This is a genomic window from Phenylobacterium sp. (assembly GCF_036677185.1).
Taxonomy (GTDB): domain Bacteria; phylum Pseudomonadota; class Alphaproteobacteria; order Caulobacterales; family Caulobacteraceae; genus Phenylobacterium.
In genome coordinates this window covers 1-55346 of record NZ_JAKFEN010000018.1, presented here as the reverse complement: position 1 = coordinate 55346, position 55346 = coordinate 1, and the positions used below count along the sequence as shown (strand labels likewise).

General features: G+C 69.0%; 52 protein-coding genes and 1 tRNA gene (1 of these 53 running past the window's edge). 28 read left to right on the top strand and 25 right to left on the bottom strand.

Annotated elements, in window-relative coordinates:
* Nucleotides 1–332 carry the 3' portion of a LysR family transcriptional regulator gene (locus V6M51_RS08785; protein WP_332766396.1) on the top strand. Its footprint begins 583 nt before the window's first position, so 332 of the gene's 915 nt are visible here — the last part of the coding sequence; its start codon lies off the left edge, out of view; its stop codon occupies nt 330–332.
* Nucleotides 329–1174, top strand: coding sequence for an alpha/beta hydrolase family protein (locus V6M51_RS08780; RefSeq protein WP_332766394.1), 846 nt, complete (start codon nt 329–331; stop codon nt 1172–1174). Before V6M51_RS08785 ends, V6M51_RS08780 begins: the two co-directional genes overlap by 4 nt.
* 1 nt (nt 1175) lies before the next feature.
* Here the strand turns inward: V6M51_RS08780 and V6M51_RS08775 are convergent, their stop codons facing one another.
* The 4 genes from V6M51_RS08775 to V6M51_RS08760 all read right to left on the bottom strand — a co-directional run bounded on the left by V6M51_RS08775 (nt 1176) and on the right by V6M51_RS08760 (nt 4951).
* Complete coding sequence (locus V6M51_RS08775) at nt 1176–1955, bottom strand: CAP domain-containing protein (protein WP_332766392.1); 780 nt, start codon at nt 1953–1955, stop codon at nt 1176–1178.
* Between the two features lie 76 nt (nt 1956–2031).
* Nucleotides 2032–2394 (bottom strand): response regulator, encoded by a 363-nt coding sequence (locus V6M51_RS08770; RefSeq protein WP_332766390.1) that lies wholly within the window; start codon nt 2392–2394, stop codon nt 2032–2034.
* Nucleotides 2391–3533, bottom strand: coding sequence for a sensor histidine kinase (locus V6M51_RS08765; protein ID WP_332766388.1), 1143 nt, complete (start codon nt 3531–3533; stop codon nt 2391–2393). The genes V6M51_RS08770 and V6M51_RS08765 overlap by 4 nt, the downstream gene beginning before the upstream one ends.
* A gap of 110 nt (nt 3534–3643) precedes the next feature.
* Nucleotides 3644–4951, bottom strand: a complete 1308-nt coding sequence (locus V6M51_RS08760; protein WP_332766387.1) for a dicarboxylate/amino acid:cation symporter — start codon at nt 4949–4951, stop codon at nt 3644–3646.
* Between the two features lie 139 nt (nt 4952–5090).
* Here V6M51_RS08760 and V6M51_RS08755 point away from each other — a divergent pair, with 139 nt between their 5' ends.
* Nucleotides 5091–5438 (top strand): PilZ domain-containing protein, encoded by a 348-nt coding sequence (locus tag V6M51_RS08755; protein ID WP_332766386.1) that lies wholly within the window; start codon nt 5091–5093, stop codon nt 5436–5438.
* Nucleotides 5439–5452: 14 nt separating this feature from the next.
* Here the strand turns inward: V6M51_RS08755 and V6M51_RS08750 are convergent, their stop codons facing one another.
* Nucleotides 5453–5797, bottom strand: a complete 345-nt coding sequence (locus V6M51_RS08750) for a PilZ domain-containing protein (RefSeq protein ID WP_332766385.1) — start codon at nt 5795–5797, stop codon at nt 5453–5455.
* Nucleotides 5798–6156: 359 nt separating this feature from the next.
* Here V6M51_RS08750 and V6M51_RS08745 point away from each other — a divergent pair.
* Together V6M51_RS08745 and V6M51_RS08740 are read left to right on the top strand one after the other, a co-directional pair.
* Nucleotides 6157–6233, top strand: a tRNA-Arg gene (locus tag V6M51_RS08745).
* 295 nt (nt 6234–6528) lie between these two features.
* The gene (locus V6M51_RS08740; RefSeq protein ID WP_332766384.1) at nt 6529–7245 is read left to right on the top strand and encodes a PEPxxWA-CTERM sorting domain-containing protein; all 717 of its coding nucleotides are present in this window, start codon (nt 6529–6531) and stop codon (nt 7243–7245) included.
* A 161-nt stretch (nt 7246–7406) separates the two neighbouring features.
* Here the strand turns inward: V6M51_RS08740 and V6M51_RS08735 are convergent, their stop codons facing one another.
* Complete coding sequence (locus V6M51_RS08735) at nt 7407–7799, bottom strand: hypothetical protein (protein ID WP_332766383.1); 393 nt, start codon at nt 7797–7799, stop codon at nt 7407–7409.
* 575 nt (nt 7800–8374) lie between these two features.
* Between V6M51_RS08735 and V6M51_RS08730 the strand changes: the two genes are divergently transcribed.
* Complete coding sequence (locus tag V6M51_RS08730) at nt 8375–8689, top strand: helix-turn-helix domain-containing protein (RefSeq protein ID WP_332766381.1); 315 nt, start codon at nt 8375–8377, stop codon at nt 8687–8689.
* A gap of 159 nt (nt 8690–8848) precedes the next feature.
* Nucleotides 8849–9277: a helix-turn-helix domain-containing protein gene (locus V6M51_RS08725; protein ID WP_332766379.1), complete on the top strand. Its 429-nt coding sequence runs from the start codon at nt 8849–8851 to the stop codon at nt 9275–9277.
* 8 nt (nt 9278–9285) lie between these two features.
* Here V6M51_RS08725 and V6M51_RS08720 read toward each other — a convergent pair whose 3' ends face one another.
* From V6M51_RS08720 to V6M51_RS08710, 3 genes are all read right to left on the bottom strand, one after another.
* On the bottom strand, nt 9286–11163 hold the full coding sequence (locus V6M51_RS08720; protein ID WP_332766377.1) for a PAS domain-containing hybrid sensor histidine kinase/response regulator: 1878 nt from the start codon (nt 11161–11163) through the stop codon (nt 9286–9288).
* A 204-nt stretch (nt 11164–11367) separates the two neighbouring features.
* Complete coding sequence (locus V6M51_RS08715) at nt 11368–11571, bottom strand: cold-shock protein (protein ID WP_254836037.1); 204 nt, start codon at nt 11569–11571, stop codon at nt 11368–11370.
* 202 nt (nt 11572–11773) lie between these two features.
* Nucleotides 11774–12400 (bottom strand): TlpA family protein disulfide reductase, encoded by a 627-nt coding sequence (locus V6M51_RS08710; protein WP_332766373.1) that lies wholly within the window; start codon nt 12398–12400, stop codon nt 11774–11776.
* On the opposite strand from V6M51_RS08710, the gene argH reads away from it, so the two are divergent.
* The 4 genes from argH (at nt 12401) to V6M51_RS08690 (ending at nt 16708) form a co-directional block, all read left to right on the top strand.
* Nucleotides 12401–13816, top strand: coding sequence for an argininosuccinate lyase (argH, locus tag V6M51_RS08705; protein ID WP_332766371.1), 1416 nt, complete (start codon nt 12401–12403; stop codon nt 13814–13816).
* Complete coding sequence (locus V6M51_RS08700; protein WP_332766370.1) at nt 13816–14094, top strand: hypothetical protein; 279 nt, start codon at nt 13816–13818, stop codon at nt 14092–14094. Before argH ends, V6M51_RS08700 begins: the two co-directional genes overlap by 1 nt.
* The gene (gene lysA / locus V6M51_RS08695; RefSeq protein WP_332766368.1) at nt 14091–15374 is read left to right on the top strand and encodes a diaminopimelate decarboxylase; all 1284 of its coding nucleotides are present in this window, start codon (nt 14091–14093) and stop codon (nt 15372–15374) included. Before V6M51_RS08700 ends, lysA begins: the two co-directional genes overlap by 4 nt.
* 92 nt (nt 15375–15466) lie before the next feature.
* The gene (locus V6M51_RS08690; RefSeq protein WP_332766366.1) at nt 15467–16708 is read left to right on the top strand and encodes an LLM class flavin-dependent oxidoreductase; all 1242 of its coding nucleotides are present in this window, start codon (nt 15467–15469) and stop codon (nt 16706–16708) included.
* Here V6M51_RS08690 and V6M51_RS08685 read toward each other — a convergent pair.
* Nucleotides 16705–17328 (bottom strand): TetR/AcrR family transcriptional regulator, encoded by a 624-nt coding sequence (locus V6M51_RS08685; protein ID WP_332766364.1) that lies wholly within the window; start codon nt 17326–17328, stop codon nt 16705–16707. The two genes, V6M51_RS08690 and V6M51_RS08685, sit on opposite strands and share 4 nt — an antisense overlap.
* Before the next feature lie 93 nt (nt 17329–17421).
* Between V6M51_RS08685 and V6M51_RS08680 the strand changes: the two genes are divergently transcribed.
* From V6M51_RS08680 to V6M51_RS08670, 3 genes are all read left to right on the top strand, one after another.
* Nucleotides 17422–18258 carry an NAD(P)H-binding protein gene (locus V6M51_RS08680; RefSeq protein WP_332766363.1) on the top strand — a complete coding sequence of 279 codons (837 nt, stop codon included), beginning with the start codon at nt 17422–17424 and terminating at the stop codon, nt 18256–18258.
* Complete coding sequence (locus tag V6M51_RS08675; protein ID WP_332766362.1) at nt 18251–18730, top strand: anthrone oxygenase family protein; 480 nt, start codon at nt 18251–18253, stop codon at nt 18728–18730. Before V6M51_RS08680 ends, V6M51_RS08675 begins: the two co-directional genes overlap by 8 nt.
* 106 nt (nt 18731–18836) lie before the next feature.
* Nucleotides 18837–20546 (top strand): ATP-binding protein, encoded by a 1710-nt coding sequence (locus tag V6M51_RS08670; protein WP_332766361.1) that lies wholly within the window; start codon nt 18837–18839, stop codon nt 20544–20546.
* 10 nt (nt 20547–20556) lie between these two features.
* On the opposite strand, the gene V6M51_RS08665 is transcribed toward V6M51_RS08670, so the two are convergent.
* The 3 genes from V6M51_RS08665 to V6M51_RS08655 form a co-directional block, all read right to left on the bottom strand.
* On the bottom strand, nt 20557–21090 hold the full coding sequence (locus V6M51_RS08665; RefSeq protein ID WP_332766359.1) for a phosphoribosyltransferase: 534 nt from the start codon (nt 21088–21090) through the stop codon (nt 20557–20559).
* On the bottom strand, nt 21083–21976 hold the full coding sequence (locus V6M51_RS08660; RefSeq protein WP_332766358.1) for a DUF3426 domain-containing protein: 894 nt from the start codon (nt 21974–21976) through the stop codon (nt 21083–21085). Before V6M51_RS08660 ends, V6M51_RS08665 begins: the two co-directional genes overlap by 8 nt.
* A 223-nt stretch (nt 21977–22199) precedes the next feature.
* Nucleotides 22200–24212 (bottom strand): TonB-dependent receptor plug domain-containing protein, encoded by a 2013-nt coding sequence (locus tag V6M51_RS08655; RefSeq protein WP_332766357.1) that lies wholly within the window; start codon nt 24210–24212, stop codon nt 22200–22202.
* A gap of 149 nt (nt 24213–24361) precedes the next feature.
* Here V6M51_RS08655 and V6M51_RS08650 point away from each other — a divergent pair, with 149 nt between their 5' ends.
* From V6M51_RS08650 to V6M51_RS08640, 3 genes are read left to right on the top strand one after another with little or no spacing between them, the layout of a single operon-like run.
* On the top strand, nt 24362–24661 hold the full coding sequence (locus V6M51_RS08650; protein ID WP_332766355.1) for a PepSY domain-containing protein: 300 nt from the start codon (nt 24362–24364) through the stop codon (nt 24659–24661).
* Nucleotides 24662–25327, top strand: coding sequence for a response regulator transcription factor (locus V6M51_RS08645; RefSeq protein WP_332766353.1), 666 nt, complete (start codon nt 24662–24664; stop codon nt 25325–25327).
* Entirely contained in the window at nt 25324–26673 is a 1350-nt protein-coding gene (locus V6M51_RS08640) for a sensor histidine kinase (protein WP_332766351.1), read from the top strand. The genes V6M51_RS08645 and V6M51_RS08640 overlap by 4 nt, the downstream gene beginning before the upstream one ends.
* On the opposite strand, the gene V6M51_RS08635 is transcribed toward V6M51_RS08640, so the two are convergent.
* The 8 genes from V6M51_RS08635 to V6M51_RS08600 form a co-directional block, all read right to left on the bottom strand.
* Nucleotides 26652–28079, bottom strand: coding sequence for an alkaline phosphatase D family protein (locus V6M51_RS08635; RefSeq protein ID WP_332766349.1), 1428 nt, complete (start codon nt 28077–28079; stop codon nt 26652–26654). The two genes, V6M51_RS08640 and V6M51_RS08635, sit on opposite strands and share 22 nt — an antisense overlap.
* Complete coding sequence (locus V6M51_RS08630; RefSeq protein WP_332766347.1) at nt 28076–28888, bottom strand: inositol monophosphatase family protein; 813 nt, start codon at nt 28886–28888, stop codon at nt 28076–28078. The genes V6M51_RS08635 and V6M51_RS08630 overlap by 4 nt, the downstream gene beginning before the upstream one ends.
* Entirely contained in the window at nt 28888–30234 is a 1347-nt protein-coding gene (locus V6M51_RS08625; protein WP_332766345.1) for an MFS transporter, read from the bottom strand. Before V6M51_RS08625 ends, V6M51_RS08630 begins: the two co-directional genes overlap by 1 nt.
* A 102-nt stretch (nt 30235–30336) precedes the next feature.
* Complete coding sequence (gene iolB / locus V6M51_RS08620; RefSeq protein ID WP_332766343.1) at nt 30337–31143, bottom strand: 5-deoxy-glucuronate isomerase; 807 nt, start codon at nt 31141–31143, stop codon at nt 30337–30339.
* A gap of 1 nt (nt 31144) precedes the next feature.
* On the bottom strand, nt 31145–32044 hold the full coding sequence (gene iolE, locus V6M51_RS08615) for a myo-inosose-2 dehydratase (RefSeq protein WP_332766341.1): 900 nt from the start codon (nt 32042–32044) through the stop codon (nt 31145–31147).
* A gap of 3 nt (nt 32045–32047) precedes the next feature.
* Nucleotides 32048–33895 (bottom strand): 3D-(3,5/4)-trihydroxycyclohexane-1,2-dione acylhydrolase (decyclizing), encoded by a 1848-nt coding sequence (gene iolD, locus V6M51_RS08610; protein WP_332766339.1) that lies wholly within the window; start codon nt 33893–33895, stop codon nt 32048–32050.
* Nucleotides 33892–35817 (bottom strand): bifunctional 5-dehydro-2-deoxygluconokinase/5-dehydro-2-deoxyphosphogluconate aldolase, encoded by a 1926-nt coding sequence (locus V6M51_RS08605; RefSeq protein ID WP_332766337.1) that lies wholly within the window; start codon nt 35815–35817, stop codon nt 33892–33894. Before V6M51_RS08605 ends, iolD begins: the two co-directional genes overlap by 4 nt.
* 115 nt (nt 35818–35932) lie before the next feature.
* The gene (locus V6M51_RS08600) at nt 35933–36814 is read right to left on the bottom strand and encodes a MurR/RpiR family transcriptional regulator (RefSeq protein ID WP_332766335.1); all 882 of its coding nucleotides are present in this window, start codon (nt 36812–36814) and stop codon (nt 35933–35935) included.
* Between the two features lie 125 nt (nt 36815–36939).
* On the opposite strand from V6M51_RS08600, the gene V6M51_RS08595 reads away from it, so the two are divergent.
* Both V6M51_RS08595 and iolG read left to right on the top strand, forming a co-directional pair.
* A complete protein-coding gene (locus V6M51_RS08595) occupies nt 36940–37935 on the top strand; it encodes a Gfo/Idh/MocA family protein (protein ID WP_332766333.1) in 996 nt (331 codons plus the stop codon).
* A 16-nt stretch (nt 37936–37951) separates the two neighbouring features.
* A complete protein-coding gene (gene iolG / locus V6M51_RS08590) occupies nt 37952–38932 on the top strand; it encodes an inositol 2-dehydrogenase (protein WP_332766331.1) in 981 nt (326 codons plus the stop codon).
* Nucleotides 38933–39009: 77 nt separating this feature from the next.
* Here the strand turns inward: iolG and V6M51_RS08585 are convergent, their stop codons facing one another.
* Nucleotides 39010–41388, bottom strand: a complete 2379-nt coding sequence (locus V6M51_RS08585; protein ID WP_332766330.1) for a TonB-dependent receptor plug domain-containing protein — start codon at nt 41386–41388, stop codon at nt 39010–39012.
* Nucleotides 41389–41608: 220 nt separating this feature from the next.
* On the opposite strand from V6M51_RS08585, the gene V6M51_RS08580 reads away from it, so the two are divergent.
* The 5 genes from V6M51_RS08580 (at nt 41609) to V6M51_RS08560 (ending at nt 46717) form a co-directional block, all read left to right on the top strand.
* A complete protein-coding gene (locus V6M51_RS08580; RefSeq protein WP_332766328.1) occupies nt 41609–43654 on the top strand; it encodes a phytase in 2046 nt (681 codons plus the stop codon).
* Nucleotides 43655–43783: 129 nt separating this feature from the next.
* Complete coding sequence (gene ftsE / locus V6M51_RS08575; protein WP_332766326.1) at nt 43784–44506, top strand: cell division ATP-binding protein FtsE; 723 nt, start codon at nt 43784–43786, stop codon at nt 44504–44506.
* Complete coding sequence (locus V6M51_RS08570; RefSeq protein WP_332766325.1) at nt 44503–45393, top strand: cell division protein FtsX; 891 nt, start codon at nt 44503–44505, stop codon at nt 45391–45393. Before ftsE ends, V6M51_RS08570 begins: the two co-directional genes overlap by 4 nt.
* Nucleotides 45390–46004: a YdcF family protein gene (locus V6M51_RS08565; protein ID WP_332766324.1), complete on the top strand. Its 615-nt coding sequence runs from the start codon at nt 45390–45392 to the stop codon at nt 46002–46004. The genes V6M51_RS08570 and V6M51_RS08565 overlap by 4 nt, the downstream gene beginning before the upstream one ends.
* A 5-nt stretch (nt 46005–46009) precedes the next feature.
* Nucleotides 46010–46717: a lysophospholipid acyltransferase family protein gene (locus tag V6M51_RS08560; RefSeq protein WP_332766323.1), complete on the top strand. Its 708-nt coding sequence runs from the start codon at nt 46010–46012 to the stop codon at nt 46715–46717.
* A 143-nt stretch (nt 46718–46860) separates the two neighbouring features.
* Here the strand turns inward: V6M51_RS08560 and V6M51_RS08555 are convergent, their stop codons facing one another.
* Nucleotides 46861–47400, bottom strand: a complete 540-nt coding sequence (locus V6M51_RS08555; protein WP_332766322.1) for a gamma-glutamylcyclotransferase — start codon at nt 47398–47400, stop codon at nt 46861–46863.
* A 73-nt stretch (nt 47401–47473) separates the two neighbouring features.
* Here V6M51_RS08555 and V6M51_RS08550 point away from each other — a divergent pair, with 73 nt between their 5' ends.
* The gene (locus tag V6M51_RS08550; protein ID WP_332766321.1) at nt 47474–48466 is read left to right on the top strand and encodes a DUF2125 domain-containing protein; all 993 of its coding nucleotides are present in this window, start codon (nt 47474–47476) and stop codon (nt 48464–48466) included.
* Between the two features lie 5 nt (nt 48467–48471).
* On the opposite strand, the gene V6M51_RS08545 is transcribed toward V6M51_RS08550, so the two are convergent.
* Nucleotides 48472–49713 (bottom strand): M24 family metallopeptidase, encoded by a 1242-nt coding sequence (locus tag V6M51_RS08545; RefSeq protein WP_332766319.1) that lies wholly within the window; start codon nt 49711–49713, stop codon nt 48472–48474.
* Between the two features lie 192 nt (nt 49714–49905).
* Here V6M51_RS08545 and V6M51_RS08540 point away from each other — a divergent pair, with 192 nt between their 5' ends.
* From V6M51_RS08540 to V6M51_RS08530, 3 genes are read left to right on the top strand one after another with little or no spacing between them, the layout of a single operon-like run.
* Nucleotides 49906–50712 carry a chorismate mutase gene (locus V6M51_RS08540; protein ID WP_332766318.1) on the top strand — a complete coding sequence of 269 codons (807 nt, stop codon included), beginning with the start codon at nt 49906–49908 and terminating at the stop codon, nt 50710–50712.
* Nucleotides 50713–50748: 36 nt separating this feature from the next.
* Complete coding sequence (hisC, locus tag V6M51_RS08535) at nt 50749–51870, top strand: histidinol-phosphate transaminase (RefSeq protein ID WP_332766316.1); 1122 nt, start codon at nt 50749–50751, stop codon at nt 51868–51870.
* 8 nt (nt 51871–51878) lie between these two features.
* The gene (locus V6M51_RS08530; protein WP_442957848.1) at nt 51879–52808 is read left to right on the top strand and encodes a prephenate/arogenate dehydrogenase family protein; all 930 of its coding nucleotides are present in this window, start codon (nt 51879–51881) and stop codon (nt 52806–52808) included.
* Nucleotides 52809–52995: 187 nt separating this feature from the next.
* Here the strand turns inward: V6M51_RS08530 and V6M51_RS08525 are convergent, their stop codons facing one another.
* On the bottom strand, nt 52996–55020 hold the full coding sequence (locus V6M51_RS08525; protein ID WP_332766314.1) for an elongation factor G: 2025 nt from the start codon (nt 55018–55020) through the stop codon (nt 52996–52998).
* Nucleotides 55021–55346 lie beyond the last annotated feature (326 nt).

Genomic DNA, 55346 nt, shown 5'->3' with positions numbered 1-55346 from the left:
ACGTGGCGGTGGTGGGCTACGGTCAACGGGTCGATCCCATCGACACCTGGCTGGAGGAGCACAGGGTCGCGCGGCGCATCGCGCTCACCGCGCCCTCCTACCTGCAGGCCCTGCACATGGTCTCGCTTTCCGACTTGATCGCGGTCGTGCCGCGCCGTCAGATCGTCATGCTGGCGCAGGCGCTGGGCCTGGAGATCCTCGCCCCGCCGATCGATCCGGGAAGCTTCGAGGAATACATGTTCCACCCCCTCACCGCCCAGACCGACCCCGCCTCGATCTGGCTGCGGACCATGGTCGCCGAGGTAGCCGCCGGCCTGGCGGGCAATCCGTGAGCGAGGTCGCCGCCGCGCCGATCGGCTATCTCGACCTGCTGGCGCGCGGGCGGCTCCCGGCGGACCTGCGCATCGCCTATGGCGCCGATCCCCTGCAGTTCGGCGAGCTGTGGCTGCCCCAGGGCGGGGGGCCGCATCCGGTGGTCGTACTGATCCACGGCGGCTGCTGGCGCGCCGACCTGCCGGGGCTGGAACTGATGGACTACGCCGCGGCCGACCTACGCGCCGCCGGCAAGGCGGTCTGGAACATCGAGTACCGCCGGATCGGACACGCCGGCGGCGGCTATCCCGGCACGTTCCTGGACGTGGCGGACGGCGTCGACCACCTCCGGGCCCTCGCCGGGCCGCACCATCTCGACCTCGATCGGGTGGTGGTCTCCGGCCACTCGGCGGGCGGCCATCTGGCGATCTGGGCGCTTGGCCGGCTGCTCCTGGCCAGGACCAGCCCGCTCCACGGCGCCAAACCCCTGAAGCTGCGCGGCGCCGTGGCCCTGGCCGGGATCATCGACCTGGAGGCCTATCATGCCGACGGACCCGACGCCTGCGGAGGCCCCGGCACGATCGACGCCCTGGTCGACGCTCCAGGCCGCCTTGGCGATGTCTATGCTGACACCTCCCCGCCCCGCCTGCTGCCGCTCGGGGCGCACCAGGTGATCGTCTCCGGCGACCTGGACCCCATCGTGCCCAGCCGCTTCGGCCAGGCCTATGGCGCTGCGGCGACCAAGGCCGGCGACCCGGCCACGGTGATCGACCTGCCGGCCTCGGGACATTTCGAGCTGATCGATCCCACGGCGGCGGCCTGGACGCGCATCCGCGCCGAGCTCGACGCGTTGCTGGACTGACTCAGACCCGGACGAAGATCGGGCCCCACAGAACCTGGTAACGGCGCGCGTCCAGCCGCCGCTGCGGCCGCAATTGATAGACGCCCGGCGCCAGGACCGGCGCGGCGCCCTCGGCCATTTGCGGGACCGTCGTGGTGTCGACCGGGTTGCTGACCGCGAAGCCGTCGATATGGGGACTGGCTTGCGAGACCGCCCCGGCCAGGTCGGCCACGCGACCCAGGCGGAAGGGCACCGGCGCGCCCAGCTCCCCGTCCGGCCGCGAATAGAGCCCCACGGCGTAGGTGCGGTCGCCGCGCACCGCCACCCCGATCCCGACCCGGGCGTGGGTCGGCCGCAGCAGGTTGCCCCAGTGGGGCGGGCTCTTGCGCCAGACCGCCATCAGCTCGGCCGCCGTGGTCGGCGTGCCGGCGCGGCGGTAGGCGATGTTCTCGCTGGCCGAGCCGATCATCCGGCGCGCCAGGATGCTGACCCGGTGGCTGGGATCGAAGCCTTCCGGGCTCACATGCTCGACATAGGCGCGGGCGGCCAGGTCGCCCGCATGGGCGCGGGCGGCCAGGGCCAGCTCATCGCTCCAGGCGCAGGCCGGCGCCCCGCGCTCGGCGCGGACGGCGTTGGTCAGGCGCAGGATCTCGCGCTCGGCGATGGGATCGAAGGCGCCGGCGTCAGCAAGGCGGGCGCGCAGGCGGGCCTCATAGTCCAGCCAGGACTGGCCGGGGATCGCCGCGAAGGCGGGTGTCGCCGCCAGGCCGGCCAAGCCCGTGAGCAGGGTTCGGCGCGCCACGAGGACGCCCCCTGCCGATGGCGAGTAGATTGGCGCTCGACGCCCCACTGAAAACACTCCGCCGGTTACCTGGGCCTCAGGCGGCGGCGCCGAAGGCCCTGATCACGGGGATCAGCTTACCGGGGTCGACTGGCTTAAGAATTAACGGCGCCTCGTCAAAGCCTTCGCTGGGCAGGACGCCGTAGCCGGTGGCGAAGACGAAGGGCACGCCCCGCGCCCGCAGGGCCTGGGCCAGGGGAAAGACCGTCTCGCCGCCGCCCAGGTTCACGTCGAGCACGGCGCCGTCGGGCAACCGCACCTGGGCGGCGAGCCAGGCCAGGGCCGGCGACAGGGAGCCGAAGGAGGCGGCGATCTCGCAGCCGAGGTCGGTCAGCAGGTCCTCCATCATCAGGGCCACCAGCGGCTCGTCCTCCACCAGGATCACCCGAGGATGACTCATGCGCGCGACATCCGGTCCGACAGCGGTGCGCGCAGCCGGAAGACGACCCCCTGCGGATCGAAATCGATCACCGCGGCGCCGTTGAGGTCGCGGGCGATCCCCTGTTCGATCAGCCGTGACCCGAAGCCGCGCTGGGGCTCGGCGGTCACCGGCGGTCCTCCGCGTTCGGTCCAGGTGAGCACGAGCGTCGGCCGGCCATCGTCCGCCTCGACCACCCAGGCCACCTCCAGCCGTCCGGTGTCGCGGCTCAGCGCTCCATACTTGGCGGCGTTCACGGCCAGTTCGTGGAAGGCCATGTGCATGGCCACCGAGGTCTCGGGGGCCAGCCTTATGGGCGGCCCGCCGGCCTTGATCCGCTCGCCGTCCACACCGCCGAAGGCCGCCAAGGTCTGGGCCAGGACATCGCCCAGGGGCGCGCGGCCCCATTCCTCCCGGGTAAGCAGTTCATGGGCCTTGGAGAGCGCGCCCAGCCGGCCGTTGAAGGCTTCGGCGAAATGGCGCGGCGATTGCGCGTGGCGCAGGGTCTGGTCGGCGATCGACTGAACGGCCGCGAGCGTGTTCTTGCAGCGGTGGTCCAGCTCACGCAGCAGGAATTTCCGCCGCTCCAGGGTCTCCGACAGCGAGGCGTACATCACCGCGCTGTCCAGGGCGGTGGCGGTGGCCCGCGCCATGATCTGCAGTTTGGCGATCTCGTCCTCGGTGGGCTGGCGTTCGCTCGCCCAATAGGCGCCGATGGCCGCGACGGGGTCACGGGGACGAACAGGGGTCATGACCAGGCTTTTGACGAAGGTCGGCCGGTAGGCGTCATGGGGGATGCGCGGATCCTGGTAGATGTCGCGGATGACCACGGTCTGGGCGTTGAGCATGCACCAGCCGGAGATGCATTCGGACATGTCGAAGCGCCGCCCCTTCCACAACGGGCCGATGGCGTCCTCGTCCAGGTAGAAGCACTTGCCTTCGTCGCGCAGCACGAAGGCCACACCATCGGCGCCGGAGATGCGGCGGGCCGCGGAGCGGATCACGGCGGCCACTTGGTCGATGGTCCTCGCCGAGGACAGGTCCTCGATCGTCTCGACCAGGGTCAGCAGCGGGTCGGGTGTCGCATCGCCGCGTTCCCGAAGAGCCGCCGCCCGCACCATGACCGACCCTCCTAACTTACGCGTGGGTTGAGTCGAAGCTTGCTCAGTGTAATCCCACAACGCAAGTCAATCTGCAGTTGATCGACTTTCCCAATGGTTGACGTGTGACGCTAGTCGGCCGTCGCGGCGGCCACGGGCGGCGGAACGGGGGTGGCGCTCGGCCCCCGCGTGAGTTCCCTGGCCAGGGTCTCGCGGTCCAGGTCCCCCTCCCAGCGGGCGATCACCAGGGTGGCGATCCCGTTGCCGACGAGGTTGGTCAGCGCCCGGCACTCGCTCATGAACCGGTCCACCCCGACCAACAGGGCCAGGGCGGCGATGGGAATGTCGGGCACCACAGCCAGGGTGGCGGCCAGGGTGATGAAGCCCGCCCCGGTGACGCCGCTGGCGCCCTTGGAGGTCAGCATGGCCACGCCCAGAAGGCTCAGTTCCTGGGTCAGCGACAGGTCGATATTGGTCGCCTGGGCCAGGAACAGGGTAGCCAGCGTCATGTAGATGTTGGTGCCGTCCAGATTGAACGAATAGCCGGTGGGGATGACCAGGCCGACCGTGGTCTTGCCCGCGCCCAGCCGCTGCATCTTGTCGATCATCTGCGGCAGGACCGATTCAGACGACGAGGTGCCGAGCACGATCAGCAGCTCCTCGCGGATATAGGCCAGGAACTTCAGGATCGAGAACCCGCTGGCCAGCGCCACCAGGCCCAGGATCACCAGCACGAACAGCAGGGAGGTGCCGTAGAAGGTCGCCACCAGCGCGCCCAGCTTCACCAACGCCGCCAGGCCGTACTTGCCGATGGTGAAGCCCATGGCCCCGAAGGCGCCGATGGGGGCCAGCCGCACCACCACCTGGATGAGCGAGAAGAACACCTTGGAGACATCCTCCAGGACGCCCGCCACCTTGTCGCCGAACGCCCCCAGCCGCGAACAGGCGAACCCGGTCAGGACGGCGATCACCAGCACCTGCAGCAGGTTCCCGCTGGCGAAGGCCGCGAAGAAGGCGTCGGGGATCAGGGAGAGCACGTAGTCCGGGAGGCTCTGACCGTGGGCCGCCTTCTCGACATAGCCGGCGGCCACCGACGGATCGAGGGTCGCGGGATCGATATTGAAGCCCGCGCCGGGCTTGACCAGGTTGCCCACCACCAGCCCCAGGACCAGGGCGAAACTCGAGACCACCTCGAAATAGATCAGGGTCTTGGCGCCCAGCCGGCCGAAGGCCTTCATGTCGCCCATCCGGGCGATGCCCGAGACGATGGTGCAGAAGATCACCGGCGCCACGGCCATCTTGATCAGCTTGATGAAGCCGTCGCCCAGCGGCTTGAGCGCCACCCCCACGTCGGGCCAAAGGGCTCCGACCGCCACGCCAAGCGCGATGCCGACCAGCACCTGGACATAGAGCAGCCGGAAATACCGCAAGATCGCCATGGGTCCCCCATCCGCCGCCGACCCGGCCGCGCGGAGCGGAAGATAGGCCGATCGCCCGCGGATTGGCGAGGCTCGCCCTGCGGCAATACGCGCACGCCAACTTAAGGGGGCCTAAACCGTTCCCGTGTAGTCAAGCTTCGTGACCCACGCCCTCGACTATCATGAACGCAGAGCCCACCCGCGCGTCGCCGCCAACTTTCGCGCGCGCGCCTTCTATGGGACGAACAACGGCCTGTGGGCCGACTGCCACATCGTCGATGTGAGCCAGGGCGGGGCGCGCCTGAAGATCGCCCAGATCTATCCTCTACCCGGCCGCTTCATGCTGCTGCAGCTCGATGGCGGGATCGTCTATGAGGCCCGGCTGCGCTGGCGCCGCGGCGACCTGAGCGGCGTGGCCTTCGACGGCCGCCATGACGTCGCCACCTCCACCCTCGAAAGCCTGGCGCAGATTCGCCAGACCTGGGACGCGTTGCAGTCGGCCAAATAGCCGAAGAGCCCGGGTCAGGCCGAGGCCAGCGCCGCCCAGATGGCGCGCAGGGCGCGGAACTCCTCGTCGACCGGCCCGCGCAGATCGTGGCGGCCTTCGAAGCGCACGCCCAGCATCTCGCCGCGCCGCCAGGTCAGGCGCGCGTCGAAGGCGACCGCGTCGCTGACATGCAGCAGGGCGAAGCTCGGCGGCAGCGCCTGGTCAGCGGGGACGCGGAGCATGGCGCCGCGGATGGTCAGGTTCCGGATGCCGCAATCGACCGACATGACGTGGCGGGGGCCATAGCAGATCCGGCCGCGCAGGAGGGTCCGCTGCCTGACCAGCGATCGTCGCTCGGTGCGGACGATGGGATCGGTCATGGCGCCAGCCTAACCGCGAATGTTTTCCGCCGTGTAAAGGACTGCGGTCGCGCGGGCGTCTATCCGCCCTTGGTGGCTCTCTCGCTCAGGAACCAAACCGCTAGGGCGCTGGCCCCGCCGGACATCAGCGCGATCACGAGCGCAATCACCCATCCCGGCACCACTGGCTTATTGCCCTGCACTGTGTAGCTCCCAACCGTTCGACGGACCTCTATCCATCGCCTAGGTCGTGCCGACGCGCAATCCGCAGTTTCATCCCACCCGAGTGGCCCGGCTTGGCGCCGGACGGCGAACGTGGCATCGGTCTGCTAGATCGTCGCGACGCCGCGAAATTCGCCAGTTCTCGTCTCGATCGGCAAGGCCCGGTAGCTCAGCCGGATAGAGCAGCGCTTTCCTAAAGCGAAGGTCGGGGGTTCGAGTCCCTTCCGGGCCGCCATCGAAATCTGTCGGGCGATCAAGTCGGGCCTCTTGCCACTTGTAGAGTAGGCCTGAGACGAAAGCGGCGCCCGGCGCTGGGCGACATCACCCCGGCCAGAACGGAACCTGGCGCGGCTTAATCCCGTCTACCAATTCGAAGGCGGCCAGGCTCGTGGCCATCTGGGGCTGGTCGGTCTTGCGTTGGGTTTGAGGGGCTTGGACAGCGTAGAGCGGCCGACTCTCTTGTCGGGCGAGTCTACCTTGACTCGCTACCATTGGTCGCGAAAGGTCGGGCCTCTTCGGGAGATTTCAGGATGATCAAGCTTCTTGCATCGAGCTTGGCTGCGGCAGCGCTTCTGTGTGCCGGCGCTGCTGACGCCACCGTGATGATCGCCACCATATCGGGTGACTACAATGATGACCCCGACTGGAACGGCTGGTCCATGGAGCTTCGATACAACACAAGCGGGCTGGAGTTCCAGCAAAACGGCCTGACGCGGACCTACAGCTGGGACGCCTCGTCAGGACGTCCGTCGCCAATTCAGTACGCGCGGGGCAGGTTCACCGGGCAAGAGCCTTGCCCGTTGCCAGATAGCTGGGACGGTTGCTTTTATTACGACGAAAACGACGAACTCGTGGAAATTTACCGTCCTCCTGTGGAGGTGGTTTTCGATCTCACAGAATTTTATTCGTTCTCAATAGAACAAGCCACGGACGCGTACAGCGAATACTTCTACTACATATTCAATTTTGAAGGCCCTGACGTTCGAATTAGGGGCCTCGGAGAGATCGATCGGGGCGCGCTCCCATCCATCACTAGACCCGTCGAAATCGTCCGCTATGGCGAATATGGCGACGCGCTAATCCGAGGCATCAGCCCCGGCGGTCCCCACACGGAGTACCTATCCGTCACGCTCAGCCCGGGCGGCATCCCGGAGCCCGCAACCTGGGCGATGATGATTGTCGGCTTCGGCATGGTCGGGGCGACCGTTCGCCGGCGGTCACCGCGCCAAGTCCAAGCCGCCTCGTAGGCCGTCGCTCATCGCGGCTGTCCTGATTTCAGATTCTCAGGGTTGTGGGCGACTTTAGATGGGGCGGGCATGGCGATGCGACGCCGGTCGAAGGTGTCCGGGGTGCGAGCAATGCGAAAGGGCCCAGCCTCTCCGCACGGAAACGTAGTGGCGGATGCCGATCAGTCCGGACCTTGGGGAATGGCCTGCAGGCGCGCCGCGCGCGGATCGCTGGCGGCGGGGGCCCCGTTTGGGCTGATCGACGGGCTCTTCGTGACCAGGTCAGGCGCACTTGGAGTGACTGGGTTCGGATCGCTTCGAGCCGCACCCGGGATGGCGCGAAGATTGCCAAGGCTGTCGTAGAGCAGCGCCGCGCCGCCTTCCGACAGGGTGGGTCCGGCAGCCGCCTCCAGCGTTCCAGGCGTCGGGCCAACGGCAAGGTTAGGCGGCGTGACAGCCGACGTTCCCGTGGACTTGGCCGCGCAGCCCAGCACGCTCAAACAGGTCTGAGCCGATGCGGCGCTCCCGGTCGAGGTGACAGCTAGGACGAGGATGAGGGCGGCTAACCGCGTCATGGCGCGAACTCCTGGCGATGCGACGATCTCGCGCCTTATGCCGTCTGGGCGTGACGACTTTGGGGCAGGTCGACCACGACCTCCCTGGCCGAGCATCCCGCCTCGGCCGCGCCCTTCGCCCATCCTGGCATCGCAACGCGGAAGGCCCACCTCCGAAACCGGGAGCGGGCCTCGAGGTCGCGAGCGTCGATCCGCGACCAGTCGCGGGCCGAAAACGGGGTCATTCGGCGACGAATTCCAGGGGGCGCGACCCCGATTATGAAGTATTAGGACGGACTCAACCTTAACTCGAGTCGCGCGCGCCATGCTGACGGTTCAGCCGGCGTTCACCCAAGCTCACGCCATAAGTGTCGGCCACCCGGCAGACGGGGCGAGGCGAAGAACGACATCCAATGGCCCTATGCTTGCGCCGCCACCCTGATCGGTGAGGCGCCGGCAAGGAATGGACGGTCCGGGAACGCCTTCAACCTGAGTCGGATGGTTCGCAACTTGCCTGTCGTTATGTGGAAGACGGCAGGCGTCCCATTCTGACCTGTCTTGACCGAAACCCTTGAACACAACACCGCAGCAAAACCATGCGCGACAACATAGATCTTCACCTGGCCAAACGCCTTTTCCACCGGCGGCGGGAATTGAACCTTACCCAGCGTCAACTGGGACAGCTTTGCGGCGTGACCTTCCAGCAGGTCCAGAAGTACGAGTGCGGCGCCAATCGGATTTCGGCCTCGATGATCTGGCGGCTCGCCGATGCGCTTGAGGTGCCGGTTCACTATTTTTACGACGGCCTTGAGAAACCCCACCTAAACGGGGCAGATGTCGCCGAGATAGCGTCAGGCGAGGCGAAGACTTCGTTGCTCTCGCTTGGGGGCAAGACGGCCACATCCAGCTAGTCCAAGAAACATGTTCGCTGAACATGCTCGTCTATGGTCAAGCCTGAGACGATGAGCGCACTTTTCAAAGTTGAAATATGAGCCTTAACTTCATCGAATCCTAAGCGATCCCCGGCGCGCTTCGTTCAGACCGCGGACGTTTCGGGTGAGGAGACGACGATGAACGCGGAGCTCTCGAACAAGACACCGGACCCGATGGATGTAGCCCTTGGCGCCTCGGTTCGGATACGCCGTCGCACGATCGGGATGTCTCAGGAAGCCCTGGCCGAACAGTGCGGGGTCAGCTTCCAGCAGATCCAGAAGTACGAAAACGGCGCCAACCGCATTTCATTCTCCCGGCTGGTCCAGATCGCACGCGCGCTACGCTGCCGGGTGGTCGACCTGATGGACGTGCTCGACACGTCAGGCGCCGAGATCGGCGGCGATATCGACATGCTCAGCCGCATCCGCACCCCGGGCGCCCTGGAGTTGCTGACGGCCTTCGAACGCCTGCCGCAGGAGGCCCGCGCCTCGCTGGTCAACCTGTTGCGCACCCTGACGGAGACCGACGCCGGCGGAGCCCGCGCCCGCCAGCGCGAACTGGCCTAGCGCGCGCCTTAGGCCGCCTGTTCCGGGGCGAGATCCGCCGCCAGTCGGGAGATCTCGGCCAGCAGGGCGGCCGGCGAAATCGGCTTGGCCACGTGGCCGTCCATCCCCGCGCGCCGATAGGTCTCGATCTGATCGGGCAGGACGTTGGCGGTCATGGCGACGATCGGGGTCTCCCCGGCCTGGCCGGGAAGCGACCGGATGCGCCGGGCGGCCTCGACCCCATCCATCACCGGCATCTGGATATCCATGAAGATGAGGTCGTAGGAACTGGCCGCAGCCTGTTCGACCCCATCCGCGCCGTCGCGGGCGATCTCCACCTCGGCCCCCAGCTCGGTCAGCATGCGCAAGGCCACCATGCGGTTGGTTGCGTTGTCCTCGACCACCAGGATGCGCAGGCCGGCGAGCCAGCGGTCGGCGGTGATCGGCGCCGGGCGCCCGCAGACCGGCGCGGCGATCTCGATCCAGAAGGTGGAGCCCACGCCCTCGATGCTGCTGAAGCCGATGCCGCCGCCCATGCGCTCGGCCAGGGCCTTGGTCACCGCTAGGCCGAGGCCCGAGCCGCCGAACCGGCGGGTGCTGGAGCCGTCGGCCTGCTGGAAGCGGTCGAGCAGGCTGGCTTGAGCCTCTAGGGGAATACCGACTCCGGTGTCGGCGACCTCGATCCTCAGGCGCTGGGCCTCGCCCTCGCCGGAGGTCGCCAGCTTGATCCGCACCCCGCCCTGCAAGGTGAACTTCACCGCGTTGCCGGCCAGGTTGAACAGTATCTGGCGCAGACGCACGGGGTCGAGCGACGCCCAGCCCAGGGTCTCGGGCGCCTCAATGGCGAGCGAGAGGCCGCGGGCGTCGGCGTCGGCGCGCAACATCCCGATCACCACATCGCCTTCCCGCGACAGATCGAGGGCCTCGGGCGCCAGTTCCAGGGCGCCGCTCTCGATCTTCGAGAAGTCGATGATGTCGCTGAGCATCTGGGCCAGCGTCGAGCCACAAGCCAGGGCCTCGTCCACCAGGACCTGGCCGGCGTCGGACAGGGCTTCGTTCTTGAGGATGTGCAGCACCCCCATCACGCCGTTCATCGGCGTGCGGATCTCGTGGCTGATATTGGCGAGGAATTCGGTCTTGGCCTGGACCGCGCCCAGCGCCGCGTCCCGGGCGTCGGCCAACTCGGTCACGTCCTGGGTGATGCCGAGCACCTCCCAGTCGCCGGACGGCAGCGCGCGCACGCCGCGCCAGGCAGTTCGAAACCGGCGCCAGTCGCCGCTCTCGGCCTGGTGGCGATAGGTGACCATGCCCGTGTCGCCGGTGCGCACGACCTGGCTCCAGAGCTCGTCGACATGGTCGCGATCGTCCGCGTGGATCCGGTCCTTGAACGCCGCCTCGGCCATGCGCAGCAGGCTCGAGTCATCGGCGCGCGCGGTGTCCAGGGGATTGAGATCATATTCGCAGGTGTCGGCGTCGAAGCGCCAGACATAGACCCCGGCCGTCTCGCCCAGCAGTTCGGCCACGCGGCCCAGCTTTTCCTTGTTCTCGACGATCTGGTGCTCGGCCGAGATGTCCTGGATCACCAGCAGGGCGCGGCCGTCAGCGGCTCGCTTGGCCCGTGTGCGCACCCACAGCCAGTCCCCGTTGGGCGCCGGGATACGATGGTCGAAGATCGCCGCGCCATCGCGCTTCAGCCGCACGACGTGGGCGGCGATCATCTCCGCCTCATCGGGATGGTGCAGTTCGCCATAGGGACGGCCGAGGGTCTCGGCCTGCGACCAGCCGGACAGGGCGAGCCAGGCGGGATTGGCCGACGCGACCTTGCCATGGCTGACGACGACGAAAGCGTCGAGCGCGTTTTCGAAGAACCAACCGGCGGCTTCGCCGTCCGCGGCTTCAGCTTCCATGGGCGCCCCGTTCCCCCTGCGGGGTCGTTTCTCGATCCCACCCGGCCATGACGCCGGAAAGCCGTAAACAGAGCCTTGCCGTAGAAGGCCTGGACGCTCGAAGGGGCGCGCCACAATGTCGCACTCTCGACACTCAAACGCAGAACGGACGCCGGCCCCTCGCGAGTCCGGCGTCCGCCCAATTCGTCAGATCGTGGAGGTCGGCTAGACCGGCTTCAGATCGACCGCGGCGGTCTTGCCGCGCTCTTCTTTCTCCTCGTAGCTGACCTTGTCGCCCTCGTTCAGGCTGCGCAGACCCGCGCGCTCGACCGCGGAGATGTGGACGAAGACGTCCTTGCCGCCGTCATCAGGTTGGATGAAGCCGAAGCCCTTGGTGGCGTTGAACCACTTGACCGTACCGGTGGCCATGTCCTTCTCGTCTCCCTGACTCAGTGTTCCACGCGGACTCGCGACGAGGATCGCCGGTCGCCCGGTCCATCTCAGTCGTCTGGGGAGCGGGCTGTTCGGTTCCGCGCGGAATGCGTGGGGAGAAGAACGTCAGCAGGCCCAAAGCGCCGATTGGGCCGAAGTCTGGCCATGGGCCAGGACGCCGGTCAACCGCAGCGCCTGTTCAACTTTCCGCCAACACCTTGTCGATCAGGGCCTTGGCCTCCTTGCCCGACCAGTCGGCGTCCCCGGCCAGCCGGCCCCGCTCCACCCCGTCGGCGCCGTAGATCACGGTGGTCGGCATGCCCACGGCGGCGGGTTTGAAGGCGAACGGCAGAGCCATCTTCGGATCGTGATAGAAGGCCAGCGGCGCGTGCTTGGCGATGAAGGCGCGGGCCTTGGCCTCGTCGTCGGGCCGGTCGACGCTGATCGCCACCACCTCGACCGGCTTGCCCTCGTAGTTCTTGGCCAGCTTGGCCAGGGTGGGCATCTCGATGACGCAGGGCGCGCACCAAGTCGCCCACATATTGACCACCACGACCTTGCCCCGGAAGTCGGCGATGCGCCGGGTTTGGCCCTTGGCGTCGAGGAAGCCGGCCGCCGGCGGCGGGGCCGCCTCGACCGGAAGCGCGAACTTGGCCATCTCGCCCTTGGCGAAGCCCTTCAGGTTCGTTTCCTGCTGGGGGTTTATGGAAGCCTGACCGATGATGTAGAGAACCGCGGCGGCGCCGAGAACGGCGACGCCCCCTAGCACCCACCGCAGCGGGATCTTGGGGCCGCCGGCCGCACCTTCATCCGAACGCTCGCTCATATGACCGACAACTCCTCGCCTGCCTCGAATAAGACCCAAGATGGCCAAGCCATGTGGGGCGGACGGTTTACGTCCAAACCGGCCGAACTGATGCAGGCGATCAACGTCTCCATCGGCTTCGACAAGCGCCTGGCGTCCCAGGACCTGGCTGGGTCGCGGGCGCACGCGGCGATGTTGCGCAAGCAAGGCGTGATTTCAAGCGAGGACGAGGCGGCGATCCAGGGCGGGCTCCAGGCCATCGCCGCCGAGATCGACGCCGGGACCTTCCCGTTCCGCGACGAGTACGAAGACATCCACATGAACGTCGAGGCGCGGCTGCGCGAGCTGATCGGCCCGGCGGCCGGCCGGCTGCACACCGCCCGCTCGCGCAACGACCAGGTGGCGCTCGATTTCCGCCTGTGGGTCCGCGAGGCGTGTGACCGCACCGGCGCCCAGATCCGCGACCTGCAGGCCGCCCTGCTGGCCAAGGCCGAGCCGCATGCGGCCACCCTGATGCCCGGCTTCACCCATCTGCAGCCGGCCCAGCCGGTGACCTTCGGCCACCACCTGATGGCCTATGTGGAGATGTTCGGCCGCGACGCCTCGCGCTTCGCCGACGCCCGGGCGCGGATGAACGAATGCCCCCTGGGCGCCGCGGCCTTGGCCGGCTCGCCCTTCCCCATCGACCGCCACGCGACGGCGCAGGCCCTGGGTTTCGACGCCCCGACCGCCAATTCGCTAGACAGCGTCGCCGACCGCGACTTCGCCCTGGAGGCCCTGGCGGCGGCCACCATCTGCGCCGTCCACCTGTCGCGGCTGGCCGAGGAGATCGTGATCTGGATGACGCCGCAGTTCGGCTTCGTGAAGCTCTCGGACGCCTTCACCACCGGCTCGTCGATCATGCCGCAGAAGAAAAACCCCGACGCCGCGGAGCTGATCCGAGCCAAGGTCGGGCGGCTGCTGGGCTCCTTCACCCAGCTCACCGTGGTGATGAAGGGCCTGCCGATGACCTATTCGAAGGACATGCAGGAGGACAAGGTCCCCACCTTCGAGGCCTTTGACGCCCTGGAACTCTCGCTGGCCGCCATGGCCGGCATGATCGCCGACCTGGAGCCCGTGGCCGAGAAGATGGCCGCGGCGGCCGGCGCCGGCTATTCGACGGCGACGGATCTGGCCGACTGGCTGGTGCGCGAACTGGACATGCCGTTCCGCGACGCCCACCACGTGACGGGCGCGGCGGTGAAAAAGGCGGAGTCGCTCGGCTGCGATCTGTCCTCCCTGCCCCTATCTGAGCTCCAGGCCCTGGAGCCGCGGATCACGGCCGGCGTTTTCGACGTGCTGACGCCGGCCGCTTCGGTCGCCAGCCGCAAGAGCTACGGCGGCGCCTCGCCGGAACAGGTTCGCGCCCAGATCGCGCGTTGGAAGGAGAAGCTGTGATGACCCTTCGAGTAGCGGCGATCGCCGCCCTGACGGGCGCCCTGGCCCTGGCCGGTTGCGGCAAGATGGGCGCCCTGGAGCGTCCCGGCCCGCTGATGGGCAAGGGCTCCGGCGCGGACGCCGGGTCCGATCCCGGCCGCGCGATCCGCACGGTCGATCCACGCAATCGCGACGACGCGCCGGTTCCGCCGCGCACCCAGCCGATCGACTCCGCGCCCAGCGCCACCTCGAGCGCCCCGCAAGGCGCCATCCCCGATCCTTACGCCCGGCCCAGATGAACCACTTCGAGCTCCACGGGGGCGAGCTCTTCTGCGAGGACGTATCCCTGAGCGCCCTGGCCGAGGCCGTGGGCACGCCGGTCTATGTCTATTCGACGGCCACGCTCGAGCGGCACTACACGGTGTTGCGCGACGCCCTGGTCGCCGAAGGGATCCGCGGCGAGCACGGCGCTGATCCGTTGCTGGCCTTCGCGGTGAAGGCCAATTCCAATGTCGCCGTCCTCAAGACCCTGGCCCGGCTGGGCGCCGGGGCCGACACGGTCTCGGAAGGCGAGATCCGCCGGGCGCTCGCCGCCGGCGTCCCGCCCGAGAAGATCGTCTTCTCCGGCGTCGGTAAGACCGAGGGCGAGATCGCCTTCGCGCTCAAGGCCGGTGTCAGCGAGATCAATGTCGAGTCCGAGCCCGAGCTGGAACTGGCCAGCCGGGTCGCCCAGTCGCTGGGAACCCGCGCCGTCGTCGCCATCCGGGTCAATCCCGACGTCTCGGCCGGCGGCCACGCCAAGATCTCCACCGGCAAGGCCGACAACAAGTTCGGCGTCTCATTCTCCGAGGCCGAGCGGCTCTACGCCAAGGCCTCCAACAACGCCGGCCTGAAGCCGGTGGGCGTCACCTGCCATATCGGCAGCCAGATCACCGACCTGGCGCCCATGGCCGAAGCCTTCGCCAAGATGCGCGGCCTGGTCGAGCGCCTGCGCGGCGAGGGGCTGGCGGTCGAGCGCCTCGACCTGGGCGGCGGCCTGGGCGTCCCATACTTCAACCAACCGACCCCGCCCGCCCCCGCCGACTATGCGCGGATGATCGCCAGGACCATGGACGGGCTGGACGTGGCCTATTCGTTCGAGCCCGGACGGATGATCGCCGCCAACGCCGGCGTGCTGCTGGCCCGGGTGCTGCACATCCACCAGCGCCCGGAGGGCCGGAAATTCGCGGTGCTGGACGCGGCCATGAACGACCTGATCCGGCCGGCCATGTACGACGCCTATCACGAGATCGTCCCGGTCAAGCCGCGCCCCGGCGCCCCGGTGGTCTATGACGTGGTCGGGCCGATCTGCGAGACCGGCGACACCTTCACCCGCGAGCGCGCCCTGCCGCCGCTTGAGGCCGGCGACCTCGTGGCCTTCCTCAGCGCCGGCGCCTATGGGGCGGTGATGTCCAGCGAATACAACAGCCGCCTGCTGGCCCCCGAGGTGCTGGTGAAGGGCGCCGACCACGCCGTGGTCCGGCCACGCCCAACCTATGAGGATATGCTGGCCAAGGAGGCCGCCGCCCCCTGGCTCTAGCCGCCGCCCCTTGCCAAACCGGGCGAGGGCGCAGGAAGTAGGGCCCAACCAACCCGGCGCGATCGTGCCGAGGGCGGACGGGAGGGTCGGAGATGCGCTTCGGGATCTTTTACGAGCACCAGCTTCCCAAGCCCTGGAACGAGGGCGACGAGGCGCGGCTGTTCCACCAGGCCTTGGAGCAGGTCGTGCTCGCCGACCGGCTGGGCTTCGACTACGCCTGGGAGGTCGAGCATCACTTCCTGGAGGAATATTCCCATTCCTCCGCGCCCGAGGTGTTCCTGGCCGCCTGCGCGGCGCTCACCAAGACCATCCGGGTCGGCCACGGCATCCGCCAGGTGATCCCCAACTACAACCACCCCGCCCGCACGGCCGAGGGTCTGGCGACGCTCGACATCATCTCCCACGGCCGGCTCGATTTCGGGATCGGCGAGGGCGCCACGCGGCTGGAGCTGGGCGGCTTCGGCATCCCGGCCAAGGAGAAGCGGGCGCTCGCCCTGGAGGCGGCCGAGCAGATCGCCAACATGATGGTGATGGACCCCTATCCCGGTTTCGAGGGCCGGGGCTTCTCCTTCCCCTGCCGCAATGTTGTGCCCAAGCCGATGCAGAAGCCGCATCCGCCGATGTGGATGGCCTGCACCAACCGCGACACCATCAAGATCGCCGCCTCCAAGGGGCTGGGCGCGCTGGCCTTCTCCTTCGTCGATCCGGAGGAGGCGCGGAACTGGGCCAACATCTATTACGGGATCATCAAGTCCGAGGACTGCGTCCCCATCGGCCACAGCGTGAACGCCAACATCGCCATGGTCTCGAATTTTTCCGTGCACAACGACCGAGCCGAGGCCATTCGGCGCGGCCAGGAGGGTTTCGAGTTCTTCGGCTATGCGGTGAACGCCCTGGTGGCCCACGACGCCCTGCCCGGCCGCTCGACTCTGTTCGCCGACTTCCAGAAGTCGCGCGCCAACAGCGATGAGGAGATCATCGCCGCCCGGAGCATGGCTGAGCGCAACGCCAACGGCATCGGCACACCCGACGACATCCGCGAGCACATCACAGCCTTCCAGGACGCCGGCGTCGACCAGGTGATCTTCCTGCAGCAGGCCGGCCGCAACCGCCACGACCACATCTGCGAGTCGCTGGAGCTGTTCGCCGCCGAGGTGATGGGCGGCTTCAAGGCGCAGGTCGCCGAGCGCGAGGCCCGCAAGGCCCGGGAACTCGCTCCCTATGTGGCCGCGGCCATGGGCCGCAAGGCCTGGATGCAGCCGCTCGCCGACCATGAGATCCCGGTGGTGCCGGCCTCGGTGGTCCGAGCGCAGATCAACGCGACCACCCGCTAGGGCTCGAGGATCTCGCGCAGGGTCATGCGCTTGTGGGCCTCCACCAGGGCCCGGCCCTGCGCGCGGTCGAGGGAGATGGCGAGGCGCATGGTCGCCTCGCCCAGGTGCCAGGTCAGGAAGGCCGAGGTGGCGATCTTTTCGGGATCGGCGTCCGGGTGGACCCGCGCCATCACCTCGGCGAGCATCGCCCCGGCGGCGCGGCTCTCGGCCAGTTCCAACAGGACGAGCTGCTTGTCGGCCTGCATGCCCGACCAGATATCGCGCATCACCGGCTCGGCCAGCATGATCTCGTAATAGAGGTCGATGAGCCCGAGATAGGCCGCCTTCAACCCTTCCAGGTCGCGGACCCCCACCAGGGCCTCCTGGATGCACCGGCGGTTCTCGGCGTTGTAGCGCTCGGCCAGGGTGCGGATGATCGCGCTCTTCTCGGGGAAGTACTGGTAGAGCGAGCCGATCGAGATCCCGGCGCGCTCGGCCACCTCGCTCATCTTCAGCTGGTCGCTGCCCTTGGCCGCGATCAACTCCGTGGCCGCCCTCAGTATGCGCTCCAGCCGCTCGCGGCTGCGCTGCTGCGCGGGCGCCCGGCGCTGTCCCCCGGCCTCCAGATCCATATCCGCCATCCCGCGCAAATCCTCTTGACGTCAAAATATGAGGGTTTATCACTTTCTCAAATATGAGACTTCCTCATGTTAACGCGCAGGCGAGATATGACAATGGAAAACAACGCTCTGACCCTGATCACCGGCGGCAACGGCAAGACCGGTCGCCGCCTGGCGGAACGGCTGATCGCCGCGGGCCGTCCCGTGCGCATCGGATCGCGCAACGCGACCCCGGCCTTCGACTGGGAAGACCGCTCCACCTGGGCCAGCGCGCTCGACGGCGTCAGCGCCGTCTATGTGGCCTTCCAGCCCGACCTCTCGGTTCCGGGCGCCCTGGAGACTTTGACGGCCTTCTACGCCCAGGCCCTGGCGGCCGGCGCTCGGAAGCTGATCCTGCTGTCGGGCCGCGGCGAGGCGGAGGCCGAGGAAGCCGAACGGGCCCTGCAGGCGACCGACGCCGACTGGACCATCCTGCGGGCGAGCTGGTTCAGCCAGAACTTCAGCGAAGCCCACTTCCTCGAACCGCTCCAGGAAGGCGAGCTGGCCCTGCCGGTCGGCCCGGCGCCCGAGCCCTTCATCGACGTCGAGGACATCGCCGACGTCGCCTTCGCCGCCCTGACCCAGCCGGGCCATTCGCACCGGCTCTACGAACTGACCGGCCCCCGCGCGCTCACCTTCGCGGACGTGGTGGCGGAGATCGCGGCGGCCACTGGGCGCGAAATCACCTTCGCCGCCATCCCCGCGCAGGAGTACCGCGCCGCTCTCGAGGAAGCCCAGGTTCCGGCCGAAATGAGCGACCTGGTCCTCTACCTGCTCACCACCATCCTCGACGGCCGCAATACCCAAATCGCCCATGGCGTGCGCCAGGCGCTCGGACGCGAACCGCGCGACTTTTCCGAGTATGTGCGCCAGACCGCGGCCACCGGCGTGTGGGGAGGAACCCATGCTTGAACGTGTCCTGACCACAGCGGTCTTCACGGCCGCGATCGGCAGCGGCGTGGTCGGCGGGATCTTCTACGCCTTCTCCACCTTCATCATGCCGGCCCTAGCCCGCATACCGGCCGAACAGGGGACCGCCGCCATGCGGATGATCAATATCACCGTGATCAATCCCCTCTTCATGCTGGCTTGGATGGGCACGGCCCTGATCTGCCTGGTCCTTGCCGGCGGGGCGCTATTCTGGTGGCAAGGACCAGGCGGCTGGCTGATCCTGGTCGCCAGCTTGCTCTACCTGCTCGGCTGCTTCGCCTCGACCATGGTCTTCAACGTGCCGCTGAACAACCAGCTGGCCGCCGCCGACGCCGCCCAGCTGGCGACGCTGTGGCCGCGCTATCTCGACGTCTGGACGATGTGGAACCACGTCCGCGCGGTCGCGCCGATCCTCTCGGCGATCCTGTTCACCCTCGCCATGGTGCTCAAGTAGGGGCCTCTCGACGCCGGTCCCCATGCGGGGTCGGCGTCCGCCCTAACGCTTCATGAACCTAAACTTCACCATGATTGACGGCGATTGGATGAAGGAGAGCCCCCGCGTGCGTTGGGACGAGGTGCTCGATGAAGGTCTCAATGGCGCGACGCTCAGGATGAGCAAGCGCGGATCGGCGGCCCGCCTGCTGGTGTCCGGCCTCGCCGGCATCCTGCTGTGGGTCAGTTTCGACTGGCGCGCGGCGGCGGCCTGGTTGGCCGTGAACCTGGCGCTCGAAGCCATCCTGCTGGTCAGCTACGCAAGGTCCGCCCGCCGCGGCGGCGCCCGTCGCGCGCCCCGCCTCGAGCGCTTCGCGCCGCCAGTGATGTTCAGCGCAAGCTGGTCGGCCATGGCCGGCCTGAGCTGGATCTATGGCGACGGGCCCATGCGCCTCGCAGCCATCATCCTCCTGTTCGGCATACTGATCGAGGCGCTGAAATACGCCGTCCATAGCCGCGCGGCCTTTCTCTGCATCGTTCCGTTTCCCCTCGTCGCGCTGATAGTCGCGCCGATGATCTTCGGGGGCCTGAAGGGCTGGGACCTAGTCTTCGTCGGCCTCGCCCTGTTCGGCCTCGTCGCCTATGTGGTCGACGCCGCCCAAGCCGTCCGGACCAACGCCAGCGCCCTGGAGAAGGCTCAGGCCGAAGCCCTGGAAGCCAGTCGCGCCAAGTCGGCCTTCCTGGCGATGATGAGCCACGAACTGCGCACGCCGATGAATGGCGTCCTCGGCATGGCCCACGCGCTCGCGGCCACGAAGCTCAGCCGCCAGCAGGCGGACTATCTCGAGATGATCGTCCAGTCGGGTGACGGCCTGCTGGCGATTCTCAACGACATCCTCGATCTGTCGAAGATCGAGGCCGGTAAGCTGGAACTGGAATCCGTCGGGTTCGACGTGGGCAAGGTCGGCCGCCAACTCTACCTGCTATGGAGCGAAACGGCGCGACAGAAGGGCGTCGAACTCGTGCTCGACGTGGATCCGAGGACGCCCGCCTGGTTGGCCGGCGATCCTGTCCGCGTGCGCCAGATCCTGCTCAACCTGATTTCCAACGCCCTGAAGTTCACCGAGAGCGGGACGGTCGATATCCGCATCGCGCCGCACGCCGACGGGGGCGTCGCCTTCACGGTGGCCGACACCGGGATCGGCATGACCCAGGAACAGCAGGACCGGCTGTTCCTGGCCTTCTCGCAGGGCGAGACCTCGACCACCCGTCGCTTCGGCGGCACCGGCCTGGGGCTGTCGATCTGCCGCCAGCTCGTGAACATGATGGACGGCGAGATCACCGTGGAGAGCCAACCCGGCCGGGGCTCGACCTTCCGCGTCCGCCTGCCCCTGGCCGCGGCGGGGGCGCCCGCCGTCGGAGAGGCTAAGACCCAGCTCATCGGCCTGAGCGGCCGTCAAATCCTGGTCGTCGACGACAACAAGGTCAATCAGGCCGTGGCGCGCGCGATCCTGGAGGCGACCGGCGCGCGGGTCTCCATGGCCGATGACGGCCTGGAGGCGCTCGCGGCCCTGCGCAAGGGCCAATTCGACGTTGTGCTGATGGACGTGCACATGCCGCGCATGGACGGAATCGAAGCGCTGCGGCGCATCCGGGCGGGGGAGGCCGGACGCGCCGACACCCCGGTGATCGCCTTGACGGCCGACGCCATGTCCGGCGAGGGCGAGCGGCTGATCGGCCTCGGCTTCGACGACGCCCATCCCAAGCCGATCCAGCCGGCGAGCCTGATGCACGCTGTCGCCGCTCGATGCGAGATTCGAGCGCCCGAGCCCGTCTAGACCGGTCGGATCAATCCAGGGCGCCGATGAACGGCAGCCCGCGATAGGCTCCGGCGGCGTCCATGCCATAGCCCACCAGGAAGCGGGGCGGGGCGTGCCAAGCCACGAAGTCCGGGACGATCGCGCGCGGGGTGGGCCACGGCTTGCTGGCGAACACGGCGGTGAGCGCGCGGCTCGCGCCGGCGTCGGTGACCAGGCGCTGGGCCTCGGAGAGCGACAGGCCGGTGTCGATGACGTCATCGATGATCAGGGCCGTGCGGCCCGCCAGCGGACGCTGCAGGTCGGCGCGGACCTCGCAGCGGCCGAGGCTGGCGCGCTCGTCGCCATAGGAGGCCAACCACAGGGCGTCGAACCGGACGTTGCGGCCGGCCCTCGACAGGGCCCGGGTCAGGTCCGAGGCGAACCACAGACCGCCGGTCAGCAGGCAGACCGCCACGGTGTCGTCGTCGATGCGCGGCGCGATCTCGGCCGCCAGGGCTTCCACCCGCGTCGCGACCTCGGCCTCGCTCAGCAGGACCACCGGTTCCGATAGAAGCTCACTCATGGGCTTGGAGGGCGTCCGGCGAACCAGGTGGCAGGGGCTGGGCCTCGACCGGCGCGGGCGTCAGGCTCCGGGTCACCGCCGGCGGGTCGGCAGCATGGCGTAGGGCCGGCGCCCCATGGGCGACCGCGGCCTTCGGGGGATCGCCCTGGTTGACCTTCACCTTCTTCAGCGGCTCTGGCGGGGCGAAGGCCACTTCCAGGACACGAGCCGTGACCGGCGGGTCCAGCAGGGCGATGGCGAAGTGGCGGGTCTCGCCGGGCGGGATCTTGGCGTCGGCGGGCCGGGCGATCTTGGTCACCACCGCCTTGCCGTGCTCGTCCAGCAGGCTGATGCGCATCGGCGGCGAGACCACCGGCCCGTCCTGGATGTTGCGAATCATGCCCGAGACCGACAGCGCCGCGTGACCCTCCTGCAGCGAGGGTTCGAACCGCACGCCCTCGATCACCAGGCCCAGGCTGTTCACCGGCTGGCCGACGAAGGCGTAGGCGCTGGCCGTGCGCGGCCAGATGCGCACGACGTCGACGCGGAACACGAAGGCGACCGCCAGCAGCACCAGCAGGGCCGCGGCCAGGCCCGCCCAGATGATCCCCGTGGCGGCGGCCTCGCGGATCCGACGCTCGGTGTCGGCCTTGGCGCGGAAAACCTTGGGCAGGATCTCGCCCGGCAGTTCGCTGATCGGGGTCTCGTCCGCCGGGAGCGTCGGGGACGCCGGTTCGCGGGCGACCGCGCCCTCGTCGCCGGTGACCTCCAGGTCGAGCGCCGCCGGCTCCGGCTGCGCGGTCCAGCGCGCGCCGCAGTTGGCGCATTTCACGGTGCGGCCGGCTTCGGGGATCTTGGAATCGTCCACGAAATAGCTGGTGGCGCACTCTGGACAGGTCAGGATCATGACGGCTGGATCGGACGCTCAGGACCAAAAGATTGTTTTTGTGGGGTTATTCTATCCACCCCCATAGCATGGGTGACGGTATTCGCGGCGGCAACGCAAGAAGTTCCCGCACACGCAGCCATTGTCCCGACCTCCACGACATCACCGTAACCGATTCCTGCGCCGCCGATCCATTGGCAGGGCATGAGACGCTAAGTCGATCAAGCTTTAGATTGGCTCAAGGCTAGCCGCCCAGGGTTCGCTCCAGGGTCACCCCGATCGAAGGCCCGGAGTCGAGGCTGCGGGCCTCGATGCGCCCAAGCGGCGCCGAGCCACGAAGGCCCTGGTAGCGTTCGCGGCGACGCTCCGCCTTCCCGGAGCCTAGGTTTTCGACCTTCACGCGCATCCGCCAAGCGGCCGATGGGCGATACTCGGCGAACAGATCGTAGCGTGTCTCGATCCGTTCCCGCTCGACCTCGTCGAAGCGAAACTCGTATTCGGTCTCGCCGATCGTGGCCTCGACGCCCCACCGGGCGCGCCAGGAAGGAAGATCCTGGCTGAAGCTGACCGCGCCCTCCACAGCCGGCTCGTCGGAGATGCCGCGGGCGAGGCCAGTGGCGGGGTCGGTCACGCGGCTGCGCCGCCAGACGACGTCGGCCCTGACCAGCCCACCGGCGACGCCGAGGCGGTCGACCGGCAGCTTGGCGTTGATCTCGAACTCCGTGCGCCGGCCCTTGCCGATATTTCCAGGAGCGTCGAACGCGAAGCCCGCGCCAGCGATGGGGATGCGGTCGACGACGTCCTCGATGAGATCACGCCGCAAGGTCAGCACGACCGAACCCGCCGATCCGACCTGGCGCTCCCAGGCGAACGCGGCGCGCCAGGTCCGGTCGGGCACGAGGTCCGGATTGCCCGCGGTGACAGTGTCGGAGGTCAGCGAGGCCGAGCTCACGAAGTCCTCGAAATCGAGCTGTCCCACCCGTCGCGCCAGCTCCAGCCGAACACGGTCGCGCGCGGTCGGGGACCAGGTGACCAGGGCATTCGGCTTTGCGTAGGCGAACGACTTGGTGAGCTGAGCGTCTCCCGCATGGCTGAGTTCCGAGACCTCGAACCGCGAACCAACCTCCAGGGCCAGGGTCGGCGACGGTCGCCAGGTCATGGTCGCGAAGGCCTCGGCCCGGCGCTCCTCGACCCGCACCGTCGCACTGGGCAGAACGATGGCTACACCGTTCTCGGAAAGGTGGCTGGCGCTGTCCAGCACGTTGAGCGCCGCCTCGCCGCCGACGTCCAGGCCGAGGGCCGGCCCCTCTCGGCGCATCACCCCCCGGACGATGCTCTCACGGGCGATGGAGCGCAGGCTCGAGACGCTGGTCTCGCCGTCCTCCACCTCCACGTCGCGCGACCTCAACCGGGACTGATGGTGAAGACCGCGCAGTTCCGAACGCCAGGACCCCAGCGCGCGATCGTACTGCGCGACCGCTTCGCCCTCCGTGACGATCTCCGTCTCGGCCACCACGCTGCGGGCGGGCTCGGGGAAGGTGGCGGTCTCCAGGATATCGGCGCCCGTCCGTTCGCGGCGAACCGAGAGGTCGCCGCGGAACTTGCCGCCGCCGACCGGGCGTTCGTATCCCGCCGCCGCCTCGACGATATCGGTGGCCTGGTTTTCATCGAAACGGCCGGCGCGCTCCAGGTCGCTGGACGAGCTGAAGCGTAGCAGCGGTCCCTCTCCCGCCTCATCCTCGACCTCGCGCGCCGCCGAGGCCGAGAGCTCGATGAGCCGGTCGGGGGATTTGCGCGAATATTCCACCGCCAGGCTGGGCGCCGCGCCGCCGTGGCGGAAGGTCTCCAGGCCGGCCTCCACCCGCCCCTGCGCCTGGGCGATCGGGAGCCGCACGACATTGGCGACCAGGGCCTGGCCCTGCATGTCGATCCCGGCGGCCCCGGCCCGGATCAGCTCGATCCGCTGCACCGCACCGGCCGGAATTCGGCGAAGTACGGCCTCCAGGCTCTCCTGCTTGCTCGAGGGCCGCTTGCCGTCGATCAGCACGTTGCCGGCCGCGCCCGAGAAGCCGCGCACCTCGCTGTCGCCGCCGTCAAAGGAGAAGCCCGGCAGCCGGCCGATCATGTCGAATGCGGAGGACGGCTGGCTGGAGGCGAAGAAGGCGGCGGGATAGGCGTCGACGGTGGCCGTCGCGCCCATGGCCGGGCCGGCCAGGATCGACGCGGCGGCGGCGAGCAGGCTGAAAGTCTTGATCATCGGCGCGGTCCCCCAAAATGGACGCGCTGGCGCCCTCTCGTCCCCCTTGTCGTCCTCCCAGGCTGACATCCGGGCGCCGCACGCCGTCAGCGGGACGTCAGCCAGCTCGTGGGAACATGGCCCTCATGACCCAGCACATTCCTCTTTCCATGACCCTCGCCGCCGCCCTCGCGCTCAGCGCAGTCGCCGGGCCTGCCCTCTCCGGCGAAAGCAAGAAGCACGATCACGACGCCGCCCGCGCCGCCCTGGCCCAAGGCGCGATCCTGTCGCTTCCCCGCGTCCTCGCCATTGCCGGGCGAGAGGTGCCTGGCGACGTCCTGAAGGTCGAACTCGAAGACGATGATGGCCGGCTGATCTATGATCTGAAGATCCTCGCCCGCAACGGCCGGGTCCGGGAGGTTGAGATCGACGCCAAGACGGGCGCGGTCCTGAAGGTTGAGGACGATTGATTGCGCGCCCTAGTCGTCGAGGACGATCCCGACGTTGGTCCAGACCTGGCGCGCGCGCTGTCCGCCGCCGGCTTTGTCGTCGATCTGGCGCGTGACGGCGATGACGCGTCGTTCAAAGGCGGGGTCGAGGACTATGCCGCCGTTGTCCTGGACCTCGGCCTGCCGCGACTGGACGGCCTGTCGGTCCTGCGCCGGTGGCGGGCCGACGGCCGCGCGTTTCCGGTGCTGATCCTCTCGGCCCGCGGCGACTGGACCGAGAAGGTCGAAGGCATAGAGGCCGGGGCCGACGACTATCTGGCCAAGCCCTTCGAGATGGGGGAACTTGTCGCCCGCTTCCGCGCCCTGGTCCGCCGCTCGGCGGGCCGCACCTCGCCGGTGATCGTGGTCGGCTCGCTCAGCCTGGACACCCGGCGGATGTCGGCCACCGTCGCCGGGGCGCCGGTCCGGCTGTCGCCGCTGGAGTTCCGCCTGCTGGACTGCCTGGCGCACCAGCCGGACCGCGCGGTCTCCGCCGGCGAGCTCGCCGAGCACCTCTACGGCGCGGCCGAGAGCGGCGACGCCAACGCCATCGAGGCGCTGGTCACGCGTCTGCGCCGCAAGCTGGGGCCCGGCGTGATCGAGACGCGCCGCGGGTTCGGCTACCTGCTGGCCGGGACCGGCGCTTGAAGGCGAGGTCGCTCCATCTGCGGCTGATGGCCGGGGCCATGGTGGCGATCCTGGCGGCCCTGGCGGTGGCCTGGCTGGCCATGACCTGGCTGTTCGAACGGCACATCGAACGCCGCGAGGCCGCCGAGCTCACCCGCGCGGCCCTGGTCCTGGTGTCCGGCCTGAGCCTGGGCCCCGGCGGCGTTCCCGTCGCCGCGTCCCGTCCGGTCGACTCGCGCTTCGATGCTCCCGCCGGCGGACGCTACTGGCAGGTCGGCGGCGGCGGCGGCCTGCGCTCCCGCTCCCTGTGGGACCAGGCCTTGCCCGTCTCGGCCGGCGCGCCCTCCGGCGACTGGCGCGCGCGAGTCGGCCCCGGCCCGTTCGGCGCCCGACTGCTGTTCGTCGAGCGCACGGTGCGCCCAGACCGCGCGGGTCCGCAGGTGCTGGTGCAGGTGGCCACCGACGAGGCGGCGTTGAGCGCGGCGCGGCGGGAGTTCGGCCGCGACCTGGCCTTCTTCCTGGCGGTTCTCTGGGCCGTCCTGTCGGTGGCCGCCCTGGTCCAGGTCCGGCTCGGACTTCGGCCCCTGACCCAGCTCAGGGCCGATCTCGAGCGGCTGCGGCGAAGTCCGTCCGCGCGGTTGCCGGCCGGCGCGCCGCGGGAGATCGAACCTCTCGTGGGCGCCATCAATGCGCTGGCCGACGCCCGCGAGGCGGATCTGGCCCGGGCGCGCAGGCGCGCAGCCGACCTGGCCCATAGCCTGAAGACGCCCTTGGCGGCGCTGTCGGCCCAAAGCCGCCGCGCCCGCGAGGATGGCGCCCCAGCAGCGGCCGACGGCCTGGACCGCGCCATCGCCGCGGTCGCCGCCGCCCTCGAGTCCGAACTGGCCCGCGCCCGGGCCGCGACCGCCCGAGACGGCGCCCGCGACGGCCATGCCGCGCCCGCCGCGGTGGCCGAGCGTCTGGTCGGGGTCATCGAACGCACCGATGACGGTTCGCGGCGGGCCTTCGAGATCGACCTGCCGGCCGAGCTGAGACTCCCGCTGTCCGAGGACGCGCTCACCGAGATCCTCGGCGCCCTGATCGAGAACGCCGCGCGCCACGGCCGCCGGCGCGTGCGGATCGCCGGCTCCGACGGCGTTCTCACCATCGAGGACGACGGCCCGGGCATCGACCAGGGCCGGGCCGAAAGCGCCCTGATCCGCGGCGGCCGGCTGGACGAGGCGGGTCCCGGCCATGGCCTAGGCCTGGCCATCGTGGCCGACCTGGTCGAAGCGACCGAGGGCGCGATCGTACTGGATCGTTCGCCGATGGGCGGGCTGCGCGTGCGCCTATCGTGGCTACCGGCTCAGCGAGACCCCGGGCCGTAATAGGCGCCGCCGGCGCGATAGCGCTCCAGCCGCTTCAACTCCCTGGGATCGATGCGGTCGCGCCAAGTGGACACGCCGTTGCGCAGGTCCGCCGGCGTGAGCACCAGGGGCTTCCAGACCGGCGCGCCCAGGATGTCGTACAGATTGTAGGTCAGGGTCGGCGTGGCCCCATTCATACGGAACTCGAGCAGGCCGAAGTTCGCGGTCTTGGCGAATAGCGGGCGGATGCGGGCCTCGGGGACCTGGTCCTGCCACTTGTCATTGGGCGTCTGGGCGAGGGGCGAGGAGACGAGGTCGTAGAGATCGTAGCCGCCCTGTTCCGACCGCGGGATGCAGTTCAGCTCGCCCACATGGGTGTCGCCGGACAGGCAGACCACGCCCTCGATCTTCTCGTCGCGGATGAAGTCGAACAGCTCGTCGCGCTCGTGCTGGTAACTGGCGAAGGAGTCCCCTGGCCGCTCGGCCACCGACCAGCCCACACCGGACACCAGGATCTTGAACGGCGCGCGGCTGGTCTTCAGAGCCGCCTTGAGCCATCGCTTTTGCCCCTCACCCAGCATGGTCTTGCCGGGGCCGTCCGGCATGTCGCCCGGGTCGCGGTGGTAGCGGCCGTCCAGATGAAAGAAGTCGACCCCGCCATAGCTGTGCTGGAAGAAGACACCCGGCGTTTCCGATGTCCCGTAGGAGGGATTGGCCCAGTAGCGGCGGAAGACCTCCAGGGCGCGCGACTTGAACGGACTGCGGCGGTCGGAGTCGTTGTAGCCGAAGTCGTGGTCATCCCAGATGGCGAGGCTGGGGGTGCTGCGCAGCAGCGGCTGCAGCCGCTCGACACCGCGCTGCCGGCGATAGGTGTCGGCGAGGATCTCCGGCTGGTCGCTGTCGGCGTAGATGTTGTCTCCCAGCCAGAGGAAGAGATCCGGTTCGTAGGCCGCCACGGCCGTGAACACCCGTTGCTCGCTGTCGAACTGCAGCCGCGCGCAGGAGCCGAATGCGACGCGGAAGTCGCTCAGGCCGGCGGGGGCGGTCTTGGTCTTGAACGGCAGGGGCTGGAAGCGGTCGGCGACGCCGCCGAGCCGGAACCGGTAGTGGTAGGTGGTGTCCGGCGTGAGACCTTCAATCCTGTGCACCGTCACGAAGTCGCCCGCGGGCGAGGCCTTGACCGGCGCCGTGAACCTGGACCGCGCAAAGCTCCGGTCGGTCGCGTATTCCACCTCGACCTCGAAGTCGCCGCTCACCCGCGCCCAGATGGTGATGTGACCAGGTCCGGCGTGCCCGACCATCGGGCCCTGGACGACTCGCGGATAGCCGATGACGGCGGCGACGCCCCGCTGCGCCCAGGCCCAAGCCGCCGTCAGCGCCGCGGAGCCGAGAAGGCCGCGCCGTCCGATGGGGAACGCCGTGTTCACGCTGCGGCTCCGGTGTCGATGGGTTGGAGGATGGCCAGCAGGTCGGCCTGGATCTGCGGCGTCGATGCCAGGCAGGTGCCGTTCATCAGGTCCAGCGGCCGGCCCAGGGTGTCGGTGATCAGACCGCCGGCCTCGGTCACCAGGATCGCGCCCGCGGCCATATCCCAGGCGCTGACCGACTGCTCCCAGTAAGCGTCGAACCGGCCGCAGGCGACATAGGCGGTGTCGATCGCGCCGGCCCCCAGCCGCCGGACCTGGGCGACGCGCGGGGTCAGCAGCGACATCTCGTGGGCGAACTGGGCGTGGCGCGGCTTGCCGGCGAAGGGGATACCGACAGCGATCACCGCCTCACCCAGGCTGGCGCGCTTGGAGACCCGGATGGGTTCGCCGTTCAGGAAGGCGCCCTTGCCCTTTTCGGCCCAGAACATCTCCCCGGTCATGGGCTGATAGGTGACACCGGCCACGACCTGGCCCTCCCGGGCAAGCGCGATGTTCACCGCGAAGATCGGCAGCCCGATGAGGAAGTTCATGGTCCCGTCCAGCGGATCGACGACCCAGGTGTTGGCCTTGTCCTCGCCCTCGACCAGGCCGCCTTCCTCGCCCAGGAAGCCGTAAGCCGGATAGGCGGCGGCCAGCATGGCGCGCACCGTCTCCTCGGCCCGCAGATCGGCGATGGAGAACGGGTCGCCGTGGCCCTGCTTAAGATGCACCTCCAGGCTGGCGATCTCGGCGAAGTCGAGGCGCAAGCGGTCGCCCGCGGCCTTGGCGGCGGCGATCATGGTGGAGACCAGGTCGGACGGTGAGCTCATCAATCCCTCAGTTTCACGCGCCACAGGCAGGTGGCCAGGGCAAGCGAGGCCACCGAGGCCCCGATCCAGAACAGGATGGCCGGACCGAAGTCATAGGTTCGCACGCCGCCGACCATGGTCATGCCCTGTTCGATGAGATGGCCGGAGACCTGCTCCTGGATCGCCGCGCCGATGTAGCTGAACACGCCCACCACGCCCATGGCCGCGCCCGCCACCCGCTTGGGGCAGATGTCGGTGGCGAAGAGGCCGCCCAGGGAGGTGACGAGCGCGGTCAGGCCCAGGCCGAACAGGACCATGCCCAGGGTCAGGACCGGCAAGGTGTTGGGTCCGTAGAAGATGATCAGCAGGCCGGTTAGCTCCAGCAGTCCGAACATCAGGTTGGCCGGTGGGCGACGGGCGCCGAACCACTTGTCGGAGATGAAGCCGTAGGCGATCGCGCCGGCGATGCCCGCCAGGGTGCTGACCATCAGCATGGTTCCAGCCAGGGTCAGGGAGAAGCCCCGCGCCTCCTGCAGGTAGAGCACGCCCCAGCTGTTGATGGCGTAACGGGTCACGTAGGTCAGGGCGCTGGCGACCGCGAGCGTCCAGACGGCCGGGATCTTCAGGATCGAGAGCTGGGTGAGGAAGGTGCTCGCCGAGACGGTCTTGGCCCCCTCCCCGTTCCAGTGGTCGTTGCGCCAGTCCGCGACCTTTGGCAGGCCCATGGTCTGAGGTCGGTCCTGGACCCAGAGATAGATGCCGATCGCCGTCAGCACCCCGATCACGCCGGGGCCGAAGAAGCCGTAGCGCCAACCGAACGCCGCCACGACGCCGCCCACCACCACGAAGGTCAGGCCTTCGCCGATCGAATGGGCCGTGCTCCAGATGCCGTAGAACCGGCCACGCTCGCGATTGGAGAACCACTGGGCCATGGCGACCACGCCCGACGGCGCCCCGTAGCTCTGGAACCAGCCGTTCAGGCCCCACAGCACCACCGAGATCCACAGCGTCGTCGATAGGCCCATGCCGATGTTGCACAGGGCCGAGATCAGCACCCCGAAGGCGAAGAAGCGCTTGATGTTGGCGTGGTCGGCCAGGAAGCCGTTGGTCAGCTTGCCGAAGGCGTAGGCGTAGAACAGGGCCGAGCCGATCAGGCCCAGCTCCGTCGGAGTGAAGACGCCCTGGTCGATCAGCGGCTTCTTCACCACGCCGAGGGCCAGCCGGCAGGTGTAGACCAGCCCGTATCCCAGGGTGATCGCCACCATGATCCGGAAGCGGTGGCGGCGGTACAGGGTGTCCACCTGGCCAGGGTCGGTCAGCGGCGGGGCGTCCGCGCCCGGCGCGAATATCGAGGTCAGGGCCTTCATGGCGGTCGTTCCCCCGTGGGATCGGACTCTGCGGCCCGACTCCGAACAAACTATTCTATTTCTATATCGTATGGAAGTTTTCTTCCATTTCTCGAGCGCCGGTCAGGGCTTCCGGGCGATCCAGTCGTGAGCCGGGTCGTTGCGGAAGATCCACTCCCGTTTCGGCCCGGCCATGACATTGAGATAGTAGAGGTCGTAGCCGTGGGGGGCGCCCACGGGATGGTAGCCGCGCGGCACCATCACCACGTCGCCGTCCTCGACCGCCATGGTCTGATCCAGGCTGCGGTCGTCGGTGTAGACTCGCTGGAATGCGAAGCCCTGCGGCGGGTTCAGGCGGTGATAGTAGGTCTCCTCCAGGGCCGTCTCTTCTGACGGCGTGGCGGTGTCGTGCTTGTGCGGCGGATAGCTGGACCAGTTGCCGCCGGGCGTGATCACCTCGACCACCAGCAGGCTCTGGGCGGGCTCGGTCTCCGGCAGGATGTTGCGGACATAGCGGGTGTTGGTCCCCTGCCCGCGCACCTCGCGGCTCATGGCGGCCGGATCGATCAGGCGCGCCTGGCCCGACGCCGTCGCGGGCGCGCTGCAGATCGCCAACTCGACCTTCGAGTGGGCGGTCACCGCCCAGGCCGCGCCGCCGGGGGCGTAGACCGCGGCCGGGGCGGCGTCCTCGAACACGCTGGACCGCCCGCCGATGCGGGTGAACCTCTGGCCGCCGACCGCCACGTCGGCGACGCCGCTCAGGATCACCAGGCAGGCCTCGCGGCCCGCCTCCCCGCCTTGCAGCACAGCGTCGGGCGCCAGCTCATGGACCTTGAAACCCACATGGCTCCAGCCGGCGCTCCGCGGCGTGACGTCCAGCACGCAGCCGGTGGCGTCCGGGGCGTGGGGGTGAACGAGGAGGTCGGTCATGTCACGCCGCCTTCTTCAGGCCCGCCGCGGCGGCTTCCCGCTCCAGCGTGCGCAGGCCCAGCTCGCCATAGATGCGTGGATCGGCGATCTCCGGATCCTGCTCGGCCTCGATGATGATCCAGCCGGAATAGCCCACGGCCGCCAGGGCCTGCATGATCCGGCCATAGTCCAGGTCCCCGTCGCCGGGCACGGTGAACATGCCGGCCAGCACCCCGTCCAGGAACGACCGGCCCTCGGCGCGCACCTTGCGGAACACGTCGCTGCGGACGTCCTTGCAATGGACATGGGCGACGCGGCGTGGATGGGTGCGGATCACGTCGGCCGCATCGATACCGCCCAGCGCCGCGTGCCCGGTGTCGAGGGTCAGGCCGACATTGGTCCCGGTGCGCAGCAGGAACGTCTTCAGGTCGGCCGGCCGCTCGACCACCGTGCCCAGGTGGTGGTGGTAGGCGAACTTCAGGCCCTGGGCCGTCACATAGTCGGCCAGGTCGGAGAGCCGCCGGGCGAAGGTCTTCCACTGTCCGTCATCGAGCTGAGGCGTGGCGGTCAGCGGCTTGGTCTTGTCGCCATGGATGGCGTTGCTGGTCTCGGCGTGGACGAACACCGTGCTGCCCATGGCCTTCAGCAGGGCCAGGTGATCCTTGGCCGCGGCGATCTCGGCGTCGACGCTGTGGGTCAGGAGATTGCCGCTGAACCAGCCGCCGACAATGTCCAGGCCGTAGCCGGCCATCAGCGGCTTCAGCACCGCAGGATCGCGCGGGAACTTGCCGCCCAGCTCCACCCCGGCGAAGCCGATGTCGCGGGCGTCGGAAAGGATCGTCTCGAGCGGCGTATCGCCGCCGAGCTCGGGCATGTCGTCATTGACCCAGGCGATGGGGCTCACGCCGAACCTGATGGTCATGGGTCAGTCCCCCGTCCGCTGTTGCTTCATTCTGGCCTCGTACTCCGCCCGCGCGGCGCGCACCTGCGGTCGCTCGGAGACCTCCGGGACCGCGACGTCCCACCAGGCGCCGCCGGCCTCCGTGCTGATCGCCGGATCGGTGTCGATCACCACCACATAGGTCCGATCCGACGCCTGGGCCCGGCCAAGCGCGGCCTCCAGCTCGGCGATTCCGGCCACCTTCTCCGACCGGGCGCCCAGGCTCGCGGCGTGGGCGGCGAAGTCGATCTGCGGCAGGGACTCGTGGCGGGCGTCGGCCAGCAGGTTGTTGAACGGCTCCCCGCCGACCTCCTGCTGCAACCGGTTGATGCAGCCGAAACCCCGGTTGTCGAGGACCGTCACGATCAGCTTGGCGCCCATCATCACCGAGGTGGCGATCTCCGAGTTCATCATCAGGTAGCTGCCGTCGCCGACCATCACCACGACCTCGCGGCCGGGGGCGGCGAGCTTCGCGCCCAGGCCGCCGGCGATCTCGTAGCCCATGCAGGAGAAGCCGTATTCCAGGTGGTAACCCCCCGGGTGCGAGGCCTTCCATAGCCTGTGCAGTTCGCCGGGGAGGCCTCCGGCCGCGCAGACCACCACGGCGTCGGACGGGAGGCTCCGCCAGACAGCGCCCACGACCTGGGCGTCCGACGGCAGGGCCGCGTCGTTCGCGACCGTGGCGGCGCTCCAGGCGTCCTCCCAGGCGGCCAGGCCCGTCGCGCAGCGTGCGCGCCAGGCGTCGGGGACCCGCCAGTCGCCGAGCACGGCGGAAAGTTCGTCCAGCACGGCGCGGGCGTCGCCCACCACCGGCGTCGCGCCGTGCTTGTGGGCGTCGAAAGTCGCGACATTGACCTGCACGAGCCGGCGGTCGGGATGGGCGAACAGCGCGCGCGAGCCGGTGGTGAAGTCCTGCAGCCGCGTGCCGACGCCGATCACGAGATCCGCCGCCTCCGCCGCCGCGTTGGCCGCGCTCGTGCCCGTGACGCCGATGGCGCCCAGGTTGGACGGGTGGTCCCAGGCCAGCGCGCCCTTGCCGGCCTGGGTCTCGGCGACCGGCAGACCGGTGCGAGCCGCCAAGGCCTGGAGCTGCGTCTCGGCTTGGCTGTAGAGCACGCCGCCCCCTGCGACGATCAGCGGCGACTTGGCCGCATCGATCATGGCCGCCAGCTCAGCCACGTCGCGGGGATCGGCGGGCTGGCGCCGAATGGCCCAGGTCCGGCGGACGAAGAAGCTCTCCGGGAAATCGAAGGCCTCGGCCTGGACGTCCTGGCAAAAGGCCAGCGTCACGGGTCCGCACTCTGCGGGATCGGTGAGCACGGCCATGGCCCGCGGCAGGGCGGCCAGCAATTGTTCGGGTCGCTGGATGCGGTCGAAATAGCGCGAGACCGGCCGGAAGCAGTCGTTGGCCGAGACCGTGCCGTCGCCGAAGTCCTCGACCTGCTGCAGCACCGGGTCGGGCCGCCGGCTGGCGTAGACGTCGCCCGGCAACAGCAGGACCGGCAGCCGGTTCACATGGGCCAGGGCCGCGGCGGTCACCATGTTGGTCGCGCCGGGTCCGATGGAGGTGGTGCAGATCATGGCGCGGCGCCGGCGCATCTGCTTGGCGTAGGCGATGGCGGCGTGGGCCATGGCCTGTTCATTGTGCGCGCGGAAGGTGGGCAGGTCCTCACCCGCCCCGTACAGCGCCTCGCCGAGACCCGCGACATTGCCATGGCCGAAGATCGCCCAGACGCCGGCGAAGTATGGAACCTCGGCCCCGTCCAGTTCGACGAACTGGGCCGCCAGATAGCGGACCGCCGCCTGGGCTCCTGTGAGGCGCAGAGTGGTCATGCCGCCCGCTCCACGCCCGCCCGCGCCGCGCGCCAGGCGTCGACCAGAACCTGGAAGCGCTGGGCAAGGGCGGCGACGGCTTCGCCGTCGCCGATCTCACCGGCCAGCCAGCGCCTGGCCACATCGTTGAAGATGGTGCGTCCCACGGCGAAGCCCTTCACCACCGGAATCGGGGCGACCACCTTGAAGGCCGCCAGCAGGTCCTCCTGCGGCGCCGACAGGCCCAGCAGGACGACTCCCCGGCACAGCGGATCGCGCGCCTCGATGACAGCGGCGATGTTGCGCCAGGCGGCCGCGTCATCCAACGCCTCGAGCTTCCACCAGTCGGGGCGAACACCGAGGTCGTAGATCTGCTCAAGAGCGCGCGCGACCGTCGTGGAGTCGTTCGCCATGCCGCTGGGCGGGATGACCTCGACCAGAAGTTCGTGGCAGGTCTTGCGGCAGGCGTCGAAGAGGCGGAGCAGCTGGCGGTCCTGGCGGCCGCGAAGCTCCGGCTCGTCGTCCGGATGATACGGAACCAGCACCTTGACCACATGGTTCAACGGCCATTCGGCGATCTCGGTCGCCACGTCGGGCGACGACTCGAAGGCCAGCGGGCGCGAGCGCGGCTCCTCGATGGGACGGCCGATCCAGTACGGAAGATCGGCGGCCTTCGCCAAGGCGTCGGCTCCGAACCGCCCATCCAACAGGACGCCGAACCGCGGATCGCCTGCGGCCACGGCGTGGACGGCGTCCAGGGCGAGACCCTTGAATAGCGGAATGCGGGCGGGGTCGGCGCCCAGTTCACGCACCATGTCCTCGAACTGGGTCCGATGATCGACCGCCAGGACGGTCAGCTCGGCATAGTCGCGCGTCCGGGTGGTGGCCCAGTGCACATGCTCCAGCTCGACGTCGTCGCGCAGGCGGAACGGCCGATCGCGTTCGGCGAGGAAGGCCAGCATTTCGCTCCAGGTCGGCATGGCGGGCGCGCAGCCGTGGCGCGAGACCACGATGGCGCCGGCCGCGTTCGCCAGTTCGCAGCAACGCTCCAGCGAAAGCGCGCGCAGCCATCCGCGCAGGAAGCCGCTCATGAAGGCGTCGCCGGCGCCCAGGACGTTGAAGACCTCGACGGGGAAGCCCGGCCCCACCACGCCGCCATCCAGATCGTCGGGAATGGCGCCGCGGAAGGCCGAACACCCGGCCGGCCCGCGCTTGCAGACCAGCAGCGCGGCCGTGCGTGCGCGGATCGCCCTGAGCGCGGCGATCGTGTCGGTCGAGCCTCCGAGGATATGGATCTCCTCTTCCGTGCCGACGATCAGGTCGCAGAGGGGCACGACCTGCTGCAGGATCTCGGTGACCGCGTCGTGGGCGACGAAGCGGTTCTCGCCGGCGTCGCGGGCGGTCAAGCCCCACAGCACCGGCCGGTAGTCGATATCGAACACCACCTTGCCGCGACTGGCGCGCGCCAATCGCGCAGCGGTCATCGAGGCCTCGAACACCCCGGCCTGCGACAGGTGCGTGCCGTTGATCAGGACCGCCTGCGCCGAACGGATCGTGGCCTCGTCGAGGTCGCCGGCGCTCAACGCCATGTCCGCGCAGTTCTCGCGGTAGAAGATCAGCGGGAAGGTTTCCCGGTCACGGATGCCCAGGATCACCAGGGCCGTAAGCCGCTCCTCATCGGTGACCACGCCACGGACGTCGACGCCCTCACGCTCGAGCTGTTCGCGGATGAAGCGGCCCATGTGGTCACCCCCCACGCGGGTGGCGAGCGCGGTCTTCAGGCCCAGGCGAGCGCCGCCCACGGCGGTGTTGGCGGGACTGCCGCCCACATACTTGGCGAAGGAGGCCATATCCTCCAGACGACCGCCCACCTGCTGCCCATAGAGGTCGACGCTCGAGCGGCCGATGGCCAGCAGGTCCAGCGTCTTGTCGTCCTGAGCCATCGATGTTTCCGCGCCGCCTGACATTGGTCCGGTTTTTCATTTCACCGGCTTGTGGAACATCTATTCTATTTTGTTCGCATATGCAATCTGCGTTTCAATCCGCTCGGATGCGAGACTAGGACTTCGCGGCGGCCGCGCGCTTGCCGGCGGCGGTCTTGGGGGTGTTCTCGAAGGCGAAGCCGATCACCAGGGCCTGGGCCAGGCAGATGGAAGCCGCCAGGGACCGGAAGCTGCGCACCTCCGATTCGCGCACTTGCAGGACCACGTCGGCCGGCTTGGCGATCGGGCTGACCAGGCTGTCGCTCATCGACAGGACCTTGGCGCCGCGCGCCACCGCGCCCTCGACCGCGGCGACGGTCTCGTCGGCATAGGGGTGATAGCTGACCGCGATGAGCAGGTCCTTGGGCCCGATCGACTGGATCTGCTGGCGCGACAATCCCGCGACCCCGTCGATGAACAGCACTCGCTTGTTCAGCTGCTGCAGCGAGTAGGCCAGATATGAGGCCACCGGGAAGGCGCGGCGGAAGCCCGCCACATAGACGGTGTCGGCCTTCTGGATCAGCCGGACCGCCGCGGCTATCTCCTTCTCGCTGACCGTCTGTTCCAGATTCTGCAGAGCGAGCGTATTGCCCTCGATGAACTCCGACAGCAGCTGGACGCCGCCGCCGGCCGCGCGCTTGTCGATGGCGGCGCTGAAATTCCGGATGCGCTCGCTGTAGCCCAGCGCCGCGTTGCCGGAGAGCAGGCCATCCCGGAACAGGCGCTGCATCTGGCTGGCGCCCGGATAGCCGAAGGTCTTGGCGAACCGGACGATGGCCGAGGGCTGGACGCCGCTCCGCTCGGCGATCACGGCGAGGGTTTCCAGCGCCAGTTCGTTGGGCTCATCGAGGACATAGCGGGCGATCTGCTGCAGGCGCTTGCTGAGGCCGTCATAGCGCTCGAGAATCGCGGCGCGCAGCTCTTCGGCCGTCGTCGGCGCCTTGATGGGTTCGTCCATGGCTCTCGATCCAAACGTTCTCTGGTTAGAATATCCGTTCCGACCGGGAACACAAACCGCTCGACGCGGCGGCGCAATCATTCCATTTCTATTGGATCGGGAATTTTCCTTCCAAGGACGGGTAGATGGCGGCGAGCCGCTTCAAGATCGCGCAACTGGGCGCCGGGCGCATGGGGACCGTGCACGCCCGAGGAGCCGCGGCCAATCCACGCCTGCGCCTGGCCTATCTGGTCGACCCTCGGCCTGAAGCCGTCGCGCCGCTCGCCAAGGAGGTCGGCGCGAAGCTCGCCGAGCTGGACACCGTCCTCGCCGATCCGGAAGTCGTGGGCGTCATCGTGGCCAGCTCCACCGACGTCCACCTCGACAACACCCTGGCCTGCCTGCGGGCCGGCAAGGCGGTGTTCTGCGAGAAGCCGCTGGACCTCGACCTGGCGAGGTTGCAGGCCGCGAAGGCGGAGATCACGGCGAGCGCCGCCCCGCTCCTGGTGGCGTTCAACCGCCGCTTCGACCCACACTACCTGGCGCTGAAGGCGCGCATCGGGGCCGGCGCCATCGGACGCCTGGAAAGCCTGAACATCATCAATCACGACCCCGCCCCGCCCGCCCACGCCTTCATCGTTCCCAGCGGCGGGCTCTTCAAGGACTTCACGATCCACGACCTGGACCTGGCCTGTTGGCTGCTCGAGGAGACGCCGGTCGAACTGTTCGCCGCGGCGAGTTGCCTCGTCGATCCGGTGATCGGCGAGAAGGGCGACGTGGATACCGCCCGCGTCGTGCTGAAGACCGCCTCGGGACAGCTCTGCATGATCAGCAACACCCGGCGCAGCGGCTGCGGCTACGACCAACGGATCGAGGCCTTCGGATCGCAGGGCGTCGCCATGGCCGACAATCCGAGACTGGACACCGTCCAGGTCTGGGGCGAGGCCGGCGCGGTATCGAGCCCCATCCCGCGGGATTTCATCGCCCGCTATGCGCGGGCCTACCGGGCCGAGCTGGACCATTTCGCCGACGTCCTGGCCGGCGCGCCGTCACAGATCGGCTTCGCCGAGAGCGTGCGCGCCCTCACCCTGGCCGAGGCGGCCGCCGAGTCGGCCCGCAGCGGCCGGAGCGTGCGCCTGTAATTTACCGGAGACCCCTATGTTCAAGATCGCCCTGTTTGGCGCCGGCCGCATCGGCCGAATTCACGCCGCCAACGCCGCCGCCCACCCCGCCCTCACCCTGGCCTATGTGGTCGATCCGGTCGCCGCGGCCGCCCGCGCCCTGGCCGTCGAGACCGGCGCGCGGGTGACGGATTTGGAAACGGCGCTCGGCGACGCGTCGGTGGCCGGCGTCATCATCGCCAGCTCGACCGACACCCACCTGGACTACGCGCGCCGCGCCGTGGCCGCGGGCAAGGCGGTGTTCTGCGAGAAGCCCATCGACCAGGACCTCGCCCGCGCCCGAAGCGCGACGATCGAACTGTCCGGATCGCGGCTGTTCCTCGGCTTCAACCGCAGGTTCGATCCCAGCTTCCAGGCGCTTAAGGCCCGACTGTCCTCCGGAGCGGTGGGGCGGCTGGAGAGCCTGCAGATCACCAGCCATGACCCTGCCCCGCCGCCGGTCTCCTACATCAAGGTGAGCGGCGGGCTGTTCAAGGACATGGCGATCCACGACTTCGACATGGCCCGCTGGCTGCTAGGCGAGGAGCCCGTGGAGGTCTTCGCCTCGGCGAGTTGCCTGGTCGATCCCAAGATCGGCGCCGCCGGCGACGTCGACACCGCCAAGACCCTGCTGCGGACCGCCTCGGGCAAGCTTTGCGTCATCAGCAACAGCCGCCGCAGCGGCTACGGCTACGACCAGCGCATCGAGGCGTTCGGGTCCGAGGGCATGGTGAAGGCCGACAATATGCTGGAGAGCACGGTCCAGACCTGGAACGAGACCGGCGCCGCCGCCGACCGTTTCCAGAACTTCTTCCTCGACCGCTATCGCGACGCCTACCGCCTGGAGATCGACCACTTCGCGGAGATCCTCGCGGGCCAGGCCGCTCCGAGCGTCGGCTACGCGGACGGGGTCGCGGCCCTGGCCTTGGCTGAGGCAGCCGGCCTCTCGGCGCGCACCGGCCAGGTGGTCAAGCTCTAGCCGACCGAGCGCCGCACAAAGAAACGGCGGCTTCCTCGCGGAAGCCGCCGCAGTCGTTCCTAGGGAAAAGCTCTGCGCTAGAACACGGCGCGCAGGGTGATCAGGATGGTCGGCGAGGATTCCTCGTGCTCGACCTCGAAGGCGTCGACGTCGTTGGCGCGCTGGTTCTCGGCGATCTCCTCGCCGTCGTCGCCGTCATAGCCGCGCTCGGTCTGCCGGCTGGCGGAGTCGAGCAGATTGTTGGCGCTCAGGCGCAGCACCATGCTCTTGCCGATGCGCTTCTCGATGAACACCTCGAGATTGGCGTCGTATCGCTGGGTCTCGATCTCGCCCAGGGTGACGAAGCGCGACTCGCCCTGCTTCTGGTAGCTGAAGCCGAAGCTCGCATCCCAGGTCGGCAGGTTCTGGGTGACGCCGAAGTTGTAGACGTACTCCGGCTGGTAATCGATGCGGATGTCCTCGCCGCTGATCGGGTCGCGCCGCTCCGACCACAGCTTGGTGTAGTTGGCGAAGACCCCGGTCTCTTCCAGGCCGATGAACGACAGCGGGGTCGAGAGGTCGAACTCCACCCCCCACACCTTGGCGTCGCCCAGGTTCTCGTAGCTGTACAGGCTGCCCGGCAGGCCCGAGCCGGCCCCGACGGAGTCGGCGTCCGCACCCGTCGAGACCAGCCCGATCAGGTTGGAAATGTCGCGGCGGAAGAGGTTGATCCCCAGGATGCCGCGACCGGCGAAGCGATGCTCGAAGCCGGCGTCGAAGCCGAGGGAGGTCTCGAACTCCAGGTTCGGATTGCCGATGGTGGCGTCGTCGTCGCCCGGCGACTCGCGCGCGACCGAGGGCACCAGCTGATCGATGCTGGGACGCCGGACGGTGCGGGCCACGCTGAGCCGGATCTGGTCGTTGCCGGTGATCTCCCACTGCAGGTGGGCCGAGGGGTTGATCTGGAACTCGTCGCTCGACACCGAGCCGCGGTCGGTCAGGACGATGCCGTCTTCATTGTTGGTGAGGACGGTCGTGAAGTCCTGCTTCGCCTTGGTGTATTCGGCGCGAACCCCGGCCTCGACCTTGATCGAAGGCGTCAGGCGCGCCTCAAGGACCGCGAAGGTGTCGAACCGTTTCTCCCGGTATTTGAAACGTCCGTCGGAAATCTTTTCCTCGCCGACGTCGTCCAGGTCGTCCGAGGTGACCAGATGATAATTGCGCTTCTTCGCCTTGCCCGCGGCCCCGATCTTCAGGCCCAGGCTCTCCATGCCCATCGCTTCGGCCAGGCCAGGCAGCTTGCGCTTGAACGAACCGTCGAGGGTCCACTCCGTGTCGGTGGCCTGGGTGTCGGTGTTGTCCAGCGGCGCGTGGTCGTCGTCTTCGGAATAGGTCTCTTCGAAGCTGTCATCCTTGAACTGATTGAACCGCAGCTGGCTCTCGAAGCTGGTGTTCTCATCCAGCTTGGTCTCGAAAAGCGCCGCCACGCCGTAGCTGTCCTGCTTGATGTCGGCGTCCTGGGTCTCGTGTTCGGGATCGCCGAGGTCCAGCCCGCCGCGCGAGCCGTCGCCCTCGAAGATGAAAGTGTCCTGGTGCTCCTTGCGTTTGGTGCTCAGGAAGAAGGCGTCCATGCGCAGGCTGGTGGAGTCGTTCGGCTTCCAGGTGACGTCGCCGTTGAACGAGAGATCGGTGCTGCGCCGGCTGTCTTCTTCCTGGACCCGCTCCACGGCGACCGAGTTGGCCGGGTCGAAGAACTTCACCAGGCCATTGCCGCTGCCGCCGCTCGCGACCTCGGCGTCAAACCCTTCGGAGTCCTCCTCGAACACCTCTTCGATGGTGTGCTTGTTGTTGAAGCGCCGCTGGGCGTCGAGGGTGAAGGAGTAGAGCAGCGTCTCGTCGGCGTTGCGGCCCGAGACCGAGAGCGCCGCGGACGGGCTCCACTTGTTCTTGTCCACGTCATGGTTCATCCCGACCCGGGCGATGACGCCCGGCGGCAGGCTCTCGCCGTTCTTGAGGATGATGTTGATCGTCCCGCCGACGCCCTGGCTGTCGATGTCGGCGCTGGGGGAGCGGATGATCTCGATCCGGTCGATGATCTCGGCAGGGATGCGGTCGACGAAGACGGTCCGGTCATTTCCGGCGCCGGGGATCGGACGCCCGTTGACCAGCACCTGGGTGAAGCCCTGGCCGAGGCCGCGCATTTGGGGCGAGTCGTATTCGCCGATGTCGCTGGTGAAGGCGATGCCCGGAACGCGCTTCAGCTGGTCGCCGACCGAGACCGGCTCGAACTTCTCGAAGAACTTCTGGTCATAGACGAGGGCGGGCGCGACGGTCTCCGTGCGGTCCCGGAAGGTGATCTGGCCGGTGACCACGACCTCTTCCAGCTCCTGCGGCGCGGCCGGCGTCTGGGCCGCCGCGAAGCCCGGCGCGGCCAAGCATGTGGAAACCAACAGAGCGCTGATCAATCTCTGGCGCATGGAACCGCCTCCCCTTTTAAACCGCCGGCTCATGGGACGCGCGACGCACGCCCTGGCCGATCGCTGAGATGAAGATACGAACAAATATTCTATTTTGCAACTGGAATGGAAATTCTCTTGCAGACACCGCTTGCCGGATTAATTCTGCGGGCGCTCGAAATCGCCTTATGACGCGGACACGCGACAATTCGGCGACAGGGCCCCTATGAGGAGACCGACGATGAATCGACTGCGCACCCAACTGCTGGCGACGGCGGCCGCTTTCCTCGCCATGGCGGCGGCGAACCCGGTCATGGCCCAGGCTCCGGCGGCGGCGGTCATTACTCCAACGGGCCAGACCCAGCCGACCGCGCAGGCCGAGGCCAACGCCGCGGCGTTCGTCCTCAACCCCGAGGACGCCGCCGGCGGCCACATCGTGGGCACGGCCAGTCTCGCGGGCCTGGAGGTCTATCGGCTGGACGGGACCCGGGTCGGCGTCATCGAGGCCGGCGAGGTCGTGGGCGTGGACGTGCGCCTCGACATCACGCTGGCCGGCAGGCCCGCCATCGTGCTCGGCGCCCTGGATGAACGGAACGGCCTGCGCTTCTTCGATTTCGACGGGCGGACGGGCAAGGCCGTCGAGATCACCGCCAAGCCCATTCCGATCGAGTTCGCGGCCGAGAGCATGTGCCTCTATCGGGACGCGCGGGACGCTAACCTCTACGCCTTCGTCGTCGGGTCGGACGGCGAGGTCGAGCAATGGACGGTGTTCGCGGACGCCACGGGCAAGCTCGACGCACGCCCCGCACGCCGCGTGCATGTGGCGTCGGAAGCCAGCTATTGCGTCGCCGACGACACCACGGGCGACCTCTATATCGCCGAGCAGGGCGTGGGGATCTGGCGCTTCGCGGCCGGGGTCGAGAGCATCGTCGAGCCTCAGCTCATCGACGCGGCGCGGTTGGGCCATATCGCCGGCGAGACGGGCGGGCTAGCCCTGCAGGATGGCGGTCCGGGCGCGCGCTACCTGATCGCCTCCAACGCCTCGGCCAACAGCTTCAATGTCTATGACCGCGGCAAGGATCACCAATTCGCCGGGACCTTCTCCCTGGCGGGCGTCGAGGCCGCCGGCGGCCTGGCGACCGGCGCGGCGGGGCCGCAAGGCCTGCTGATCGCCATGGATGACGAGAACGAGGGCGGCCAGAATTACAAGCTCGCCGCCTGGCCCGCGATCGCCCAGGCGCTAGGCCTCGCTCCCGGAACACCGCAAGACCCGCGCGGGCCGATCGCCCCGCCCGTTCCCGTGGTGCGGCCGGTCGTCGAGACCACGCCAGTCCCGCATGGCGGCGACGCGGCGGACGACCCGGCGATCTGGGTCGATCCGGTCGACCCGGCGCGCAGCCTGATCATCGGCACCGACAAGCAGGCCGGCCTCTATGCCTATGACCTGGACGGCAAGGTCGTGCAGTTCCTGCCCGACGGTAAGATGAACAATGTCGACCTGCGCGACGGCTTCAAGCTGGGCGGCCGCATCGTCTCCCTGGTGGCGGCCAGCAACCGCACGGACGACACCATCGCGCTCTATGCCGTGGACCCCGCGACGCGGAAGCTCGTCCCCGTCTCGGACGGCCCTCAGGCGACGGGCCTGACCGATCCCTACGGCCTGTGCATGTACCGCAGCCGCCGTTCGGGGAAGACCTATGTCTTCATCAACGACACCGACGGCCGCATGCGCCAGTGGGAGTTGATGGCGAAGCCGAACGGCAAAGTCGCGGCCAAGGCGGTGCGCGACTTCAAGTTCGACACCCAGGCCGAGGGCTGCGTCGCCGACGACGAGACCGGCGCGCTCTACGTGGCCGAGGAAGACATCGCGCTCTGGAAGATGGGCGCCGAGCCCAGGACCGGCGCGGCCAGGACCGTGATCGCCACGGTGGCCGACAACCCGGCGCTCAAGGACGACCTGGAAGGCGTCGGGCTCTACGACCTGGGGGGCGGACGCGGCTATCTGGTCCTGTCGAGCCAAGGCGACGACACCTATGCGGTTTTCGCCCGCGAGGGGTCCAACCGCTACATCGGATCCTTCGCAGTCGTGGGGGATGGCGCGCGCGGGATCGACGGCTCCTCGGAAACCGATGGCCTGGAGGTGACCAGCCGGCCGCTCGGCCCCAGGTTCCCGACCGGCGCCTTCATCGCCCAGGACGGGCGCAACGTCGCGCCGGCCGAGGCGCAGAACTTCAAGCTGGTTCCGTGGGACGCGGTCGCCGCGGCTTTGAAACTGGAGGCGCGCTGAACGCCCTTCCTGGGCTGGGAAATCAGGAAGGCTCAGGATGGGGTGGCGCTGTGGCGCCGCCCAGGCCTATCATGACGGTCGAATCGGACGGTCCAGCAACCTCAACCGAGGTCGCCGATTTCGGTCTTCATGTCCAGAAACACGCATGCCGCCGGCGCGTTCGACGCCGATCCCGCCGTGGTCCGCTTCGATGACGTTTCGATGCGATATGGCCGTGCCCCCGAGACGCTGAAGGACCTCACCTTCTCGTTGGCGCCCGGGTCCTTCCACTTCGTCACGGGCGCGTCCGGGGCGGGCAAGACCTCGCTGTTGAAACTCATCTTCCTGGCCGCCCGGCCCTCGAAGGGCCTGCTGCACCTGTTCGGCCAGGACGTGTCGGCCATCGCGCCCAGGGAGCAACCGTTCCTGCGCCGCCGGATCGGGGTGGTCTACCAGGAGTTCAAGCTGCTGGAGCACCTGTCGGCCTTCGACAACACCGCCCTGCCGCTGCGCATCGCCGGCCGCAAGCCCGAGAGCTATCGCCAGGACGTGGCCGAGCTGCTGGCCTGGGTCGGTCTGCGCTCGCGCATGCACGCCATGCCCGCGACCCTGGCCGGCGGCGAGAAGCAGCGCCTGGCGATCGCCCGTGCGGTGGTCAACCGCCCCGACATCCTGCTGGCCGACGAGCCCACCGGCAATGTCGACCATGAGATGGGCCTGCGCATCCTGCGGCTGTTCGTCGAGCTCAACCGCCTGGGCACCACCATCCTCATCGCCACCCACGATCAGGACCTGGTGGCGCGGTCCGGCATGCCGGTGCTGCACCTGGACGAGGGCCGCCTGACCCAGCTCGGGGCCGGGGGCGAGGCGTGAGCGAGTTCGACGCCGAACGCTGGCGCCCGGCGCCCTTCCTGCCCGAGGCCGACGCCAAGGACGGCTCGCTGATCTTCGTGGTCGCCACCCTGTGTTTCCTGGCCTGCCTGACCTTGCTGGCGGTGCTGGCCGCCGACCGCGCAGCCCGCGGCTGGACCGGGCATCTGACCAACGAGGCGACGATCATCGTCCGGCCCAAGACCAACGAGACCCCCGACGGGGCCGCGGCCCGCGCCGCCGAAACCCTCGCCGGCGTGCCCGGCGTGGTCGAGGCCCGCGCCCTGGAGAAGGAAAAGGCCGAGGCGCTCATCGCCCCCTGGCTGGGCGACGCGGCCGATCTCGAGGACCTGCCGATCCCGCGCCTGGTCTCGGTGCTGCTCGACCCGGAGACGCCGGCTACGGGCGAGGCCCTGGACCGCGCGCTCAAGACCCAGGGGCTGGACGCCATCGTCGACGACCATTCGGTCTGGATGAAGGATATCGAACGCGCGGCCGGGGCGGCGCGGGTCATCGGCGGCGCGGTGTTCGCCCTGATCGCCGTGGCCGCCGGGGCCGTCGTGGCCTTCGCGACCCGGGCAGGCCTGGCCGCGCGGCGCGAGGTGGTGGAGGTGCTGCACCTCTCCGGCGCCGAGGACGGGTTCATCGCCGGGCTGTTCCAGATCCGCTTCGCGCGCATGGCCGCGACGGCGGGCTTGTTCGGAGCGGGCGCGGCGGCGATCATGGGGGCGGTGCTGCGTTTCGCGGGGGGAGGCGACGGCTTGACGCCCGTATTGCCCATCGCCTGGATCGATCTGCTGGCCGTCGCGCCGGCGCCCCTGGCCGCGGCCGCCGTGGCGGCGGTCTCCGCGCGCCTGACCGCCCTGGCGCTCATCCGGGACATGATGTGAAACCGCTGGCCGCGCTCCTGGTGCTGGCGCTCATCTGGGCGGTGGGGCTGTTCGCCTTCACCGAGCGGGTGGCGCGCTCGACGCCGGCTCGCGAGCCCGCGCGCGCCGACGGCGTCGTGGCCCTGACCGGCGCCGGTTCCAACGAGCGGATCGGGGCGGCCATGGAGCTGCTGCAGGACGGCAAGGCCAGGCGTATGCTCGTGTCCGGCGTCAGCCGCCAGGCCAGCCGTGAGGACATCCGCACCGTCAGCCGCGCCGTGCGGCGGCTGTACGACTGCTGTGTCGACCTGGGCTTCAACGCCGCCGACACGGTGGGCAACGCGCGGGAAACCCAGGAATGGGCCCGCTCGCTGCGTTATGACAGCCTCATCGTGGTCACCGCCGACTACCACATGCCGCGCGCCATGCTGGAGCTGCGCGGCGCCATGCCCGACACCAAGCTCACCGCCTATCCGGTGGCGACCTCGGTGGTGGACGCCCACCGCTGGTGGCGGACGTCCGGCGGGGTGCGCTTGATGGTGGGCGAGTATACCAAGTATCTGGCGATCCTGGGCCGCGAGGCGATCCTGGAACTGGGCGACAAGCCCGCCGCCGGGCCGAAGAAAGGCTGACCCATTTGATCGCCCTGCGCTCCTTCGTCTTCGTGGCCCTGTTCTATCTGTGGTCCGTCTTCGTCGCCGTCGGGCTGTCGCCGGCCCTGCTGGGCCCGCGTCCCTGGACCATGACGCTGATCGGCATGTGGGGCAAAGGCGTCGTCTGGCTGCTGGAGGTCTGCTGCGACATCAAGGTCGAGGTGCGCGGCAAGCAATACATGCCGGTCGGCGCCGCCCTGGTGGCGCCCAAGCACCAGTGCATGTTCGACGTCTTCGCTCAGTTCGCCTGGCTGCCAAAGGCCTGCTTCGTGATGAAGAAGGAGCTGACCTGGATTCCCTTCTTCTCGTGGTTCGCCGCCCGGGCGCGGATGATCGTCGTCGACCGCGAAGGCCATTCGACCGCCCTGCGCAAGCTGATCCGCGACGCCAACGACCGCTTCGCCGACAAGCGCCAGCTGCTCATCTTCCCGGAAGGCACCCGCGTCGATCCGGGTCAGAAGGCCGACTACAAGCCGGGCATCGCCGCCCTCTACCGCGAGATCAACGTGCCGGTGGTGCCGGTGGCGACCAATTCCGGTGTCCACTGGCCCAGGCATGGCTTCATGCGCAAGCCGGGGACCATCGTCTTCGAATATCTCGAACCCATCGCGCCCGGGCTGAAGCGGGCGGAGTTCATGCGCCTGCTGGAAGAGCGGATCGAGGCGGCCTCGGCCAAGCTGCTGGACCTCTAGGCTCTTTTCCCTCCCCTTCATGGGGAGGGACCGGTCGCGAAGCGACCAGGGTGGGGAGGTCCGGCAGTCTGTGCGGAAGCTTCAGAAAACCCCACCCTCGACCCCTACGGGGTCTGCCCTCCCCATAAAGGGGAGGGAAAAGATCATTCCGCCGCCAGTTCGCGCGCCTCGACCATGCCCAGCAGGGCCTCCATGGCGTGGTCGCGCACGCCCTCCTCCCGCAGGTGTTCGATCAGGTCGCGCAGATATTCGACATTGCGCCCCGACAGCCCCTTCGCCCCGGCGATCAGGTCGGCCTGGCGCTCCAGGCTGAGCGCGCCGGCCCATTGCGGATGGTGGACGTCGGAGAAGAACACCAGGGTCTCCACCCGCCGCCCGTCGGCCAGGCGGATGTTGGCGGCGCCCTCCACATAGGTCTCGGTGGGCTGCTCGCGCTCGCGCAGATAGGCGTAGACCTCCGGCCAGTCGGCCTCGGCGATCCGATAGGCCGCGCCACGCACCGCGCCCCCCGGCGCGAGACCGAGGACCAGGCCCGGGCGCTCATAGGTGCCGCGGTGATGCACCGAATAGATGCAGAAGGCGCGCCGTCGCCCGTGTAGGGTCGCAGGCTGGCGCTCCTGGAACGCGAAACCCGGCCGCCACATCAGTGACCCGTAACCGAAGACCCAACGCTCGATCGACATGGCCCGCCGCGCAAAACCCATCCCACCTCCCGCTCCTCTGCCCGATCTGGACCCGCCCCGCAAACCCGGACGCATGGGGCTGTACCTGCCGTTCATCGTGGCCCTGCTGGCGGCGGTGGTCTGGAGCGGCTTCTGGCTCTACCTGCATCGCGAGACGCGACTGCGGATGGACGCCGGCGCCGAGAGCCTGCGCAGCGCGGGCTACCAGGTCGCCTGGAAGGAACGGCGGATCACGGGCTATCCCTTCCGGCTCAACGTCACCCTGCTTGAGGCCAGCATCCGCGAGCCATCCGGCTGGGCGCTCGCCGCGCCGCGCCTGGAGACCCAGGCCTATGTACATGGGCTCGGGACCTGGGTGCTGGCCACGCCTGAGGGCTTCACCTTCATCCGCCCCATCGGCGGGCCGGTGGCGGTGAAGGGCGAACTTCTGCACGCCAGCCTTTCCCACCTCGACAACACCCCACCCAACTTCTCCTTCGAGGGCCGCAAGCTGACCTTCGCGCCCGGCGCAGGCGCCCAACCCTTCGCCTTGACGGCCGCCGACAAGGTCGAGACCCACCTGCGGGCCGGCCCCGATGACCAGGCCGCGGTGCTGTTCCGAGTCGACAACGGCGCCGCCCGGCTCTCGGGCCTGTTCGCGCGGATGGCCGGCGACAAGCCGATCTCCATGGTCTGGGACTCCAGCCTCTCCAAGATCAGCGCCTTCAAGGGATCTGACTGGCCCTCGGCGGTGAAGTCCTGGACCGCGGCCGGCGGCGCCATGACCGTGCGCCAGGCCGGGCTGACCGCAGGGCCCGCTGTTGTCGGCTCCCAGTCGGGGACACTCGGGGTCAGCTATGAGGGGCGGTTGTCCGGTTCCCTGCAGGTGAACTTGCGCGAGGCGCCCCAGGCCCTCTCGGCCATGGCCCAAACCGGCGTGATCCGGCCCGAAGCGGCGCTCGCCGCCGCCGCCGTGGCCGCCGCTCGCCAGGGGGCCGGCGACGTCGCCCAAGCGACGATCACCTTCCAAGCTGGCCAGACGACGCTGGGCCCGGTGGCGATCGGCCCCGCGCCGCGCGTCTACTGACCCGCTCAGCCGAAGGGATTGTCCAGCGACGGCGGCGGGACGGAGAACCACTTCGGACCGCTCGCGGTCATGTGCAGGCAGTCCTCCAGCCGCACCCCGAACTCGCCGGGGATGTAGAGGCCGGGCTCGTCGGAGAGGCACATGCCCGGCGCCAGCTTCGTCGCTTCGCCATGCACGAAATTCACCGGCTCGTGGCCGTCCAGGCCGATGCCGTGGCCAGTCCGGTGCGACAGGCCGGGCAGCCGGTAGCGCGGCCCGTAGCCCAGCGGCTCGTAATAGGCGCGCACGGCGTCGTCGACGGCGCCGGCGGCCACGCCCACCTGGGCGGTCTCGAAGGCGATCTGCTGGCCGCGATGGACCTGGTCCCAGACCAGCCGCTGCTTCTTGGTCGGCTCACCGAACACGAAGGTCCGCGAGATGTCGGACTGGTAGCCCTCCACCGTACAGCCGCAGTCCATCAGCACCACCTCGCCGTCGCGCACCATCTGGGGCTTGCCCGAGCCGTGCGGATAGGCGCTGGCCTCGCCCAGTAGGATCAGCTCGAACTCCGGCCTGCCGCCGAGCGCGGCGGTCGCGCGATTCATGATCGCGCCGATATCGCCGGGGGTCATGCCCTTCTCGATCTTCGGCCAGGTGTGGCGGTAGGCGGCGATGGTAATGTCGCTGGCCATCTGCATCAGGGCGATCTCGGCCGGCGACTTGATCATCCGGCAGCCGCGCACGACGGGCGCGCCGGAGACGATCGTCGCGTCCGGCAGCAGGCGCGCCAGGCCATCGCTGACGAAGAACCGCACCGTCTCCTCCACCCCGATCTTGCCGGCGGCGAGCTTGCGGTCCTTCAGCCAGGCAGCGACCACGGCGGCGGGGTTCTCGTCCTCCTGCCAGACACGGACCTCGCCGGGCACGGCAAGGGTCTCGCGGACCGAGGGCTCCTCGAAGTGCGGCGTAACGATCAGGGTCTCGCCCTCGACCGGGATGATCGCGGCGGTGATCCGCTCGCTGCGGTTCCAGCGGACGCCGGTGAAATAGGTCAGCGCCGCGCCCGGCTCCACCACCAGGGCCGACAGCCCCTGGGCCTTCATCAGACCCTGGGCCTTGGCCATCCGCGCCAGGCGCTCGGCCTTCGAGATGGGCGCGACCCCGCCGGTCATGGGCGCCAGGCCCTGGGCCAGGCTCGGAAAGCCCGTGGCCAGGGCCAGCCCGGCCCCGCCGGCCAGGCTCAGGAACTGTCTGCGATCTGCGCGCACGAAGGGCCTCCCCGTTGTCGGACGCGAAGTGCTGGCATGGGTCGCGAGGCTCGTCCAGGCGGGCGAACGCGCAGCCCGTCGGAGGCGCCGGACGGCAACCGGTTTCTGCTGCAACTTTTTTGCGGCGTTCGGGCCTATTGCACCCTTCCCCGCAATGACCTAAGCGCCGAAACTTCGTTTTCGGGGAACAAAATGGCCGACGCCGATCCCAAGCCCGCTGCGCCGTCGCTGGACGTTGTCCGCGCGCGCATCGACGCGATCGACGCCGCGCTGCTGGCCCTGGTCGACGAACGCGCCGCCCTGGCCGTCCAGGTGGCCGCGGCCAAGGCCGCCGCTGGCGATGGCGACAAGTTCGGGCTGCGCCCCGGCCGTGAGACCCAATTGCTGCGCAAGCTGCTGGACACGCCGCGCGACGCCGCGCGGCCCAGTCTGGTGGTGCGCATCTGGCGCGAGCTGATCGGCGACAGCCTGTCGCGACAAGGGCCGTTCCACCTCTGGGTCTGGGGCGGGCGCGATCCCTCCCGCATCGTCGAGGCCGCCCGCCTGCGGTTCGGCGCGGCGCCGCTGCTGAAGGTGGCGGCCAAGGCCGAAGACGCTCTGGCCGCGGCCCGCTCGCAGGGCGGCGTGGCGATCCTGGCCCTGGCCGGGGACGCGCCTTGGTGGGGCCGCCTGCTGGCCGAGCCGAAGCTGAAGGTGTTCGCGGCCCTCCCCTGCCTGGTGGCCTGGGGCGCGCAATCGAGTCTCGCGGTCGCCGAGGTGGAGGTCGAGCCCACCGGCGACGACCGCACCTTCTGGGTCACCGACGCGCCCGGAAGCAGCGCCGCCATCGAGGACGCGCTCGGCCGCGACGGAGTGGCGGGCGACCTGATCGCCGAGGCCGGCGGCCTCAAGCTCTTCGCCCTGATGGGCTTCTACCAAGCCGACGACGAACGCCTGGCCCGGGCGCCGGGCCGACTTTCCGGAGTCATCGGGGCTGCGCCTGCGCCCTTCGACGTGTAAGAGCGGGCCAAGCTTCGTCCGCCACCGTTGAGCCCCATGTCCGATATCGTCATCGACCGCGCCGCCGCGCCCCGGCCCACGCCCAAGCCCGGCATCCTCGACATCGCCCCCTATGTGCCGGGCAAGTCGAAGGTCGACGGCGTCGAGCATCCCCTCAAGCTGTCGGCCAACGAGAATATCCTGGGCTCCAGCCCCAAGGCCCGCGAAGCCTTCGGCTCGGCCATCGACCAGCTGCACATGTATCCGGATGGGCGCGCGCCGGTGCTGCGCGACGCCCTCTGCGAGACCTATGGCCTGGAGCCCGAGCGGCTGCTGTTCGGCTGCGGTTCGGACGAGATCTTCCAGCTCCTGAACCAGACCTTCCTCGAGCCCGGCGACAACATCGTCCAGGGCGAGTTCGGCTTCGGCGCCTACGCGATCGGCGCGCGCGCCTGCCAGGCGGAGGTCCGCACCGCCCGCGAGCCCAACTACACCATCGATGTCGACGAACTCCTGAAGCAGGTCGACAGCCGCACCCGGCTGGTGTTCATCGCCAACCCGGCCAATCCTACCGGCACCTGGATCCCGGGCTCGGAAGTCCGCCGCCTGCACGCGGCCCTGCCCCCCAGCGTGGTGCTGGTGCTGGACGGCGCCTATGCCGAGTTCGCCACCGATCCGGCCTTCGAGGACGGGATGAGCCTGGTGCGTGAATTCGACAATGTCGTGGTCACCCGCACCTTCTCCAAGCTGCACGGCCTGGCCGCCCTGCGGGTGGGCTGGGCCTATATGCCGCCCGAGATGGCCGCGGCCATCGACCGCATCCGCCTGCCGTTCAACGTCAACATCCCGGCCCAGCTCGCCGCCGTGGCGGCCCTGGGCGACGTCGAGTTCCAAGAACGCTCGCTCGCGTTGGTCGAGCGCTGGCGCCCCTACCTCATTCAGCAACTCGGCGGCCTTGGCCTCGAACCGGTACCCTCGGCGGCCAACTTCGTCCTGGTGGGCTTTCCGAAGACGCCGGGCAAGACCGCCAAGGAGGCCGAGGCCTTCCTGGCCTCTCGTGGCCTGATCGTGCGCGGGGTCGGCGGCTACGGCCTGCCCGACCATCTGCGGATCACCATTGGCCTGGAAGAGCACAATCGCGCCGTGGTCGAGGCGCTGTCCGACTTCATGAAGGGCTGATCGGCGTGATGGGCGTGGTCTATCCGAAGATTGCGGTGATCGGCTGCGGCCTGATCGGCTCGTCGGTGATCCGCGCCGCCCGGGAGCGCGGGGTGGTCGACCAGGTCGCCGTCGCCGACGCCAGTCCCGCCCACCGCGAGCGCATCGTCGAGCTGGGCTTCGCCGACCTGGTGACGGGGGACATCGCCGAGGCGGTGGCCGACGCCGACCTGGTGATCTTCGCCGTCCCGGTCCTGGCCATGGGCGAGGCCGCCAGGGCCGCCGCCCCCGCCATGAAGCCCGGCGCCACGGCCACCGACGTCGGCTCGGTGAAGGGTTCGGTGGCCGAGGCCCTGGCCGCCGCCCTGCCCGACAACGTCTTCATCATTCCCGGCCACCCGATCGCAGGCACTGAGCATTCCGGGCCCGACGCCGGCCTAGCCGAGCTGTTCGAGAACCGCTGGGTGATCCTGACCCCGCAGCCGCGCCAGGACGAGGCCTATCTGGAGGCCACCGGCCAGCTCGCCGAGTTCTGGCGGAGCCTGGGCGCCAATGTCGAACAGATGGACGACCGCCACCACGACCTGGTCCTGGCCGTCACCAGCCACCTGCCCCACCTGATCGCCTACAACATCGTCGGCACCGCCGCCGACATGGAGGAGGTCACCCAGGCCGAGGTGATGAAGTACTCAGCCGGCGGCTTCCGCGACTTCACCCGCATCGCGGCCTCCGACCCGACCATGTGGCGCGACGTCTTCGTGGCCAACAAGGACGCGGTGCTGGAGATCCTGGGCCGGTTCACCGAGGACCTCCAGGCCCTGTCGCGGGCCATCCGCTGGGGCGAGGCCGACAAGCTGCACGAACTCTTCACCCGCACCCGCGAGATCCGCCGCGGCATCATCGCCGCCGGCCAGGAAAGCGCCGAACCGAACTTCGGCCGTGACCGCGGCAAACACTAGGCCCGGCCCGGCCGGCGCCGGACCGCAAAACCCACTCCCAAGCTCGTCATGGCCGGGCGCAAGTCCCGGCCATCCATGATCTCCGAGTCAGCGGACTTGTCTGTGAGCCCGGCGCGTATGGGTCCCCGACACGCGCAAGCGCGGTCGAGGATGACGAGCGTGGTTGGGACGAGCCCTCCCAGTTGCACTAGGCCGCGGCGCTGCGGCTCACCTCCTCAGCGAGACGACCCGTGAGCTCGGCCATGTGGTCGAACTCGGCAGTGAAGTCGCCTAGGCCCTGGGTCAGGCCGCGCAGCTCGGCGATCAGCTCCTGGCGCTCATGGCGCGGCAGGCAGACCTCGATCTCGTCCCAGCCGGACCAGCCCTCCCGCGGCGCGAAACCCAGGATCTGGCCGCGCCGGGCGGAGATCGCCTGGGTAATCTTCGACGTGCTGGCGGACGGGGCGTTGATGTGCAGCTTCTCCACCGGCTCCAGCAGATAGGCCCCGCAGGCTGCCAGGCCCTCGCTCATGGCCAGGCGGCCGGCCTGGCGGAAGGCCATCTCGGAGGAGTCGACGCTGTGATAGGAACCGTCGGTCAGCACCACCTCCACGTCGGTCACCGGGAAGCCCAGCGGGCCTTTCTGCATGGCGTCGCGGACCCCCTGCTCGACGGCCGGGATCCACTGTTTGGGCACCACCCCGCCGGTGATCCTCTGTGAGAAGGCGAAGCCCGAGCCGCGGGGCAGCGGCTTGATCTCGATGACCACATCGCCGAACTGGCCGTGGCCACCGGTCTGCTTCTTGTGCCGGCCGCGCTGGGTGACGCCTTTGCGGATGGACTCGCGGTAGGAGATCTTGGGAGGGCTGACAGCCGCCTCGACATTGAACCGCCGGCGCAGGCGATCCAGGGTCACCTGCACATGGGCCTCGCCCTGGCCGAAGATCAGGGTCTCCTGGGTCTCCGGATCGAGCACCACGCGCAGGGTTGGGTCCTCCTCGGCGAGCTTGGTGAGCGCCGCCGACATCCGAACGTCGTCCTTGCGGTCCTTGGCCGCCACCGCCATCGCGTAGAGGTGCAGCGGCTCACGGAAGTTGAGCCGCGGCGTGCGCGCCTGGCCGTCGAAGGACAGCACCTGGCCCGCGCGGGCGGCCTCGATCTTGGCGATGGCGACGACGTCGCCGGCCGCGGCGTGATCGACCTTCCTGGTGGCCCCGCCGCTGACGATGAACAGGCCCCCCGCACGGCTGCGTTCGCCGTTGGACGCGGTCAGTTCCTCGCCGTCCTTCAGGGCCCCGCCCAGGATGCGGGCGTAGGAGAGCTTGCCCGCCTGGCCGGCGTAGGAGGTCTTGAAGACATAGGCGCAGGGCCCGTCCAGACCCAGGCGCGCGGCGGCCTGTGAGACCTCCGGCGTCTCGTGGCGCAGGGCCTTCAGCAGCCGGCGCACCCCGAAACCGTTGGACGCCGAGCCGAAGAACACCGGCACGATCTGGCCCTGGTTCATCTCGGCCACCAGGTCGGCGAAGACCATGTCGCGGCTGGGGGTCAGGTCGGAGAGCAGCTGCTCCATCAGCGCGTCGTCATAGTCGGCCATCTGCTCCAGCATGTGGAACCGGGCCTCGGCCTCCAGCTCGGCCACGTCCTGCGGCAGGTCGACGATCTGCGAGGGCTGGCCGGGGCGATAGATATAGGCGCGCTCCAGAGCCAGATCGACGAAGCCGGTCACATGCTCCTTGTCGATCAGGGGAATCTGCCGGGCCACCACCGGGGCGGCGCTGGCCGGGGCCAGGGCGGCCATGAATTCGTCCAGGGCTCCTCGGGCCTGGTCGATCTTGTTGACGAACACGGCGCGGGGCACGCCCAGGCGCTCCAGTTCCTTGAAGATCGGCTGCAGCAGGGCCGCGCGGCCCGGATGCGGATCGGCCACCACCACCACCAGGTCGACGGCGGGGAGGACGAGGTCTTCTGCGGCGGCGAACTCCGTCGAGCCGGGACAATCGACCACCGCGTAGCGGTCGCCCATGAACTCGAAGCCCGCCAGGTTCAGCTCCACCGACTGGCCGCGCGCTCGCGCCTCGGGGGTCGCATCGCCGACGCTGGAAGCGCCGACCTCGCCCTGACGGGGGATGGCGCCGCTCGCAAACAGCATGGCTTCGAGAAGAGTCGTCTTGCCGGCTCCGGCCGCTCCCACAAGAGCGATGGTGCGTACCGAGCCAGGATCACGCTTACCCATGATCTGTCCTCCGTGAACGGGCGCCCGCACGGAAGCCGACGCCTCCAGGTCCGATGCAACGCCCCCTTCGGAGCCGATGCAAGGCGCCTAAACGTGAAGGCGAGTTGCGGGAACTCAACAATGGCCGCGCCATGGCTACCCCCGCAGCAGGACGATCGCCTATGCGATAGGTCGGAGCGCTGGATTGGTCAGATGCTCCCCCGCTGGGGGAGCTCCCGGCCGCATGGCCGGGTGAGGGGGACTAAAATGCCCTTCAGCGGAGGTTCGACGGCTCCGAACAGGAGTCAAAGTCCCCCTCAGGCCCTTCGGGCCAGCTCCCCCAGAGG

Coding starts and splice junctions, on each gene's coding strand:
- V6M51_RS08720 (WP_332766377.1), bottom strand. CDS start 11,163: ATGGAAGCTGAAGCCGCGGACGGCGAAGCCGCCGGTTGGTTCTTCGAA.
- V6M51_RS08650 (WP_332766355.1), top strand. CDS start 24,362: ATGACCCTCGCCGCCGCCCTCGCGCTCAGCGCAGTCGCCGGGCCTGCC.
- iolG (WP_332766331.1), top strand. CDS start 37,952: ATGTTCAAGATCGCCCTGTTTGGCGCCGGCCGCATCGGCCGAATTCAC.
- V6M51_RS08730 (WP_332766381.1), top strand. CDS start 8,375: ATGCGCGACAACATAGATCTTCACCTGGCCAAACGCCTTTTCCACCGG.
- V6M51_RS08675 (WP_332766362.1), top strand. CDS start 18,251: ATGCTTGAACGTGTCCTGACCACAGCGGTCTTCACGGCCGCGATCGGC.
- V6M51_RS08685 (WP_332766364.1), bottom strand. CDS start 17,328: ATGGCGGATATGGATCTGGAGGCCGGGGGACAGCGCCGGGCGCCCGCG.
- V6M51_RS08665 (WP_332766359.1), bottom strand. CDS start 21,090: ATGAGTGAGCTTCTATCGGAACCGGTGGTCCTGCTGAGCGAGGCCGAG.
- V6M51_RS08605 (WP_332766337.1), bottom strand. CDS start 35,817: ATGGCTCAGGACGACAAGACGCTGGACCTGCTGGCCATCGGCCGCTCG.
- V6M51_RS08630 (WP_332766347.1), bottom strand. CDS start 28,888: ATGAGCTCACCGTCCGACCTGGTCTCCACCATGATCGCCGCCGCCAAG.
- iolB (WP_332766343.1), bottom strand. CDS start 31,143: ATGACCGACCTCCTCGTTCACCCCCACGCCCCGGACGCCACCGGCTGC.
- V6M51_RS08585 (WP_332766330.1), bottom strand. CDS start 41,388: ATGCGCCAGAGATTGATCAGCGCTCTGTTGGTTTCCACATGCTTGGCC.
- V6M51_RS08715 (WP_254836037.1), bottom strand. CDS start 11,571: ATGGCCACCGGTACGGTCAAGTGGTTCAACGCCACCAAGGGCTTCGGC.
- V6M51_RS08525 (WP_332766314.1), bottom strand. CDS start 55,020: ATGGGTAAGCGTGATCCTGGCTCGGTACGCACCATCGCTCTTGTGGGA.
- V6M51_RS08655 (WP_332766357.1), bottom strand. CDS start 24,212: ATGATCAAGACTTTCAGCCTGCTCGCCGCCGCCGCGTCGATCCTGGCC.
- V6M51_RS08580 (WP_332766328.1), top strand. CDS start 41,609: ATGAATCGACTGCGCACCCAACTGCTGGCGACGGCGGCCGCTTTCCTC.
- V6M51_RS08530 (WP_442957848.1), top strand. CDS start 51,879: ATGGGCGTGGTCTATCCGAAGATTGCGGTGATCGGCTGCGGCCTGATC.
- V6M51_RS08555 (WP_332766322.1), bottom strand. CDS start 47,400: ATGTCGATCGAGCGTTGGGTCTTCGGTTACGGGTCACTGATGTGGCGG.
- V6M51_RS08540 (WP_332766318.1), top strand. CDS start 49,906: ATGGCCGACGCCGATCCCAAGCCCGCTGCGCCGTCGCTGGACGTTGTC.
- V6M51_RS08550 (WP_332766321.1), top strand. CDS start 47,474: ATGGGGCTGTACCTGCCGTTCATCGTGGCCCTGCTGGCGGCGGTGGTC.
- iolD (WP_332766339.1), bottom strand. CDS start 33,895: ATGACCACTCTGCGCCTCACAGGAGCCCAGGCGGCGGTCCGCTATCTG.
- V6M51_RS08595 (WP_332766333.1), top strand. CDS start 36,940: ATGGCGGCGAGCCGCTTCAAGATCGCGCAACTGGGCGCCGGGCGCATG.
- V6M51_RS08770 (WP_332766390.1), bottom strand. CDS start 2,394: ATGAGTCATCCTCGGGTGATCCTGGTGGAGGACGAGCCGCTGGTGGCC.
- V6M51_RS08700 (WP_332766370.1), top strand. CDS start 13,816: ATGACCCTTCGAGTAGCGGCGATCGCCGCCCTGACGGGCGCCCTGGCC.
- V6M51_RS08680 (WP_332766363.1), top strand. CDS start 17,422: ATGGAAAACAACGCTCTGACCCTGATCACCGGCGGCAACGGCAAGACC.
- V6M51_RS08740 (WP_332766384.1), top strand. CDS start 6,529: ATGATCAAGCTTCTTGCATCGAGCTTGGCTGCGGCAGCGCTTCTGTGT.
- argH (WP_332766371.1), top strand. CDS start 12,401: ATGACCGACAACTCCTCGCCTGCCTCGAATAAGACCCAAGATGGCCAA.
- iolE (WP_332766341.1), bottom strand. CDS start 32,044: ATGACCATCAGGTTCGGCGTGAGCCCCATCGCCTGGGTCAATGACGAC.
- hisC (WP_332766316.1), top strand. CDS start 50,749: ATGTCCGATATCGTCATCGACCGCGCCGCCGCGCCCCGGCCCACGCCC.
- V6M51_RS08625 (WP_332766345.1), bottom strand. CDS start 30,234: ATGAAGGCCCTGACCTCGATATTCGCGCCGGGCGCGGACGCCCCGCCG.
- V6M51_RS08760 (WP_332766387.1), bottom strand. CDS start 4,951: ATGGCGATCTTGCGGTATTTCCGGCTGCTCTATGTCCAGGTGCTGGTC.
- lysA (WP_332766368.1), top strand. CDS start 14,091: ATGAACCACTTCGAGCTCCACGGGGGCGAGCTCTTCTGCGAGGACGTA.
- V6M51_RS08765 (WP_332766388.1), bottom strand. CDS start 3,533: ATGGTGCGGGCGGCGGCTCTTCGGGAACGCGGCGATGCGACACCCGAC.
- V6M51_RS08710 (WP_332766373.1), bottom strand. CDS start 12,400: ATGAGCGAGCGTTCGGATGAAGGTGCGGCCGGCGGCCCCAAGATCCCG.
- V6M51_RS08725 (WP_332766379.1), top strand. CDS start 8,849: ATGAACGCGGAGCTCTCGAACAAGACACCGGACCCGATGGATGTAGCC.
- ftsE (WP_332766326.1), top strand. CDS start 43,784: ATGTCCAGAAACACGCATGCCGCCGGCGCGTTCGACGCCGATCCCGCC.
- V6M51_RS08690 (WP_332766366.1), top strand. CDS start 15,467: ATGCGCTTCGGGATCTTTTACGAGCACCAGCTTCCCAAGCCCTGGAAC.
- V6M51_RS08660 (WP_332766358.1), bottom strand. CDS start 21,976: ATGATCCTGACCTGTCCAGAGTGCGCCACCAGCTATTTCGTGGACGAT.
- V6M51_RS08600 (WP_332766335.1), bottom strand. CDS start 36,814: ATGGACGAACCCATCAAGGCGCCGACGACGGCCGAAGAGCTGCGCGCC.
- V6M51_RS08750 (WP_332766385.1), bottom strand. CDS start 5,797: ATGACCGATCCCATCGTCCGCACCGAGCGACGATCGCTGGTCAGGCAG.
- V6M51_RS08735 (WP_332766383.1), bottom strand. CDS start 7,799: ATGACGCGGTTAGCCGCCCTCATCCTCGTCCTAGCTGTCACCTCGACC.